Raw genomic sequence first — 46,492 nt, forward strand, 5'->3', positions numbered from 1 at the left:
GCGGTTGCCCTGGTATCCACCGCGGCTCTCGCCGTCGCGGTTGCCCTGGTACCCACCCGAGGAACGGTTGCCCTGGTAGCCGCCGGAAGAGCGGTTGCCCTGGTAGCCGCCGCGGCTTCCGCCACGATCGCCGAAGGAACGCTCGCCACGAGAAGAGCTCTCGCGCAACGGTTCTCCGGTCGGCTTCTTGGCGCCGGTGATACGAGCCAGCTCAGCAGAACCCGGGGTCACGGGAACGGCAGCGGCATTGACGCCGGCCATTCCGGTCAGGCGCTTGAACCCACGCTTCTGATTCGGGAGCACGATGGCCACGACGGTGCCCTTCTCGCCGGCGCGAGCCGTGCGGCCGGCGCGGTGCAGGTAATCCTTGTGATCGGCCGGGGGATCGACGTGAACAACCAGATCGATTCCGTCGACATGGATTCCGCGTGCGGCGACGTCAGTGGCAACGAGAACCGGGGTGCGACCGTTCTTGAAGCGCTCGAGGACGCGGGTGCGCTGGTTCTGTGCCTTGCCGCCGTGAAGCGACTCGGCGGCGATGCCGACTGCGCGGAGGCGGTCGGTGATTCCCTCGCAACCGAGCTTGGTGCGGGCGAACATGATCGTGCGTCCGTCGCGGGCACCGATCTCGGAGAGGACGGAATCCTTCTGGCCGCGGTCGACGAGGAGGACGTAGTGCTCCATCGTGTCGACGCTCGCGCGACCGTCTTCGGTGGAGTGCGTGACGTGGTTGGCCAGGAACTGACGAACCAGCGACTGGACCTCACGGTCGAGGGTTGCCGAGAACAGCAGGCGCTGTCCGTCCGCGGGGGTCTCACCGAGGATCGAGCGAACCTCGGGCAGGAAGCCCATGTCCGCCATCTGGTCGGCCTCGTCGAGTGCGGTGATTTCCACCGAGTCGAGGATGCAGGTGCCCTGACGCAGGTGGTCGCCGAGACGACCCGGGGTGGCGACGAGAACGTCGACGCCGCGGCGGAGCTGATCGACCTGCTTGGCGAACGGCGTTCCACCGACAGCGGGACGAACCGTGAGTCCGAGTGCGCCGGCGTAGGAGTTGAGGGAGTCGACCACCTGGAAAGCAAGCTCACGGGTGGGGACGAGCACGAGTGCACGGGGACGCTTGGCGGCCGGGCGATCCTCGTGACGCGAGAGGCGGGTCAGCATCGGCAGGCCGAATGCGAGGGTCTTGCCCGATCCGGTCTGTGCGCGGCCCAGAACATTGGTTCCGGCGAGCGCGTCCGGAATGGACTGCGCCTGGATGGGAGACGGGACGGTGATGGAGTTGCGCGCCAATGCGGCAACAAGCTGCTCGGGCAGGCCGATCTCGGCGAAGGTGATACCCGGCTCGGTGGCGACTGCTTCTTCGGCAGCGGGGGTGTTGATGGTGGTGTCTTCGATGTTCTCGGAAGACGACATTTGGACAGCGTTGGTCACGCGGAAACCTCTCCGGACTACGGGCACGTCGCGGAGCGGAAGAAGCCATGCTGAAATACACGACACAGTTCGCAAAGGGACGAGCCAGGGCACATGTCACCTGGCAATCCGAACGCATACTGCGGGGAATTGGGCTGTGTGCCGTTATATGTTGACGGACCACGATGGTGGCCGTGGTCCACTCTACGCCACCGGCTAGGTCTAAGTCAGGTAACCCCGGCTGTGACCTGCACTACTGCACGTGGTTGCGCTGGTCAAGACTCAGTAGGCGTTGAAAAGCAGGCGAAGTTCGGTGAGCCAGGGCACTGCCACAGCCACGGTGGGCACCACAAGAATGGCGACCGCCCCCAGATACGCAAAAATCGCAATCCGGGGATCGGCATCGTCAGCCGAGAGGCGCTGCACTCTAATGAGCGTTGACGGACCGCCCGCTGCCATCGCTCCGCGCGGTGCGGTCGATCCGGCACACGCGACCAGTGCTCGCGCCAGGGGAGTCGGTCCGGTAGCGCGGACTGCCGAATCATCGGCGAGTAACTCAACCAGGAGCTGTACGGATCCGAGAGCCGACTTGCTACGGACGAAACGGGGGAACGCGTGGTTGACGGCGGTGAATGCCTCGAGGACGAGATCGTGACGAGCCCGCAAGTGCGAACGCTCGTGCGTGAGGATGGCCTTGACCTCGGCATGATCGAGGTTCTGCAGAGTGCCTTGACTGAGGACCACTCGTTGACGCAGGCCAGGCAGGCAGTAGGCGATCGGTTCGTCGACGTCGAGCACTCGCAGGTCGGGTGTGCGTTCGACCGAGGCGGGCATGGCGCAATCGTCGAGTAAGTCGACCAACACACGGTGACGTGCACGGCGACGCCTGGTCCTCACGGCGACCTGGATGACCGAGAAGATCAGCTTTGCGCCGATCAGAAGCGTCAGGGCAAAAACAACCACGTACAGAATCCACAGCGGCAACCCGAGGGCGTCGATCTCGGCCGTCGGAGCCGTCGTCGGCCTTCCGTCAGCGCCGGGAACGAGCAGCTGGCTGGCAATGGCCAGGCCCGAGCTGAATGCCGACAACACCGCAGCTATTGCGACGGCTTGCCACAGAACCAACGCCGCGCGTGGAGCGCGGTAAGGCCACGTCGAGCGGCTCAGGAGTGCGGGTACCGGACCGGCCAGCAACAAGGCAAGCAGTCCGAAAACCAGTGCAGTAGTGGCGTTCATGTCCTACACATCATGCACGACGAATTCAGTTCGGCCTAGAAATTCCGGGCTGCGCAGCCTTTTTCGCGGACTCGCGCACTTCGAGGGCAGCGAGCGCTTCGCGGAGAGCATCTGCTTCGTCGGCATTGACCTGGCCCACGAAGTGAACGAGTGCCGCAGCGCGACCGCCGGACTCCGGAGCCTGGGCGAGAGCGTCGACCATCAGGCTCGCAACCAGTTCTTCGCGCTTGTTGACGGGAAGATAGCGATGCGCTCGATCGTCACGCTGCTGAATCACCAGATGCTTCTTCGCCAGGCGCTGCAGAACGGTCATGACCGTCGTGTACGCCAATTCGCGATGCGTCGCGAGTGCTTCATGCACCTGTCGCACAGTTTGCGGCTCTGATGTGGACCACAAATGATCCATCACCGCGCGTTCGAGTTCACCTAGACCTGCCATTCCTCGATTCTACGGACTTCCACGACGAAATACGTACTACTGGTAGTAGTAACCACCTCGGTGGGGGTGTGGTATTGGCCATAGTGATCTGCATGACGGTTACGGTGGTGAGAGCAGCGAGAAATGCCCGATACTGAGCAAGCCCACAGTCGATCCGCAGAAAGTAGCCGCACGTAGATGACGATCGACAGTTCGCCGGGCGCCGAAGAATCCACATCACGGGCATGGGCAGTCGCGCAGAAATCTGCCGACATCGTTCGTTTCGGCATTCGCGACGCCCCGTTGACGGTCGTTCTACTTCTCACCATGTGGATCCTGGGCGCTGCCACCGGCAGTCTCGTGCACGGACCGTCCCGCGATCTCGAGCACGCGATCGGCGCGGGAATAGGCTCGATCCAGCACGGTCGCATCTGGACTCCGCTCACCTCCACTCTGTGGGCGGGAAACCTGCTCGGGTACATCGGTGCGAGCGTGCTCCTGATCGCGGTCGCTGCGCCCCTCGAGCGGCGCATGGGGACCGTCAAGCTCGCAATCGCCGGAGCGAGCACCCAAATCCTCGGTGTGCTCCTCGGCCTCGGCTGGGCATCGTTCGCGAAGGTGTTCGACTCCAACTGGGGGTTCCGCCTACACGTCGGCTCCGCTGTCGGCGCGAGTGCATGGATCGTCGGCGCCGCCATGGCCGCCAGCTCGAACATGGGCACACTGTGGCGTCGACGCATCCGCGTCGGAACCCTGGCTTTGACGATCACCTTGGCCCTGTTCAGCGGCCAGCTTCAAGATGTCATCAGGTTCTTCGCCTCCGTCGTAGGTCTGGTGATCGGCCAATGGGTCGTGGGGCGGTCGGCTCGCGGTGAGCGAATTGCCGGGACCCAGCGGGAGGGCCGCGTCCTCGTGGCCATCGTCGTGGCGGCCAGTGCGATCGGCCCGATGATCGCCGCGCTGTCCCCGCAAGCGGTAGGTCCACTTGCCGTCCTGCGTGACCTCTTCCGCGGAGTTCCGTGGACGGTGGCCGAGGTTCGAGAACTGTGCGCCGAGTCCGCGTCGGACCCGGACTGTCGACGAGGTCTCCTCGAGCTCCGACTCTCCGGTGTCGGGCCGACCCTGCTCTCGCTGATGCCGTCGATTTTTGTTCTGGTGCTGAGCGACGGGCTGCGTCGTGGCCGCAGATTCGCCTGGATGGCGACCGTGTGCGCCCAGGTGGTCCTGCTCGTCCTCTCGATCGGGAACTTCGTCATCAGGTTCGTCGACGCCGTGGACAGCGACAGTCTGTTCTACGGAATCAGCGATCCGAACGTGTACCGGACACTCGTGCCGTTCCTGACGCCGCTGTTCGTGCTGATCCTGTTGATCTCCACACGCCGATACTTCGACGTGGCAGCCCCGGCCAAGACATACAGACGCTTGGGCGTCGCGATCGTGACGTTGCTCGGGGTCCTCGCCGTGATCTACGTGGGCGGCGGAATGCTCGCCAGGCACGGGTTCGACCGCGAGCCCACTGTCACCATGCTGCTCGCAGACTTCCCGCAGCGCCTCGTGCCGCCGGTGTACCTGCAGTTGATCGACCCGCGCCTCCTTCCCGTGGACATCGAGTCGACGTTGCTGTTCGAGTGGACCGGCGTCGTGTTCTGGGGCGTTGCTGCCGTGCTGGTCTTCGTGAGCTTCCTCAAGCCCGTCAAGACCGCTGATCCGAAAGCCGCCGAACGTGCGCGATCGATGTTGCTCGCCGGCACCGGCAGTCCGTTGTCGTGGATGACGACCTGGAAGGGCAACACCTACTGGTTCAGTGCAGACGGTTCGAGCTACGTCGCCTACCGTGTCATCGCCGGAGTCGCACTCACCACCGGTGACCCAGTCGGTCCTCCAGATCGGATGCGCGCAGCGATCGAGGGGTTCGCCGAGTTCGCGTCGTCGAACGGTTGGATCCCGTGCTTCTACTCGGTGACCGACGACGCACGCACCATTACCGATTCCATGGGCTGGAGCGGCCTACAGGTCGCTGAGGAAACAGTGCTCGATCTTGGGGGAATCGCGTTCACGGGCAAGCGGTTCCAGGACGTGCGCACGGCACTGAATCGGGCGAAGAAGTCCGGGATCACGGCCGAGTGGATTTCCTTCCCACACGCGCCTCTCGCGATCAAGGATCAGATCGTCGCGATCTCGGAAGAATGGGTAGCGGACAAGGGGATGCCCGAGATGGGCTTCACTCTCGGCGGACTCGACGAGGTCGACGACGAGGCGGTGCGCTGCCTGATCGCCGTGGACGAGGATCGCACGGTGCACGGTGTCACGTCGTGGCTGCCGGTGCACCGCGACGGCAAGGTCGTCGGCTGGACCCTCGACTTCATGAGGCGACGCTCCGAAGGGTTCCGTCCCGCGATGGAGTTCCTCATTGCTTCTGCCGCACTGAAATTGGAGGAGGAGGGTGTCGAGTTCCTCAGTCTGTCCGGTGCGCCGTTGGCAACAATCGCCGCCGACTCCACTACGGACGCAGCCGAGACCAACGCAGCCGAACCTGAGGCCACGACCTTCTCGGCGATGATGGACAGCGTCCTTGATCTGCTCGGTCGCACACTGGAACCGGTGTACGGCTTCCGATCGCTGCTGGCCTTCAAATCGAAGTTCCAACCCCGGTACGTGCCGATGCACATGACGTTTGCCGATCCGGCCGCGTTACCGAGCATCGGCAACGCGGTCGGGCGGGCGTATCTGCCGACCGTGTCGATCGGTCAGGGATTCAAACTCGTTCGGACGATTCTGGGTCGCTGATTCGCGATCTTCAGGCGGGCCTGGCCGGCCCGCCGACAGCGCCGAAGACGTGCCGGGTGCCGATCGGGACGATCAGGGGCCGATCCGAGACCGGATCGTCGATGACCGCAGCTTCGAGACCGAATACCTCGAGCAGAAGTTCCGCGGAAATGATGTCCTTGGGGACTCCCGAAGCGACGACGGCGCCGTCGCGCATCACGATCAGATGATCGCTGTACCGAACTGCGAGATTGAGGTCGTGCAGAACCATCACCACGGTGCGCCCCATTTCCTCGTGGAGTTGATCCACCAGGTCGAGGACTTCCATCGAGTGCGCAAGGTCGAGGTACGTGGTGGGCTCGTCGAGGAGCAGGATGTCGGTCCCCTGGGCGAGAGCCATCGAGATCCAGGCCCGCTGACGCTGGCCACCGGACAATTGATCGACCGGCCGATCTGCAAGGTCCGAGACACCGGTCAGCTCGAGTGCCTCGGCGACCTCGCCCTCGTCGTCCGCGGACCACTGCCGAATCCACGACTGGTGCGGGTGGCGTCCACGTGAGACCAGATCGGCGACGGTGAGCCCTTCGGGCGCTACCGGAGCCTGGGGGAGCATTCCGAGGACCCGCGCGACTTCCTTGGTCTTCATCGAACTGATCGCCTTGCCGTCGAGGATGACCGATCCACCCTTGGGCTTGAGTAGACGGCCCAGCGCGCGTAGAAGTGTCGACTTGCCGCAACCGTTGGGTCCGATGACCGTCGTGATCACGCCGGTGGGGATCTCGAGATCGAGCCCGTCGACGATGATGCGATCCCCGTACCCGAGCGTCAGATTCTGCGCGACGAGACGCGAAGGGGCATCGGTGGACTGGGCGATGGTGGTCATGCTGTGACCTTCCGATTGTTACGAACCAACAGGTAGAGCAAGAACGGACCACCCAGTGCGGAAGTCACGATTCCGACAGGGAGTTCCACAGGCAGAATTGTTCGAGCGATGACGTCGCTGCCGACCACCAGTACAGCACCGGTCAGCGCGGAAGCCACGATGGGCGGGCCGGCAGAGCGCACCAGACGCATGGCGACCTGTGGCGCAGCCAGGGCGACGAAGCCGACCGGACCTGCTGCAGCGGTTGCGATGGCGGCCAGCGCCACTGCGGAGAGCAACAGTTTGGCCTGCGATGATTGCAAGCGAACACCGAGTGAGGTGGCGTTGTCGTCGCCTAACCGCAGCGCTCCCATCGTGAACGAGGCGATCACCGCGTAACCGCCGACTACCGCGACAGCGATGGCTACCGGCCACATCTGATTCCAGGTGGCACCGTTGAGAGAACCGTTGAGCCACACCTGTGCGCGGGAAGCGTCGTTGATGTCCGCCGAGATGAGGAGCCACCCCGTCGCTGCCACGAGCATGGCGTTGATGCCGATGCCGATCAGGATGAGGCGGAACCCCTCGACGCCTTTGCGCCATGCCAAGGCGTAGATCACCACTGCTGTCAGCAGTCCGCCACAGAGTGCGGCTAACGGAATCCCCAGTGTGGCAAGCAGTCCCACGAACGATCCGCCGCCGCCGAGCACGATGAGAGCAACCGCGGCAGCACTCGATCCGGCCGTGATTCCGAGGATATCGGGGCTTGCGAGGGCGTTGCGAGCGATCGTCTGGGTGACCGCACCGGCGATGCCGAGTGCCATACCGATGAAGAGCGCGGTGAGCGAGCGAGGAAGTCGGAGGTCGAAGACGATCAGGTTCTGTGTCTTGCTTCCATTACCCAGCAGGACGGAAATGACATCGGGGATCGAGATCGGATAGTCGCCGCGTCCGATGTTGATGCAGAGCAGAAGGAAGAGTGCGACCGCGAGTGCAATGCTCACCGACACCGCGAGCGGACGGTAGACCAGCGAGAATCCACCGACACGAATCGACTTACGTGAGGGGACGGTCCGGGGGAGTACCCGGAGTTCTTGCTTGAGCGTCACAGACTTGCCAACTTCCTGCGGCGTACGAGAGCGATGAAGAACGGGGCGCCGAAGAGGGCCAGGATGATTCCGACCTGCAACTCACCGGGGCGCACGACTACGCGACCGATGATGTCCGCGGTGATCAGCATGACCGCACCGAGCAACCCCGCGTACGGGACCAGCCAGCGGTAGTCGGGTCCGGTGATGGCCCGGGCCACGTGGGGGACCACCAATCCGATGAACGCGATCGGTCCACACGCTGCAGTTGCGGCGCCGGTCAGCAGGGTGATCGCGATGATGCCGAGTGTGCGACTGAACGCGATGTTCGTTCCCAACGCTTTTGCGACGTCTTCACCCAGGCTGAGGACATTGAGCCCCGGCGTACTTGCCAGGGCGATGACCAAACCGAGTATCAGGAAGGGGAGGACCTGCCAGAGAACGTCGAACCCGCGACCGGACACCGACCCGACTACCCAGAAACGGTAGGCGTCCAGGCTGGTCTGGTCGAGAATGATCACGGCATTGGTCATGGCTTGCAGGAAAAACGCGACGGCTGCGCCCGCCAGAGCCAAACTCAGAGGACTTGCGCCGCCGTTCCCGATCGAGGACAAGCCGAAGACGACGATGCTGGCGACGAACGATCCTGCAAACGCGAACCAGAGGTACTGACTCGGTGCGGTGAAGCCGAAGAGATAGATCGCCATGACAACGAAGAACGCCGCGCCGGCATTGAGCCCGAGTAGACCGGCATCCGCCAACGGGTTACGCGTGTGTCCCTGAATCAGGGCGCCGGCGATACCGAGTGCGATGCCGACAACAAGACCCAGGATGGTCCGCGGAGCACGCAACGTTCGCACGATGATGTCCGTCTGGGTACCGTCCGAGCTGAAGATGGCGTGGAAGATCTCGGCAAACGTCAGCGGCCGAGCACCCACCGCGATGCTCGCGAGCATGACGAGCGCGAGAAGAACCGTCAGCACCGCAAGACCGATCAGCCGGCGACGACGAGTTGCCCCGACACTGTTGTCACGCGCGAGTTCCTCGAACCCTTCTTCGCGCGCCGTGCTTTCACGGACCACCTCGATACCGGTTCGATCGAACGGCCTGCGCAGAGCCCGGCGAACACCGATGGGTTGCTTTGTCTTCGCGTCACGCGTGACCAGACCTACCCATCCCTTTCCAGAGGTCCGGCCCGTGGCACCTTCGCGGAATCCGAGGTTCCACACAAGGAGACCGACGGCGATGGCTATTGCCGTGCCACCGAATACGGCGCGGTCGGCTTCGCCGCCACCGTTCTCGTCTCGGAGCGACTGAACGATGTACCAGCCGACGAGCAAGGGAAGCAGGAACACCCCCGCGTCGAAAATCCCAGCTAGGACACGCATTCGGACAGGAGCCGGGCCGCGCGGCACTATGCGCCGTCCGTACGTCTCGCTGGGTCCTCGGGGATGTCCGTTCCCGAGAGGTTTGATCATCGTCACTGGCGGTTCGAGCTCCTGGTCTTTGTGCGCAGGGAATTCGCATCTTAGGTTACGGAACCCTATGTGGGCGTGCTCCCTGTGGGGCAAGTTCCTGTGTATTTGCGGTGCCAAGCGTCACAGTTCTTTACTCTTGAATTATGGTGAGGCTAACCTACATTAAGAACCACAAGACAACTTCGGCCGATTGGAGTGCACGGTGACAATCACCTTGACCACCCAGCATGCGGATGTTCGTGAATTCGAACTCCGGTCGAACGCATTGAGCCGCACCAGCGTTCGCCTACGAGCACTCAACCCTGACTATCCGCGCGTCTACGCGGTTGCCGCCATGGCAGGCGAAGGTAAACGGCGCTGGTGGCAGCTCAGTGAAGGCTTGTGTGGGGATCGGGTGCAACAGATGTTCGCCCGCTCACTTCAGGATCTCGACAGTGCTGAAGCTGCCGCGATACAGGTTGCGACGTCGCTCATTCATGCCGTGGTCGGCAGAGTTGCCGCATCCATCGTCTCCGAGGGGTCCGCCTGGGACCCGGGGCTCGAAAACCTGTTCATCCACATGGACAGCGACGGCGGAATCGACTGGGCAGGCGTGGTCGACGAAACGCTTCGTGTGGCACCCAACGGGCGAGAGTCCGGAAGTGACGGCGTCGTCGACATGCCATGTGAAGAGGCCCTCCTCATCTGGACTGCACACCGTTGCCTGACGTCGCTGCGCGCCATCTACGACGCCGTGGCCAGATGTGCGCCCGTCGACCAGTTCAGATTCTGGGGACTGGTCGGGGAGTCGATCCTGGGTGCAGCCGCTTATGTCCCCATCCTGGTCGGTGATGGCGAATCGGTAGCGCAGCGCCGTGGACAGGGACTCCTCGACGCCTTTGTCGCAGCCGGGTTGCCGGTTCGCGCGCGCCGTAGGGTCTCGCTGCGTCCTCGCTGGAACCAGTTTGACGAAGGGCTTGCTAAATTAGGTCAGCCTTGCCTATGATTGTGAAACACCTTGCGGAGAGTTACACACCGCGAGAGTGGCGAAACTGCCGGACCGCGCCGGAGTCCTGAGGGCTGCAGAGACTCCCGGTCCTTCCCACGGCGGGTTTCACATCGATCGATGTGAAACCCGCCGGTTCTTTTTTCAGACCTGATTCCAACCTCGAGTTACCTCTCGTGTAATCAAGTAGGGAGTGGCTGCCACACCGGCGCCGGAGAATCATAGATGGAGATGGCATGGTCGACACTGCTGAGACCGCAGAGATGATGAAACGGCTCGGAACGGGCTTCGACGCCACCATCGGCCTGGAATACACCGAACTGAGCCCAGATCGTGTGCGGGCGCAATGGACGGTCAAGCCCACGCTGCACCAGCCCGCAGGGATTCAGCACGGAGGCGTGTACTGCTCGGTGGTGGAGTCTCTCGCCAGCGTCGGTGGCACCGTGTGGCTGGGCGAGCGAGGCCACGTGGTCGGAGTCAACAACAACACCGACTTCCTGCGTGCAACGAGGGAAGGCACACTCACCGCAGAAGCCACCCCGATTCATCGCGGACGCACTCAGCAACTCTGGGAGGTTCGCATCACCGACGAGAACGACAGACTCGTCTCCAAGGGACAGGTTCGCCTCGCGAACATCACCGAGGTGGCGAAGATCGGAAACTGAGAACACGGTAAAGGGCGGCAATGTAGTTCAACTCCACTGCCGCCCTTCGTTGTTGACTCAGGTGCTGATCAGCCGGCAGCCTTCTGTTGCTTGCCTGCGGTCTTCTTCGACTCGTCGTTGGAGGCGCTGCCGGCCGTCGTCGCTTCCTTGTTCTTCTTCTCCAATTCGCCCATCGCGTTTCGCGCGAAGACCTGCTGCTCGGTGGACGCCATCTGAGCACGGCCACGCCCGAAGAACGTCACCGCCCATGACAAGAGCGTCGAGGCGCGCGAACGGAATCCAACTAGGTACAGAAGGTGAATTGCCAGCCAGGCAACCCATCCGATGAAACCACTGATCTCGAGCTTGCCTACCTTGGCTACCGCGCTGAAGCGCGAGATCGTTGCCATGCTGCCCTTGTCGAAGTACTTGAACGGAACTCGCGCCGAGGGGGACTGACCATTCAGTTCCGCCTTGATCTGCTTAGCCGCGTACTTGCCTCCCTGCATGGCGACCTGAGCTAAACCGGGAAGCTTGTCGAGCGACATCATGTCGCCGATGACAAAGACATTGGGGTGTCCGGGAAGCGACAGGTCAGGATTGACCATCACTCGGCCGGCGCGGTCGGTTTCTCCGCCGCTCTGCTCTGCGAGCTGCTTCCCGAGCGGGCTCGCCTGAACTCCGGCAGACCACACCTTGCACTGCGACTCGATACGGCGAAGCGTGCCGTCCTTCTCCTTGATGATCAGACCGTCGTTGTCGACGTCGGTGACCATCGCGTCGAGCTGGATCTCTACGCCGAGCTTCTCGAGCGTCTCGGCTGCCTTACGGCTGAGCTTGCCGCCGTACACGGGTAGGACTGCAGGCGCGCCGTCCAGGAGCACAACACGTGCCTCACGCGGATCGATCTTGCGGAAAGCGCCGTCGAGCGTTCGGCGGGAAAGCTCGGCGATCTGTCCGGCCAACTCCACGCCAGTGGGGCCGGCGCCGACCACGACGAAGGTCAGCAAGCGCGCGCGCTCGGCAGGATCGTCCGACAGCTCGGCCTGTTCGAACGCGCCGAGGATACGTCCACGCAGTTCGAGGGCATCGTCGATTGTTTTCATACCCGGGGCGAATTCTGCGAACTGATCGTTACCGAAGTACGACTGACCGGCACCTGCTGCCACGATCAGACTGTCGAATGGCGTTACCGTGACGCGTTCGAGCAGGCGCGAGGTCACAGTCCGGTTCTCGAGGTCGATCGTCTCGACTTCACCGAGCAGTACCTGGGCGTTCTTCTGCTTGCGCAGCACGAGCCTCGTAGCGGGAGCGATGTCCCCGACCGAGAGGATGCCGGTGGCAACCTGATAGAGGAGAGGCTGAAACAGATGGTGGGTTGTACGCGCGATCATCGTGATGTCGGCATCGGCTTTTTTGAGAGCCTGAGTGCCGAACAATCCTCCGAAGCCGGAACCGATCACCACTACGCGGTGGCGGTGCGGTTCAACCGACTGGATGCTCATTCCGTACTCCTCGAGTTCTAGGCGACAGTCCTACGGTAGTCCCACCGCGGCCGAGCTTCTCTGCGAGCAGCCCATCGAGCGCAGCTGGGTCCGAATCGATCAAGCGGCCCCGGTGGTGATCACTCCCGATGCGATCGGCTTCGCCGAGCCGGGGGTGATCACCACTTTGTCGAGGTGTCGGCTACTGGCGGACCGACAAGATGAACAGCGCGATGCACCCGCCGACGAAAACCAGGATCGACAGGGCCACCGACGCATAACCGACACCTACTCCAATTGCTGCCCAGTCCATGTGCCCAACCTCTCGTGTACTGCGATCCGGGATTCAGATCACATCTGCCTAGTGACATCACACCTCATTGATCCCTACTTCGGAAACCCGGCACGCCCAACCATTGACATGCAAGTAAATGCTTGCATATTGTGAGGTTGTGGTCGACCGGATGAATGCAGTGTTCAAAGCTCTTGCCGATCCGACACGGAGGCTTCTTCTGGACCGCTTGTTCGTAGCCAACGGTCAGTCGCTCGGAGAGCTGTGCGACAGCCTCGACATGAGTCGACAAGCTGTCACGCAACACCTCACCGCGCTCGAGGAAGCAAATCTGATCAGCACGGTTCGGCAGGGGAGATCCAAACTTCACTATCTCAATCCCGTTGCGCTCGAAGAAATTCGAGAGCGATGGATCAACAAGTTCGAGGTACCGCGCCTGAATGCGCTCAGTGCCGTCAAAAAACTCGCGGAGGAAGCCATGACCGACAAGCCCAGTTTTGTGTATGTCACCTACATCGCCAGCACGGCCGAGAACGTCTGGAAAGCGCTCACGGATGCACAGGCCACTGCGGAGTATTGGGGACACAGCAACGTCTCCGATTGGCAGCCCGGATCAACGTGGGCGCATCAACGGATCGACGGTTCGAACATTGCGGATGTAGTCGGCACCGTGGTCGAGAGCAACCCGCCATCGAGGTTGGTCACCACCTGGGCTGACCCGAACGGCGAGCCGGGCGTTGACATCTCTCGGGTGAGCTTCGACATCGAATCCTTCGATGCGATTGTGCGTCTGACCGTCAAGCACACCGATCTGGCGGACGAATCGGCTCGCATGGAGGTAGCGGGCGGATGGTCGGCGGTGCTGTCGAACCTGAAGTCCTATCTCGAGACCGGAAACACGCTTCCGGTGGCGCCGTGGGAGATGCCGGTCGGTTGACGGTTGTCGAGCAAGACGAACGTGCGCCCTGTGCAGGAGGGGGTTCCGGCGTTCACCCTGCAACAGGGGATCGAGGGCACCGCGCGGTGGCGGCCGTGCGGTCGCACCTGCTGAAATCGATGTCGCCGAACGTCAGCCCGTCGGGTCGCCGTCGACGGTGATGTTGTTGCTTCGTAGCCAGAAGGTGGCGTCCGGATCCCACCCGGCGAGCACGGTGGCCCCTGCGTTGGCCGACAACGGGATCGCGAGGCCTGGCGTGGTCAGATAAGCCATCATGGTCAGGTGGACGGCGTCGTAATCCGCGGACACCGAAACCCAGTCCGGAATGAACCATTCACGGTACTCACCGGTCGTGTCATACCACAAGGAGCGACGTGAAGCGGGCACGGGCAGGGGATAGGTATCGACCAGTTTCGCCCAGTCCTGCGGACCGGTGATCTCGTAGATGCGGGGCGCACCGTAGGTCCTAACCGGCTGCACCCGAGCCTCGTTCGAGGAGCTGTCTTCTTCGAGGAACACCCCGAGGGGCCCGATGCCATCGCGGGCCCTGGTTGTTTCGGTTGTGCCGTTGGCAAAAGGGATAGACCACCATTCGCCGCCGATGTGACGGTCCGGATCTTCGATCTGGTATTCCAGAAACTGGCGTTCGTAGTCGAGTACCTCAGCGCGCCACTGTTCGAGGCCGTCTTCTGTACGGTAAATCCGCAAGGGTAGTTCCGACCAGCCGTAGATGGGGTTTCGCTTTTCGACCAGATTCTGGTTCAGAAGGTCAGCCGGCCCCGTCCACCAGGCGGTGTGTGGCGAGTCGAGAAGGGCTCGGGCGATCGGGCGCAATGCCGCGATCACCTTGCTCGGACGTCAACAGTGTCGAGTACTTCAAGCGCATGTTCGGTCGATTGAGGCCAGTGTCTACCGGATGTGCGTGCGCTGGCGTGGCACGCGTACCCGACGTTCGCGCAGACCCGACGACCACGCGGTGAGCCGAGGACGAGCGCAACGGAATCCATGTGGGTAAAGCTAGCGGACGAGCTGACGGGGGACGTTCGAATATCTATTACTTGACATAATGTAGATTATCGGCAAATTGTCGACCTGGCGATATCCGGCTCACGTGCCGTTTCTTGTATTCATCTTCGACGTCACCTACCCATGTCGATCTGTCGGTTCAGCTGCCTACTGTTTACACATTTCCGTCCGAGATCACTGAGCGCCTCGGGTGACTTGATCATTGCGCCTCGACTGTCGCCGGCCGAGTTGCCAGCGACGGCCATCTGGCCTTGCCGGCGACTACGACTACGCCGAGTTACCTAGTCGGTTACGAAGCAAGATCGTCCAATAGGCGCTCTGATGTCGATTAGTGTTGATGAACGCGACTTGCCCACCTCCACCCACCTGACCTCAATTCGTCACTGTGACGTATTGGGGGCGACAGGCTGGACGCGAGTGCAGTTCCATTGTCATTGCCACGGACTACTATCGCCGCATGTGTTGTATTCGACCGGCCGCTTCTCATGGTCAGGGGCCGCGATGAGCGACACACCCAAGGTCGTGCACCGCTGGCTCGCAGTGCCAGACCAGTTTGACCGATTCACGCGATTCTTGCGCGACAACGGAATTCTGATGCCGACTCGGATTGGAATCGGCGTATTGGTTTTCCTCCTGGGTGGCACGATTCTGCTGAAGCGTTTGGGCACCCATTCGGTACAGACCATCGGATTTCCGTTGGACGTCGTCGTCGCAGTGCTTGTGATGATCGGCGGAATTGCCCTGCCGGTCATTGCGACTACCCGTGAAAGGTCGTATTTCTTAGTCGTTGGCGGGGACTTCGCCGTTGCGGTGATCGTGCTGGCCGAGGCGAATCCGGATCAGCGGTTGCTCGGATGTCTTGTCTTCGGGCTCGTCGGCTCGTATGTAGCCTTCTTTCACAACCTTCGAGCGCAACTGTGGCACCTCCTGTGGTCCGGGGCGATTATCGTTGTCGCCAGCATCGGGGTTTTCACGGATGCGCCTTCGTCAGCCTCAGACGTACTGGGACGCATTGCCTTTGCCATCCCTGTTATCACTGTCATACCGGTCGTCACACAGATTGTTCTGGCGCTCCTGAGCAACGACGCGCAGAGCTCCGAACTCGATCCATTGACGGATCTGCTGAATCGGCGTGGACTGGCGCGGCGGACTTCCGAACTCCTACAAGCGAAATCCAGCCTCGATCAGTCTTTGCTGGTTGTGGTGATCGACATCGACAATTTCAAACACTTCAACGACACCTACGGTCACGACGTGGGTGACCGCGTCATCTTGCGGACCGCGTATCGACTCCACGACTGGGCCAGATCGGACGCAGCGATCGCTCGTATCGGCGGTGACGAATTCGTCGTCGTTCAGATGATGCCGTTGCCCTATGTCGGCGACTTGCTCGCGCGGATTCACCCCGTCATGAACTCCCCTACGGGCGAACCACTCTCGACGACGAGCATCGGCATAGCCGTACACAACGGCGGCTGGCCGGACGTGCAGGCAGCAGAAAGCGGCCTGCACGATCTACACCGCCTAGCCGATTCGGCGATGTACGAAAGTAAGAGGATGGGCGGAAATCACGTCCATTCCATCGTTCTCACCGATCAAGAGTCACAACAGGTCGGCGGTCGTTCAGTCCTCTGAGTCGTCGATCAGATGCATCGCGGCTTCCTCTGCCGACGCTGCGCCGCCGTCGATTCCGACGTCTCCGGCGATTAGCTCGCTTTCCTCGTCTTCGTATCGGCCCTCGTCTTCGGCAACGAGACGCCCGACGCGGCGGTTACCCACTTCGTCGCCGTTCGGGAATTCTTCTTCCCGTTCGAATTCGTCGGCATCGGTGGGATCCTTCAGCGGATCACCCAGCGACGCGTACGGATCGGGTTCTTCCTCGGCCAAGCGCTCGTCGAGGGTCTCCCCCGCTGATTCCTCGCTGCCGGTCAACCCGTGGGCATCAAGTCCCAGTGGGCGTTCCGGTGGTGAGATTCCCTCGTCGAGAATGTCGTCGACGCCTCGATCGATCAGAGTGTCTTCGGGTTGAAGCTGGTCGTCGGGGTCGAGACTGTAATCGCCATTGCCGGCCGCGCCGGTGTCATCCGTGTCGCTCATACACTCAACGATGCCACGGGCACACGGAGTTGGCCACGCGCCGCGCCTGCTCGATACATCACGCCAGAGATCTTCAGCACGACCGTGGCGCGGGCACTCCGTCGAATCTGTCCTGTAGATACTCGAACGCGGTGGGTAGACCGAGGACAGCGGTGGTGAGGTGGTCCGGGCTGGGGAACAGTTGGGATTGAATTGTTGCTCCTGCGGCGCAGTACCTCGAAATGGTGTTGACCACCGAATCGATGGGAATCAGCACGTCGTCGGGCGTGTGCCATTCGAACACGGGGGCGGTCGGTACTCCTGGATAGAGTTCGACGCTGTTGTCGTCCATCACCTTTCGCACTTCAGGACTGGACAACAGGGAAGTCGACGTAGACACCTGGGAAGCGCTGCGCCCGGCGCCAACTCTCAGGATGTCGTTGGTGCAGGCATTGGTGAGTTCGGACCGCATCGACCGACCGAGGTCGTTGAGTTGGTTACTGAGCGGCAAGAGGTCGGGATACTCCCGCTCGAGGCCCATCGCTGCGGCGAAGGCAAGGCCGAATGCCGGGTGCGGATCTTGCCCGAGTCCATTGGCCATCTTGGACAGGTTCATCGGAACGCCGCCCTCGGCAACACCGACGAGGTTGACCTCGGGTGCGTAGGTCGGCGCCAGCGCAGCTGCCCACGCGGTGGCCATACCGCCTCCGGAGTATCCAGCGATGCCGACTGGGCTGGCGCCGCTACGCAATTCTGGGACTTTCTGGACGGCGCGTATGCCGTCGAGCGTGATCTGTCCGCCCAGTCTTGCGGCGCCGTATGCGCTGTTGGGTCCGAGATGGTCGGGAAGCGCTATTGTCCATCCGCGCTGCAGAGCGACGTTGAGGATGGGTGCTTCACGGATGACGATGTTGGGATCCGATGCGTAGAGCGCTCGCGATGGCGCACAACCTGTTCCGAGTGCGTTGACGATGTGCTGATAGGAGAGCAGGGGGCCGTCTTGCGTTTGATTCGGCGGGACCAGGATAGTGCTGACCGCGGCAATCGGCTTGTTCTCGGAGTTCGTGGACCGGTAACTGACCTGCCAGATCGCGACGCCCGGAAAAGTCGTCAGATCGGGGGCTCGCCGTACGGAGATCGGCGTGCCGGCGGTCCCCTCGGCCGCTGCTTGCGAATAGAACGGGTCCGGGTCCGGTGCGGGATACGCGGGATCTGCCTGTGCAGTCCACCCGGAGAGCAGTGTGGCGGTCAGCGCCGCGGCAGTCAGCATCGATCCGGTAAACACCCGTTTGGTTCGCAGTTTCAACGTTTTCCCCTCGTCCGGACCCACGCGGGATCCATTACCCTGTGTGTTTCACTCATACCCATGTCGAACCTGGTTCAGACACCCCACTGAGCGATAACTTCTCGCAATCGTGCAGCTATGGACATCGCCGGTGTCGGTTCGATCATCTGGTTGTGTTCGCAGTCGACTTCGACGACGCGGATGTCTCCCGAAACAAAGCGACGCCATTCGGCCACATCGTGTCCGTTTCCGGTAGATCTTCCGGCTACGAAGAACTCGATGTCTCCAGAGTGAACCGGCGGTTGGTGCTGATTCGTCAATTCGACGGAGTGGGAGTAGCCGCGACTGATCCTCTCTAGATGCTCCGCTTCGATTCCGATCCCGGCACCCAGGGTCCGCTCCAGCAATTTCGCCGCTTCTTCGAAAGTCTCGACTGCGTTGGATCCCGCAGGCATCGCGAGCCCCGCCAGTAGTTCGGAGACCGAGAGTTCTGCGGGCTGATCGGAATCCGACGAGGGATAGCTGTCGAGGATCGACAGCGTCACGTCCCGTCCGCTCCGAGTGAGATTGTGCGCCACGGCGTGTGCGATGACGCCGCCGAGCGACCAGCCGGCCAGATGGATCGGGCCGGTCGATGCCACGGCTGCAATGCGATTCGCGTAGTCGTTGGCGAGTTCGGTCAGCGAGTCGAAGCTGGGCCCGCCGCTCAGTGACGGTAGCTGAAGACCGTATACGGGTTGATCCAACTCGAGATGCTTGACGAATTCCGCGTAGCCCCAGGACAACCCGATACCCGGATGGACGAAGAACAGTGGTGCACGATCGGATCCGGCGCGCAGCGTGATCATCGGAGCGAGAAGATCCGACGAGTCATCCGGCGAGTGTGCGTCCATTCCGTCGGCCGCCCGCGCGACACCGGCAGGCGTCGGATCCAGGAACAGTGCCTGCAACGGCACTCGCATCCCGAGGCGCTTCTCGAGTTCGATTGTGATTCGAGTGGCCACGATCGACGTTCCTCCCAGTTCGAAGAAGTCGTCGTCGACGCCGATGTGTTCGTGACCGAGCACGGTCTCGAAGATGTCGACGACCGTACGTTCGGTGCCGTTGGTCGGCGGTGCGTACGGGACCGTACGACGCTCGAAGCTCGGCGTCGGCAGTGCCTTGCGGTCCAGCTTGCCGACCGGTGTCACCGGAATACGGTCGACGACAACGATCGCGCCGGGAACCATGTGCGCAGGTAGGCGAGAAGACAGGTGGCGTCGGAGCTCCCAGTCGTCGACGGTCTGTCCATCCACGGGCTGGATGTAGGAGGCGATCATCGTCTCCCCCGACGGTGCTTCGTGCCCGAGTGTCGCGGCGAAGTAGACGGAGGGGTGTGCCATCAGGACCGAGTCGATTTCGCCGAGCTCGATGCGGAATCCGCGGACCTTGATCTGGAAATCGCTGCGGCCCAGGTATTCGAGGGTGCTGTCGGAGCGCCAGCGAACCAGGTCGCCGGTGCGGTACATCCGCTGGCCTGGTTCGCCGAACGGATCGGCGACAAATCGGTCGGCGGTGAGATCGGGACGATTGTGGTAGCCGCGGGCAAGTCCGGGGCCGGTCACGTACAGCTCCCCGATGACTCCCACTGGCACGGGCTTGAGGTGCCCGTCGAGGACCAGGCCGGCAAAGCCGATGGCCGGACGGCCGATGTTGATCTCCTTGCCCGGCCGCATGGGTTCACTGACGCTGGCCTGGATCGTGGATTCGGTGGGTCCGTATCCGTTGAACATGCGACGGTCTCGGCCCCAGATGTCCACGAGTTCGGGTGGGCAGGCTTCGCCGCCGACGGCGAGCACGCGGAGTTCGGGCAGCGCGGAGCTTTCGATGGAGCTGAGCGCGGTCGGTGTGATGAACGCATGTGAGACATGTTCGTCGGCAAAGATTTCGGCCAACTCGGATCCGCCGAAGACCGTGGGTGGGATGACGACCAGGCAGGCTCCGCTGCCGAACGCCATCATGAGTTCGAAGACGGAGGCGTCGAAGCTCGGTGATGCCAGGTGCGAGATCCGCGAGTACGGCTGGACGTTGAATCTCTGATGTTCTTCGGCGTTGAGGTTGGACAACCCGAGGTGGGTGACGATGACGCCCTTCGGCTTTCCGGTCGAACCCGAGGTGTAGATCAGGTACGCGGGATGCCCGTGATGCAGGGGGATCGTGCGGTCGCGATCGGTGATCGCGGCGACGCTCTGGCCGTCGATCTCGTCGACGGTCTCCGCTTCATCGAGGACCATCCACTCGACCGTGTCGGGAAGTTGACTGCGGTGAGCCTCGTCGGTGATGCCGAGTACGGCCCGCGAATCGTCGAGCATGTGGTTGATGCGGTCGTCGGGATAGTTCGGGTCGACGGGCAAGAATGCAGCCCCGGTCTTCGTGACCGCCCAGATGGCGACGATCTCCGCGGCGGACCGCGGCAGACCCAAGGCCACAAAATCTTCGGGTCCGACACCGCGCCGGCACAGTGCTCTCGCCAGCTTTGTCGATTCCTCGTCGAGTTCGCGGTAGGTCATCGACCTCTCGCGACTCGAGAGGGCTGGGGCATCCGGGTTCGAGGCGACTGCTTCGGCGAGGATCTCCGGCCACACCCGCGCGCGAGTCGCGGCTGCACCGGATGCCGGCACCAGAGCGGCTGTTTCGTCGGCGGCGAGGATACCGATGTCGGCGATACGTGTTGCAGGTTCACGTCCGACAGCGTCGAGGATCAGGCGAAGTCGGTCGGCAAACCGCCGAATGGTGCCGGGTTCGAAGAGATCCGTCGCGAAGTCGAAGGCGGCGGACATCCCGGCAGGGGCGCCGGTCTCGTCGAACTTCTCGTCGACGATCAGCTCGAGGTCTTCCTTCGCGAATTTGGTTTCCACGGTCAGCCCGTCGATGTCGAGGCCGGGCAGGTGGAAGTGCGCGGGTTCGTTGTTCTGAAGTTCGAGGGCTACTTGGAACAGCGGCGAGTACGACGTGGATCTGGTCGGGTTGATCACGTCGACGAGCCGCTCGAAAGGTAGTTCCGAGTTCTGGAATGCGGCCAGATCGATTTCGCGGATGTGTTCCACCAGTTCGGCAAAGGTGATGTCGGGATCGACGCTGGTTCGCAGGACCAGCGTGTTGACGAACATCCCGACGAGGTGGTCGAGCGCTGCCTGACCGCGGCCGGCGATCGGGGTGCCGATGGTGACCTCGTCTGCACCGGACAGCTTCGACATCAGCACGGCCAGTGCGCCGTGCAGTGCCATGAACATCGTGACACCGTGGGACCTGGACAGGTCCGCGAGCGCGCGGTGGGTGTTCGCGTCGATGTCGAAAGTGAATCGGTCACCGTGGAAGGTCTGTTGCACGGGTCGTGGGTGGTCGGTGGGCAGTGCGATGACGTCGTCGAGTCCGGCGAGTTGCTCACTCCAGTAGTGCAATTGGCGACTGATGACGGATTCCGGGTCGTCTTCCGATCCGAGGACGCGATGCTGCCACAACGTGAAGTCTGCGTACTGCACCTCGAGTGGTGCCCACGTGGGCTCGGTCCCTGCAGTACGCGCCAGGTAGGCGGTCATCACGTCGCGTGCGAGCGGCGCCATCGACGAACCGTCGGCGCAGATGTGATGGACCACGACAAACAGAATGTGAACGGGTTCACCTGTGTCGAGTCGGAAGAGTGCCACGCGCAGCGGCAGGTCCACCGACACGTCGAAGCCGGTCGTGGCGAGTCGTTGCATGCGCTCTGCGAGTTCGTGCTCCCCCAACGTCATTTCACGGACCGGAGGTATTGCCTCGTCGGCGGTGAGCACCTTCTGAATCGGATCGCCGCCGACGGCGGGGAACACCGTCCGCAGTGTTTCGTGCCGCTCGACGACGTCGGCGATCGCATGCTGCATGGCGGTGACGTCGAGGTCACCGGTAAGGCGAACAGCTAGTGGGATGTTGTACGCGGCTGAGCGTGTGTCGAATTGGTTCAGGAACCACATGCGCTTCTGCGCCAACGAGAGCGGGACGTTGCCGACGCGCTCCATGGGAGTGAGCGGCACAGTGCCGACGGCAGTGACAGCGTCGGAAAGCCGTTCGGCGAGTTGAGCTGTCGTCGGTGCCTCGAACAACACGCGCACCCCGACGTCGATGTTCAGTGCGGAATTGAGCCGCGAGACGACGCGAGTGGCGATCAGCGAGTTGCCGCCGAGTTCGAAGAAATTGTCGTCGACGCCTACCTGCTCGACGCCGAGTACATCGATGAAGGCATCGGCGATCCGACGCTCGAGGCTGGTGCCGGGAGCCCGGAATTCCACGCCGGTTCCGGTGAACTCCGGGGTCGGCAAGGCTTTTCGATCGAGCTTGCCGACCGCGGTGCGCGGTAGCTCGTGGACGATCATGATGCTGGCCGGAACCATGTGCGAGGGAACGCGTGCGGCGAGGTGCGCGGTGATCTGTGCGCCGGTCAGTGTCGATCCTTCCTCGACGGTGAGGTAGGACGCGAGAACGGTTGCGCCGGCTGGTCCGTCGACGCCGAGTGTCACGCAGTTCGTGACAGTTGCCATCGCGGTGATCTGGGCGTCCACCTCGCCGAGTTCGATACGGAATCCGCGAATCTTGACTTGGAAGTCGCTGCGCCCGACGTATTCGATGGTGTGATCGCTTCGCCAGGAGGCGATGTCACCGGTGCGGTACATCCGGTCGCCTGGCTTTCCGAAGGGGTCGGCGACAAATCGCTCGCTGGTCAAGCCGGGACGCCGGTGGTAGCCGCGAGCGAGGCCGATGCCGGCGATGTACAGCTCACCGGGAGCTCCGACGGGTACCGGTTGCAGGCGCGAATCGAGGATCATCTCGTGCACACCGCGGATCGGGCCACCGATTGTGATGGGTGCGCCCACCGTCATGGGTTCGCTGATGTCTGCCATGACGGTCGTCTCGGTCGGGCCGTAGGCGTTGACGAATTCTCGTCCGGGAGCCCACAGACCGACGAGATGCGGTGGCAGTGCCTCTCCCCCGACGACGACGTGCCGGAATTCGTCCAGGCCGGCCGGGTCGACGGTGGCGAGTGCCGCCGTGGTGACAAACGCATGAGTGACGTGTTCGCGGCGGATCAGACTTGCCAGTTCGGCTCCGCCGTAGATATCGGTCGGGACGATCACCATGGTTGCTCCGACACCGAATGCCTGCAGGTACTCGAAGACGGCTCCATCGAAGCTCGGGGTGGCGAAGTGCAGGGTCCGAGAGTGGTGATCGGCGTGGAATCGGCGTTGCTGATCGAGTGCGAAGCTGTCGAGTCCGGTGTGGGTGACGACCACTCCCTTGGGTCGCCCGGTGGATCCGGAGGTGTAGACCACGTAGGCGGCGTTGTCCATAGCCACCGGTGCGAGCCGTTCGTCCTGGGCGATCGGTAGGGTGCAACTGGTGGCGACGTCGTCGTCGAAGGCTTCTTCTCCGAGCACCAACCAGGACACGATCGGTGGCAATGTCTCGATGGCGTCGACGACGGTCAACCCGAACAGCACTTCGGAATCGCTGAGCATGTGTTCGATTCGGTCGGCCGGATAGGTGGGGTCGACGGGGACAAACGCTGCGCCGGTCTTGGCGACCGCCCAGACCGCGAGAACCGATTCGATGGACCGTTCGATGCCGATGGCGACCGACGTTTCGGGTCCGGCGCCGCGGCGGATCATGGCTCTGGCCAACTGGTTCGAGCGCCGGTCGAGTTCGGCGTAGGTCATGGAGCGGCTGCCGGACGAGAGGGCGATGCGGTCGGGATATGTGGCGGAAACGTCGGCGAGTATCTCCGGGAGCGTTCGAGCGGAGCGACCCGGGGATCCGAAGACCGGCGCTAGATCGCGGCTTTCGAACTCCGTGAGAACCTGCAGGCGGGCCAGCGGCTGATCCGGTGCCGAGGCCAGATGCTCGAGGACGATGCCGACGCGCTCGGTGATCTTCGCGACTTCGTGGGCCGAGAAGTGTGTGGGTAGGTACTCCATCTTCAGATTGAGCGTGTGACTTTCCGATGCGACCACGGCGATCGGGTAGTGCGCCGAGTCGCGTCCGTCGATGCCGAGAACGTGCATTCCCGCGATGTCGGTTTCGGCGGTCAGGGCTGACTCGTCGACGGGATACGACTCGAACACCGTCAGCGTGTCGAAGGATCCGGCGGCGCCGACGGCTCCCGCGATGTCCGACAGGCCGATGTGGTGGTGGTCGAGCAGTGACGCTTGCTCGGATTGGACGCGAATGGCCAGTTCCGCGAGGGTTTCTCGGGCGTCGAGGCGGACTCGCACTGGGACGGTGTTGATGAACAGGCCGACTATCGATTCCACCCCGGACACCTGGGGTGGGCGTCCTGACACGGTTCCGCCGAAGACGACGTCGTCGCGGCCGAGGAGTTCGGCGAGAACGATTCCCCAGGCCACTTGGACCAGCGTCGCCATGGTCAGACCGCGGCTTCGCGCGAATGCCCGAAGAGCCTCGGCTCGTTCGGCAGGAAGTGAGTACGAGTGAATGTCACTAGCCACGGTTTCGGCGGCGGTGCCTGCCTGGGAGAGCTGAGTGGATGTGTCGACGCCTCGTAGCGCTTCCTGCCACGCCCGCAGCGAAATTTCGGGTTCCTGCTTCGAGATCCAGGTGAGGTAGTCGCGGTACGACTGAACTCTGGGCAGAATCTCGGGGTCGCCGTCAGTTGCGTAGAGAGTGAGCAGGTCTCGAAGCAACAGCGGGGTGGACCAACCGTCGAGCAGGATGTGATGGTTCGTCACGACGAAGCGTGCCGCGTCTGGTCCGATTCGCACGAGCATGAACCGAATCAGGGGGGCTGTTTCCATGTCGAAACGCTGAGCGCGATCACTCTCGAGCAGCTGAGCGAACGCGAGTTCGCTGTCTTCGGCCCCGGACAGGTCGATTTCGGTCCAGCCGATCTCGACTCCGGATCGGATCACTTGCAGCGCCCGACCTCCCGGCGCGGAGACAAATCCCGCACGCAGGCTCGGATGACGATCGACCAAGGCCTGCGCGGCGCGGCGCAATCGCGGCGCCTCGACTCGGCCCCCGAGCTCGAGGGTCAGCTGCACCATGTACGGATCGATTTCCGTTTCGTCGAACTGGGCGTGGAAGAGCATGCCCGATTGCAGGGGTGACAGTGACCAGATGTCGGTCAGGTCGGGGAATCTGCGCTCGAGCTGTTCGATGCTCTGTTGATCCGCGGTGACGAGATCGAGATCGGTGGGCGTGAGCTCACGCTCGGAGTGTTCGTCGACGTACGAACTCAGCGCGCCGAGCGCACGGGCCCAGAGCTCCGCCAGCTCGGTGACTTCAGCCTCGCTGAGAATGCCGCGGGGGAAGGACCAGGTAGCCCGCAGTACCGGACCGTGTGCGGTGTCGGTGGTGACGGCGTTGATGTCGAGCACCGACGCGGCAGCAAGCTCTCCGCTGTGCGCTTCGTCGAGGGTCACTTCGGAGATCGGCAGCCACGGCACTTCGCCGTGCTCGGGATCGGAGCCGGCAAATCGTCCGAGGTAGTTGAACGAGATCTGCGGCGTGGGCAGCTCCCGCAGTTCTTCGTTTCGATCGAGGTACTTGAGCATGCCGAAACCGATTCCGTTGTCCGGAATGTCGAGCAGCGTTTCCTTGACGAGCTTCACGGCCGAGGCCGCGGTTGTTCCACCGGACAGCGCATCGACGACGTTGAGTCCGGTCAGGTCGATCCGCACCGGGAACAAGGTGGTGAACCAGCCGACCGTGCGCGAGAGGTCGGCACCCGGTGCTGCGTTCTCCTCGCGGCCGTGTCCTTCGAGGTTGAGAAGCACTTCCCCGCTGCGCTGTCCGCGCGATCGACGCCAGGCGGTGACGGCAATCGCGAGAGCTGCGAGCAACCCGTCGTTCACCGAGCCCCCGAAATGTCGAGGCACCGTCGAGATGATGTTCTCGGTCACCGAGGTCGGAACGTCGACGCTGACGCGGTCGACAGTGGATCCGATGTCCACGGCAGGGTCGAGGCCGCGCGTTCCGAGCGGTGGCTCGTCGGCCCGCATTCTCGACCACAAGTCGATCTCGTCACGTCGATCCGCGGCGGTCTCGGCGAGGGCTGTCGCCCAACGCCGTATCGACGTTCCACCGGGAGGAAGCATCGGCGTTTCGCCGTCGAACGCCGAGGCGTAGGCGGTGACCAGGCCGGGGACGAGCATTCGCCAGGAAACACCGTCGACCGCGAGGTGATGAAGGACCAGGAGCAACCGGCCTGCCTCGGCCTGGTTGCCGTTCGCGCTGACGGGATCCAACCAGAGTGCGCTGATCATCTTTCCGTGCTCGGGATCGAGACGGCTGGATGCGTCCTGCATCGCGGCTTCCGCGGCGGCCCGGAATTCTTCGCCGTTGATGGACACGACGGGGGTTCGGCGCAGGACGTCGGAGGCGGCGACGGTGCCGGGTTCGCGGATCTCGAGTTGGTGAGTCGCGGTGTCCAGACGCGCCCGCAGTACGTCGTGACGATCGATGATCGTTTGCAGTGCGCGCTCCAGCGCGGGGCCGGAGACATCCGCGGGCAGTGCGATCAGCGCACTCTGGCTGTAACTGCGGATCGTGCTCAGGTCTCCGCGACTGCGTTCGACGAGCCACTCCATGATCGGAGTGAGCGGTAGGGTGCCGACTCCCCCGCCGGGTAGCTCCGTGAGAACCGGTGCAGCTTCCGCTGATTCGACGAGGAGGACCTTGGTGAGTCCGGCAACCGTCTTCGCTTCGAAGACGTCCCTCGGCGTGAAGATGAGGCCTGCGGACTTCGCCCGTGAGACGAGTTGGATCGACATGATCGAATCGCCGCCGAGACCGAAGAAGGAATCGTCTACTCCGATACTGCCCCGTCCCAGCACTTCCGCGAACAGGTCCGCGAGGACCGCCTCGGTAGCGGTGGCCGGTGCCCGCGTCGCCTCCGTTGTTCCCATGACGGCGAAGTCCGGTGCCGGGAGGCCGCGTCGGTCGAGCTTTCCGTTGACGGTCAGCGGAAGTGATTCGAGGACGACGACAGCGGTGGGCACCATGTACTCCGCGAGTTCGGCGGAGACGAAGTCGGTAACGGTCGCGGAATCGACGGTGCTGCCTGTTTCGGCGACCACGTACCCGACGATCCGGGGTGAGGCGCCGTCGGTACGCACGAGCGCCACGGAAGCCGCGACGCCGGGGCAGCGGAGCATCGAGGCTTCGATCTCTCCGAGTTCGATGCGGAAACCACGCACCTTCACCTGGAAATCACTGCGGCCTACGTACTCCAACTGCCCCGCGTCGTTCCACCTCGCCAGGTCCCCGCTCCGATACATTCGATCCCCCGAACTACCGAATGGATCGGGAAGGAACCGCACCGAAGTCAATGCGGGTTTCCCGAGGTATCCCCGAGTCACCTGGTCACCGGCGACGTACATTTCGCCGACCACACCTGGTGGTACCAGGTTCAGTCGCCGATCGAGTACGTAGACGGACAATCCTGGTACTGCTCGCCCGATGATGCTCGCCGACGCGTGCTCGCTGTCGTTGCGGTCGAGCGCGATTCGACTGACGTGCACTGTCGTCTCGGTGATCCCGTACATGTTGACCAGCGTCGGCGCCGTGTCGGCGCGCCGGTCGTACCACTTACGCAATTGGCCGAGATCGAGAGCTTCGCCACCGAAGACGACGTAACGCAGGGCAAGGTCGGGATCCGTGCCGTTGGGTGTGTACGCGCGGTCGGCTTCGGCGAGTTGGTAGAAGGCGGTGGGTGTTTGGTTCAGCACCGTCACCCGCTCGCGGCGGAGCAGTTCGTGGAACATGTCCGGCGATCTGGTCGTGTAGTAGTCGACGACAACCAACCGGCCACCGTGCAGCAGCGGACCCCACAGTTCCCAGACGGAGAAGTCGAATGCGTACGAGTGGAACATCGTCCACACGTCCGTGTCGTCGAACCCGAACGTCGGGGACGTGTTGTCCATCAGAGTCAGGACGTTTCGATGGCTGACCTGGACACCTTTGGGGCGCCCGGTGGATCCGGAGGTGTAGATGACGTACGCGACCGCGTCGGGCAGAAGTGGTGTCGTCCGGTCCGCGTCGGTGATGCGATGTGGCGCGGAGTGATCAAGGCGTACGGCGATCTCCGGAGATCCGAGTTCGACGATGTCGATGCTGGATTCGATGATCTCCGACGGCAGATCGTTGCGGAAGTCTCCGGTCGTGACCAGGGATACCGGCCGCGCGTCGTCGAAAAGGAATCGCATGCGCTCGGCCGGATAGGTGATGTCGACCGGCAGGTATGCCGCGCCGGTCTTGATGACGGCGACAAGGGCGAGCACGAGGTCGGTCGTTCTGGGCATCGCAACGGCCACCACGGATTCCGGACCGATACCACGACTGATCAGAAGCCGCGCCAGGCGGTTCGCGCGCCCGTCCAGTTCGGCGTACGTCATTGCTCCGTCGCTGTCGTTGACCGCGGTCGACGACGGATGTGCTGCAACAGCCTCGAAGAAGCGGTCCGCGATGTTGTCGGCCGGAGCCGGTTCGGCATGAGTGTTCCACTCGGTCAGCATCTGTCGACGCTCGTCGGCGCCGACGAGGTCGATGTCGCCGGTAGGAGTCGACGGGTCTCGGGAGACCGCCGCGAGGAGGGTGATCAGTCTGTGTGAGAACGATTCGATCAAATCACCGTCGAACAAGTCTGTGGCGTAGACGAATTCGACATCGATACCATCCGAATTTCCGTCCGCACCGTAACGTTCGGTGACCGCGAGTTGGAGATCGAACTTGGCGACGGGTAGGTCGAACTCGACTCCCGAGACCGACAGCCCCGGCAGTTCGAGTTGCGGTAGTGCGTTGTTGCGGAACTCGATGAGTATCTGGAACAACGGAGTGTGTGACGTCGAGCGTTCCGGGTCGAGTGCGTCGACCAACCTTTCGAAGGGCAGGTCAGCGTGTTGGAATGCACCGAGATCGCCCTCACGAACCTGGGCGAGTACGTCCTCGAACGATGCGTCGGGCGTGATCTGTGTTCGCAGCACGAGTGTGTTGACGAACATTCCGACCAGGTGATCGAGTTCGGCCTCTCCGCGGCCGGCGACGGGTGTACCGATGGCGATGTCCTCGGTTCCGGCCAGACGCGCCGCGAGCACTGCCAGCGCTGCATGCATGACCATGAACATGGTGCTGCCGTGCTCGCGTGCCAGGTCGGTCAGCGCTCGATGGATCTGCGGCGAGACAGCGAACCGGTGCACCGAGCCCGCCATCGAGGGCTTCGCCGGACGTGGGAACGACGTCGGCAACGCGATCGGCTCACCCAGTCCCGCGAGACGGTCTTTCCAGTAGTCGAGCTGACGGGTCAGAGCGGAGTCCGGATCTTCTTCGGACCCGAGTACCTCGTGCTGCCACAACGCGAAGTCGCCGTACTGCACGGCCAGTTCCGACCAGTTCGGCGCGTTGCCGGCGCTGCGGGCCGCATATGCCGCTGCCACGTCCACTGCCAGGGGGTTCATCGAGAACCCGTCGGCGACGATGTGGTGGACGACGATCACGAGGACGTGCATGCGTGTGTCCCCGTCCACGCGTAGGACTGCGCAGCGGATCGGGACATCGGCCGAGGCGTCGAACCCTACCGAGGCCAGTTCGAGAATTCGATCGGAAACTTGGGCAGCAGCGACGATCTCCGGTTCCAGGATCGGCATGACCGCTTCGGTGGCGACAATCTGCTGTACCGGTTGTCCGTCGATCGAAGGGAACTTCGTCCGCAAGCTCTCGTGGCGGCCCAGTACGTCCGCTACGGCGTCCTGCAAGGCGGCGAAGTCCAGATCGCCGTCGAGGCGCACGGCCAGGGGAACGTTGTAGGCCGGTGACGTCACGTCGAACTGGTTGAGGAACCACATCCGCTTCTGCGCCAACGACACAGGCAGTGGGTTCGGGCGAGACCGTCGAGTCAACGGTGGTCGGGGGTTCTCGCCGCGGCCGACGCTCTCGGCCAGGCGCGACAGCTGCCGAACTGTCGGAGACTCGAACAATCCTCGTACTCCGATGTCGGTGCCGAGTAGCGCGTTGACGCGGGCGATGACGCGCGTCGCGGTCAGTGAGTTTCCGCCGACATCGAAGAAGTGGGTGTCGATGCCGATCGGGGTCACCCCGAGCACGTCCTCGAAGACGCCCGCCACCAGTCGTTCCAACTCGGTGGTCGCTGCCGTGAACGTTTCGGCATCGGTGTCGAAGCGAGGCTTCGGGAGAGCAGCCCGATCGACCTTGCCGACGCCGGTGAGTGGCAGTTCGTCGAGCACGACGACGCTCGCAGGAACCATGTGTGCCGGCAGCACCTCTCGTGCCGCTGCCCGGATGTCCTCGGCGGTCACGGGGTGTTCGTCGTCGCAGACGACGTACGCCGCCAGAGCCTGCTCGTCCGACGGTCCGCGGACCGCCAGCGTGACCGCGTACTCCACGCCTGGTAGTTGACCCAACGCCGAGTCGACCTCGCCGAGTTCGATGCGGAAACCTCGGATCTTGACCTGGAAGTCACTGCGCCCGAGGTACTCGATGGTGCGGTTACTGCGCCAGCGCACGACGTCGCCGGTGCGGTACATCCGCTCCCCCGGCTCGCCGTACGGGTTGGCGACAAATCGTTCGCTCGTCAGTGGTGAGCGCCCGTGATAGCCACGCGCGAGTCCGACTCCCGCCACGTACAGCTCCCCGGGAACACCGACAGACACCGGTTGGAGTCTGCGATCGAGGACAACCTCGCTGAATCCTCGGTTCGGCGGCCCGAGATAGACCTTGTCGCCGGCCGGAATGGGGTCACTGAGATTGCAGGAGATGGTCGTTTCGGTGGGACCGTAGACGTTGACGAACGATCTTCCCGGCGCCCAGGTGCGTACCAGGTCTGCCGAGGGTGCTTCGCCGCCGACCGTGATGGTGGTCAGTTCGTCGATTCCCTCGGGATCCACCGATGTCAGGGCCGCGGGCGTGATGAACGCGTGGGTGACGTGTCCTTCCCGGAGAACGTCGGCAAGTTCGGTTCCTCCGTAGACGGTGGTCGGAGCTACGACCAGTTCGCCGCCGACCGCAAAGGCGAGCAGATATTCGAGAACGGACGCATCGAAGCTCGGTGAGGCGAAGTGCAGTGCGCGCGAATTCTCCGTGAGACCGTAGCGATGGCGCTGTTCGTCGGCGAAGTTCTCGAGTCCGGTATGGGTGACGACAACACCCTTGGGTCGGCCTGTCGAGCCCGAGGTGTAGATGAGGTAGGCGGTGTTCTCCAGCCGAGTGGGCCCCCGGCGCTCGTCCTCGCGTAGCGGTGCCGTGGACACGCCGGAGAGCCGAGCGATGCTCGTCGGGTCGTCGAGTCCGAGCCACTTCGTCGCGCCGCCGCCGCTCGGTGCGTGTGCCGCCGTAGTCATTCCGAGCGAGGATGCCGAATCCTCGAGCATGAACGAGATCCGGTCACTCGGGTAGCGCGGATCGATAGGCACGAAGGCGGCGCCGGTCTTGGTGATCGCCCAGACGGCTGCCACGGATTCGAAGGAACGTTCCACACAGATCGCCACCCGTGAGTCCGGGCCGGCGCCTTCGGCGATCAGCACGCGTGCCCACTGATTCGAGGCTTCGTCCAGTTCTCGGTAGGTCATCTTTCTGTCACCACAGGACAGTGCGATCCGTTCGGGGAATCTGCTCGCCGTGTCCACGAAGATGCGATCGAGTGTCCGGACCGATCGCCCTTGCTTTCCTCGCGCGGGAACCAGTTGCTGCACTTGGGAATCCGGCATCAGGCGCAATTTTGCCAGCGGAAGATCCGGTTGCGCTGTGATCAGTTCGAGGGTGCGGAGCAGCCGGTCCGCGATCGCGTCGATGTCGTGATCGCCCAGGACTCCTGGGAAATACTCGAACTTGAGCCGCAAGCGTCCGTCTGCTGCGGAAGCGACGATCGCGAGCGGATAGTGCGCCGCATCCTCGGCATCGTGGACGTCGAGGACGTGCATTCCGGCGATGTCCGTGCCCGACGAGAGTCCACCGCGGTCGACGGGATACGACTCGAAGACGGTCAGGGTGTCGAATGATGCAGCACCCCCCACTGCCGATGTGATGTGGGAAAGTCCCACATGGTGGTGATCGGACATCCGCGCTTGCTCGGTTTGGACACGAACGCACAGTGCTGCCAAAGACTCTCGCGGGTCGAGGCGAACTCGCACGGGGACGGTGTTGATGAACAGGCCCACCATCGACTCGACGCCCGGAACCTGGGGTGGGCGTCCGGAGACCGTTCCGCCGAAGACGACGTCGTCGCGGCCGAGGAGTTCGGCGAGCACGATTCCCCAGGCCACCTGGATCAAGGATGCTGTCGTCAGACCGCGGGAGCGGACGAATCCGCGCAGGAGTTCCGTCTCACGTTCTCCGAGCGCCGTGGTGGTGGAGCGTGAGGTTGCACCGTCCTCGTCGACTGCGTGGGTTCCGGTGAGCAGTGTCGGATCGTCGAGTCCGCGAAGCGCTTCGTCCCAGGCCTCGATCGACTTGCTCTCGTCTCGAGTGCTGATCCAGCTCAGATAATCTCGGTACGGATGCACGCGCGGGATGGCGCTGTGATCACTGTCCGTGGCGTAGAGGGTGAGTAGATCGCGGACCAGCAGCGGCATCGACCATCCGTCGAGGAGGATGTGGTGGTTGGTCAGGATCAACCGGTATGCGTCGTCACTGGTACGCAGAAGCAGGAACCGCAGTAGGGGCGGAATGTCCATGTCGAAGCCGCGCACCCGATCCGTATGGAGGAGTTCGCGTATCTCGGTCGCCTGTTCGGTGGGAGCCAACGGGGAAATATCGATCTCGGTCCACGGCACATCCACGCCGGCGCTGATCACCTGCACCGATCGCCCACCGGTGTCTGTCGTGAACGCAGCGCGTAGGTTCTCGTGTCTGTCGAGCAGCGCCTGTGCGGCACGGTGTAACCGGGACGCGTCGACGCCGTCGAGTTCGAGTGCGAGTTGGACGGTGTACGCGTCCACGGTGTGTTCTGCGTATCGGGCATGGAACAGCAGTCCGGATTGCAGCGGTGAGAGGGACCAGACGTCGGTCAGCGTCGGGAACGCGAGCTCGAGGCGATCGATGGACTCCTGGTCCAGGTCGATCAGGTCGATGTCCGACGGTGTCAGTCCACCGCGTTCGCTCTGCTCGGCGTACGTTGCCAGAGCGCGCAACGCCTGTACCCAGAGTTCTGCGATGGCGCGCGCATCACCGTCCGCCAGCACGGCAGTGGGAAAGGCGATAGTGGCGCCGATGTGCGGTGCACCCGAGATTTCGGTGGTGACGACATTGACGTCCAGCACCGAACCCACGGGCATGTCGGACTGAGCTGCCGCTTCCAGATCGACGTCACGCGCCAGCGCCCAGTCCCCCAGCGACTCTCCGGCTTCGGTGCCGGAAAAACGCCCCAGATAGTTGAACGAGATCTGCGGTTGGCGGAGGTCTTCGAGTTCCGCTCGACCTACCTCGTCGAGGTAGCGCAGAACTCCGTACCCGATACCGCTGTCCGGAACACCCAGTAGCTCTTCCTTGACGCGCTTGAGCACCACCGCGGCGTCGGGGCCGCTGCTCATCACGTTCGCGATGTCGATGTCGGCGAGGTCGATCCGCATCGGGAAGACGCTCGTGAACCAGCCGACGGTGTGCAGCACATCCGCTCCAGGGACCACGTGAGCTTCGCGTCCGTGGCCCTCCATCGAGACGAGCACGTTGTCGGTTCGTATGCCCTGTGCCTGCCTCCACTGCGTCAGTGCCAGCGCGAGAGCAGCAACGAGGCCGTCGTTGACGGATCCACCGAAAAGCGCCGGAAGCGTGGTCAGGACTGTTTCGGACAGTTCGACGGGTACGTCGGCGACAACTCGGCCGACCGAATCGAACGTGTCGAGCCGCGGGTCCAGCGGCCGGGTTCCGATCAGCGGGTCGGCACCTTCGAGTATCGAACGCCACCTGGGCAATTCGACTCTTCGATCGGGCGCGATGTCGCGGAGCGCGTACGACCAACGACGAACCGACGTGCCCGAGTACGAAGGCTCCGGTTCCTCGCCTGCATCGATGCGGTGGAAAGCCGACGCAAGCTCCGGTACGAGGACGCGCCAGGAGACACCGTCGACCGCGAGGTGGTGGATCACCAGTAGCAACCGGCCGGTGTTGCGCACGCCGGCCAACCAGACGACACGGACCATCACACCCCTGCTGGGGTCCAGTTCTCGGCGTGCACCGCCAAGGGCGTCGACGATCGCCGCGTCGAACACTGCGGTGCCCGGCTCGGCCTCCACCTCGAGTACCCGGCAGATGTCCTCGGCTGCAACAGATCCAGGTTCGTCGACGACGAGCCCGCGCTCGTCACCGAGTTCGAGGCGCGCGCGAAGGATGTCGTGACGATCGAGTACGACTTGAAGCGCTGCGGTCAACTGCTCCACACTGTGGAGCCCTTGCGGCGCGTTGAGAAGGGTGGCCTGGGAGAACGAATCGAGCCCTTGGTGCTCGGCGCCGAGCCGGTCGAGCCACCACTGCGCTACCGGCAACAAGGGCACGTGGCCCACGCCGCCGCCGGGAAGTTCCTCGAGCACCTCGGGTTCGTCGTCCTTGGTCGACGCCAGCAATACCGCAAGACCGGCGACCGATTTCGCCTCGAAGACGTCACGAGGGGTGAACACGAGTCCAGCGTCGCGGGCGCGGGCGACAAGCTGAATCGACATGATCGAATCGCCGCCCATCGAGAAGAACGAGTCGTCGACGCCCACCGATTCGACACCGAGGACGTCGACGAACAGGGCGGCCAGCGTGCGCTCGGTATCGGATTCGGCAGCCCGCGAGCGTGCCTGGGTTACCCGGAAGTCGGGAATCGGTAGTGCTCGACGATCGAGCTTTCCGTTGGCCGTCATCGGAAGTTCGTCGAGGACGAGAACCACTGCGGGAACCATGTACGGAGCCAGGGCCGAACCCGCGAAGGCGATGACAGCCTCGGGATCCACAGGCTGAGCGTCGCTGGCAGGCACTACGTATCCGACGATCCGTGCGGCGCCTTCGTCGCGTTCGAGCGTTGTCACCACGGAATGTGCAACGCCGGGATAGCGAGCCAGAACTGCCTCGATCTCACCGAGTTCGATGCGGAATCCGCGAATCTTGACCTGGAAATCGCCACGGCCCTGGTACTCGAGTTCTCCGTTCTTGTTCCACCGGGCGAGGTCGCCGGTGCGGTACATCCGCGTGCCGGCACCGCCCGTGGGATTGGGTACGAACCGTTCGGCGGTGGTGCCCGCGCGGTTGCGGTAGCCGCGGGCGAGTCCGTCACCGCCAACGTACAACTCCCCCGTCACTCCGACCGGGACGCGGTGTAGGCGATTGTCGAGAACCCACGCGGTGATGCCTGTCGACGGCCGTCCGATGGTAACCCGATCGGTCGGTGACATCGGCTCGGTGATGCTGGCTACGACCGTCGATTCGGTCGGCCCGTAGGCATTGATCATGATTCGGTGATCACTGACCCAGGCAGCGACGAGATCGGGCGGGCAGACGTCGCCGCCGGTTCCGATGCAGACCAACTCGTCCAGTCCACTCGGATCGACCGTGGCAAGAGCGGCTGGGGTGATGAAGGCGTGAGTGACGTGTTGATCGGCGATCAGGCTCGTCAGTTCGGTTCCGCCGATGATGCTCGGTGGAGCAATGATCATCGTGGCTCCGGCACCGACCGCCATGAGGAGCTCGAGAATCGAGGCGTCGAAACTCGGTGAGCTGAAATGCAGCGTGCGGGAGGTCGACTCGACTCCGAAGCGATTGCGCTCCTGCTCGGCGAGCGCCGAAAGCCCACGGTGGGTGACCATGACGCCTTTGGGGACGCCGGTGGAACCGGAGGTGTAGATGACATAGGCCGGATTGTCGAGAGATGTAGTTCCCAGCAGTTCCGAAGCCTCTATCCGGTGATCACCGATCTGTTCGAGGTCGGCCTGATCGAGCAAAATCGCGTCCGCCTCGTTCGGGACGACACCGGCATGCTCAGCGGTGGTGAGAACGACGCCCGATCCCGAGTCGTTGATCATGTGGTGTACACGATCGACGGGATACGCCGGGTCGACGGGTACGAACGCGGCGCCGGTCCGAGCAACCGCCCAGATTGCCACCACGGATTCCAGTGAGCGCGGCAATGCCAGGGCGACAACGGATTCCGGGCCGGCCCCGCGGCTGATCAACAGTCTCGCAAGGCGGTTGGCGCGGCGGTCGAGTTCGGAGTACGTCAGATGGCGGTCGCCGAAAACCAGCGCGGTTCTCTGCGGTTCGCCAATGTACCTCCGCTCGAGCAAGGTGGAGAAGTGAACCTGCTCGGGAAGTTCCGGTGCGGCGGTGCGGATCGTGTCGAGATCGCTCACGAGATCGATGTCGCCGACCGGTGTGTGCGGCGATTCGGTCACGGCATCCAGAATCCGAATCAGATACCGAGCAAAACCGTCGACGGTCGCCTCGTCGAAAAGCGCTCTCGCGTAGGTGAACCCGGCCTCGATGCCCGCCGGCTGACCGTCCTCGTCGAAAGTCTCGGCAAGAGTGAGTTGCAGATCGAAATTCGAGACGGCGGATTCGAGTTCTAGTACTTCGACGTCGAGATCCGTCAGACGAACGACTGGTCGAGTAGTGTTCTTGAACTCGAGCATCACCTGGAACAGCGGTGAATGCGACGTCGACCGCTCCGGAGCGAGCGCATCGACGACGCGCTCGAAGGGGACGTCTGCGTGAGCAAAGGCGTCGAGGTCGGTGCTGCGAACCCTGGCCAGGAGATCGGTGAAGGAGGCCGAGGGGTCCACGTCGGCGCGCAGGACCAATGTTCCGACGAACATGCCGACCATCGGATCGAGCAGGGCACTACCCCGCCCGGCGATCGGTGAGCCGATCGTTATGTCTTCCATGCCGGACAATCTGGCCAAGAGCGCTGCGTAGGCGGCGTGAATCGCCATGAACATACTGCTTCGATGGTCGATCGCGGTTTCGCTCAGACGACGGTGGATGCCGGCATCGATGTCGAACCGGACGACGCCGCCCGAGAGGTCCTGTTCACGCGGCCGCGGCCGATCTGCAGGGAGCGCAAGAAGCTCAGGCACACTTGCCAGCTGACGTGTCCAGTACTCGAGCTGACCGGCGAGCGTACTGTCCGGTTCGTCGATCCGACCGAGCGCCCGTTCCTGCCAGATCGCGAAGTCCGCGTATTGGACCGGGAGAGGAGCCCAGTCGGGGGTCTCACCTCGATGTCTGGCCGAATACGCGCTCATCACGTCGAACGCCAACGGTGCCATCGAGAATCCGTCGGCGCAGATGTGATGAACGACCACAGCCAGGACGTGATCTTCGGCGTCGACCTCGATCAGTTCGGCCCTGATCGGCGGGGCCTGCGTCACGTCGAAGCCCGTCGAGGTTACGCGCTCGATCTCGGTGAGTACCGCTTCGGCGTCTGCGCCGACAACCGACATCGTGCCCAACGCTTCACCGGGATCCACGATCACCTGCGCCGGCACTCCCTCGATCATGGGAAACAACGTGCGCAGCGATTCGTGTCGAGCAAGTACGTCGGTGATCGCGCTCTCCAATGCGGCAACGTCCAACCGGCCTCTGAGCCTGATCGCTATGGCGACGTTGTATGCCGCGGACGTGACGTCGAATTGATTGACGAACCACATGCGCTTCTGTGCCAGCGACAGCGGAATCGACTGTGGCCTCGGCAACGCCTCGAGCGGAAGGACGGCCGGCCCCCCTCGCGCCGTGGCGCACTCGACCGCCAACTGAGCAACGGTCGGCGCGTCGAACAACTCTCTGATCGACAAGTTCAGCGACAGCAAATCGTTCACTCGCGCCACGGCGCGGGCAGCGACGAGACTGTTCCCACCGATCTCGAAGAAATTGTCGTGTACACCGACGGCAGCGGATTCCAGGAGCTCTTCGAAGATCGACGCCAGCTGGGCTTCGACCGGCGTTCGCGGCGCAAGATACGTCTGCGAGCTGTCGAAGCTGGGCGCGGGCAGGGCGTTCCGATCGAGCTTGCCGGTCGAGCCGAGCGGGAACACGTCGAGGTCGATGACCACTGCCGGAACCATGTAGGCCGGGAGGAGGCCTCTCAACTCGGTGCGCAGGCTGTCCGTGTCGATCGAGTTCCCTGCTTCGGCGATGACGTAGCCGACGAGGCTGTCACCGACCACGTTGTCGTGATGGACGAGGGCAGCAGCTTGCGCGACACCTGTGAGCCTCAGCAAAGCTGCTTCGACCTCGGCGAGTTCGATGCGCTGGCCGCGGATCTTCACCTGGAAATCGCGTCGGCCGACGTAGTCGAGTAGCCCGTCGGCGCGCCATCGGACGACATCGCCGGTTCGGTACATCCGTGTGCCCGACGGGCCGTACGGATCTGCAACGAATCTGTCGGCGGTGAGGTCACTACGCCCCAGGTATCCGCGCGCGAGTTGCACTCCCGCCAGGTACAGCTCGCCGTGTACACCCACCGGGACGGGATGCAGCCGTCCGTCGAGGACGTAGAGCTTGGTGTTCCATACGGGCGCGCCAATCGGAACGGTGACGGTCATGTCGGGGGTGAATTCGGCGGCGCTCACGTCGACGGCAGCTTCCGTGGGTCCGTACAGGTTGAACAACCCCGCAGGACTCAGACGAGTGAACGCCTCCGCTGTGGTGGGTGGAAGAGCTTCACCACTGCAGAACACCTGACGCAAGCTCTCGCACTGCTCGGGAGTCGCGACGGCGACGAATTCCGCGAGCATCGACGGTACGAAGTGCGCCGTCGTGACTCCCTTGTCGGCGATCAACGCCGACAGGTATCCAGGATCACGGTGCCCCTCCGGTTCCACGATCACCAACTGCGCGCCGGTCTGCAGGGGCCAGAAGAGTTCCCACACCGAGACGTCGAATGTCACCGGAGTCTTGTGCAGCACCACGTCCGACGCGTGAAGCGGATACGCGTCCTGCATCCACAGAAGGCGATTGACGATCGAACGGTGCGATACGGCAACACCTTTCGGTCGACCGGTCGATCCCGACGTGAAGATCACGTATGCAGCATTGTCCGCACGGAGGGGTCCGACCCGATCAGCGTCCGTGATCGGCTCCGTCGTGGACACCGGATGCTCGACATCGACGTCGACGATCGGCACCTCTGTGGGAAGGGCGCCACGGTCCTGGCGTCGGCTCAGCACGCAGATCGGTTCCGCGATGTCGAAGACGTAGGCGATGCGCTCGGCAGGATGATCGGGGTCCACCGGGACGTACGCCGCACCGGCACGGATCACGGCGTGGACGGCGATGAGCAGTTCGGCCGACCGGCGAATCGACACCGCGACGCGCATGTCCGGGCCGACGCCGCGGCCGATGAGGGTTCTGGCAAGTTCACTCACCCTCGCGTCGAACTCCGCATACGTCAGTGTCCGCTCACCGAAGATCAGCGCGGCGCGCTCGGGTGTCCGGACTGCCTGCTCTGCCGACAGATCGGCCAGGGTGGTGATCGGTACTACGTGCTCGGTGGCGTTCCAACGCTCGAGGACCAGTTCTGCCTCACCCGGGGCTGTGAGGTCGAGGTCGCCGACGACGGATTCCGGGTCGGCAGCTACCGCGTCGAGGAGCATCGTGAAGCGATCGGCGAGGCCCGACATGGTGTCCGAGTCGAACAGTTGGCTGGCATAGTTCAACTGGCCGTCGAGATGGTCGCCGCGGTCGGTGAGAATGACCTGAAGATCGAACTTTGCCGCACCCGTGGAGAGTTCGTCAACCGTGACGTCGAGCTCGGGCAAGGTGACCTCGGTGGGAGCGGCGCCCTGCATCACCAGCATGACCTGGAACAGCGGCGCTTGGTTGCCTGCGAGGGATTCGACGAGTACGTCGTACGGCACTTCGGTGTGCTGCAAGGCCGCCACGTCGACGTCGCGCACGCGGGTGAGAACTTCGCCGAAGGTGAGTCCCCCGTCGAGAACCGTCCTCAACACCACCGTGTTGACGAACATTCCGACGACGTCGTCGAGGGCTCGCTCGCTACGTCCGGCCACCGGGGTGCCGATCGTGATGTCGTTCGCTCCACATTCTCGGCTGAGCAGGACGGCCAGCGCGGCGTGGACCACCATGAAGACGCTGACATCGTTGCGCGCCGCGATCTCGCCGACCCGGCGGTACGTCGCGGAGTCGATGCGGAAATCGAGATCGTGACCGCGCAGTGAGACACCTGCCGGCCGCGGATGATCCATCGGTAGTTCCGCAAGCTCGCCGCGTTCGGTGAGCGTGTGCGACCAGAACCGCAACTGCTCGGCGAGTATCGAATCCGGATCGGACGCTTCGCCGAGCGCTCCGCGTTGCCATTCGCTGAAATCGCCGTACTGGACTTCGAGTGGCAGCCACGCCGGTACGCGTCCGCTTGCCCTCGAGGCGTACGCGACCATCACGTCACGGGCCAACGGCGCCATCGACAGACCGTCCGCGGCGATATGGTGCACGACGAGGACCAAGGTGTGTTCGAGTTCGTTCACTTCGAGCAGAGTCGCGCGGATCGGCACCGATTCGCTGACGTCGAATCCCGTTCGCGCCAGTTCGCTCGCCCGCACCGCAGCCGCTGCGGCAGGTACGGTTTCCACCTCGAGGTGACCGAACACCTCATCCACGCCGAGAACGTGCTGTACCGGACCGCGAGCACTCTCGGGGAAAACGGTCCGCAAGACCTCATGCCGAACGATCACGTCCCGCAGGGCGGTGAACAGCGCATCGACGTCGAGGGCGCCGGTCATTCTCACCGCGATCGGAATGTTGTACGCCGGTGAGTTCGGATCGAGTTGATTGGTCAGCCACATTCGTTGCTGCGACAGAGATACCGGTATCCGATCGGGGCGATCGATACGCGTCAGTGCAGGTGCTCGCGTATTCCGCGAGTCCGCCAGGTCGGCGCGGGCAGCCAGTGCCGAGACAGTCGGTGCCTCGAAGAGGTCGAGAACGCTCAGCGTCGTCCCGAGCGCTCCGTTGACCCGCGACACGACACGAGTCGCGATCAGCGAGTCACCACCGAGCTCGAAGAAGCTGTCGTCTGCTCCCGCCCGGGTGACGCCGAGCAGATCGCAGAACACCGCCGAAATCCGCTTCTCGGTCGAGGTCTCGGGGGCACGGTATTCGGCCGATCCGCCCGCCGAATCGATGTCCGGCAACGCCTTCCTGTCGATCTTTCCGGCCGGAGTCAAGGGAATGGAATCGAGTACGACGATCCGCGACGGAACCATGTGAGCTGCCAACGAGGATCCGGCGTGGGCGATCAACTCGGAGTTGTCGATGTGTGTGCCCGCAGCCGCCGTGACGTACGCCGCCAACAGTGTTTCCCCGCTCGGGCCCGCAACTCCGGCGGTGACGGCCTGCGAGACGCTCGGATGGCGGCGCAGTACGTCGTCGATCTCACCGAGTTCGACGCGGAAACCGCGGATCTTGATCTGGAAGTCGCTACGGCCGAGGTACTCCAGTTCACCGGCGCCGTTCCACCTCGCGAGGTCGCCGGTGCGGTACATACGTTCTCCCGCAACACCGTTGGGGTCAGCAACAAATCGTTCGGCCGTGATCGTGGCACGCGCGTGGTATCCGCGCGCCAGGCCGATACCACTCACGTAGAGCTCACCGGCGACACCGATGGGCACCGGTTGAAGCCGTGAATCCAAGAGGACGGCCGCGGCGCCGCGCATCGGCTTTCCGATGGTAACGGGAACATCGCTGCTCAACGGTCCGGTCAGGGTGGCGACGACGGTGGTTTCGGTCGGTCCGTACGCGTTGAACATCGAGCGTCCGTGCGACCACTGTGCGACCAGTGCGGGCGAGCAGGCGTCGCCGCCGGTCACGACCACCCGAAGATCCGGAAGGCCGGCGGGATCGACGGTTGCCAGCGCGGCCGGGGTGACGAAGGCATGTGTCACCCGGCCGACACGCATCACGTGGGCCAGTTCGTCGCCTCCGTACACCGTGGGTGGCGCGATCACCATCGTTGCTGCGCCGCCGAAGGCAAGGAGAAGTTCGAGGACCGAAGCGTCGAAGCTCGGCGAAGAGAAATGCAGTGTGCGATCACCCGGTTCGACTCCGAACCGGGATCGCTCCTCGTCGGCGAAGCTGCTCAGCCCGCGGTGACTGACCACGACGCCTTTGGGGACACCGGTCGAGCCGGAGGTGTAGATCAGGTACGCCGGATCGTCGTAGCGCACGCGTGAACGACGCTCGGCGTCGTCAACCGGTGCATCCGAGCAGTCGGCGTTCAATTCGTCGAGAAGAAGCCAATCCACCGAATCGGCGAGCCCGCCGTGGTGCTCCCCCACGCTGATTCCGACAACAGCTCCTGAATCGGTGAGCATGTGCCGAATACGGTCCTCGGGGTAGTGCGGATCTATCGGGAGAAAGGCTCCGCCGGCCTTGGCTACCGCCCACGTCGCGGTCACGGATTCGATCGACCTCGACAATGCCAGGGCGACGTAGGTGCCGGGGCCAACTCCGCGGGCGATCAATTCGCGGGCGAGCTTGTTCGACTCGGCGTCGAGTTCCCGGTAGCTCACCCGACGATCGCCGAATACGAGCGCTGGGGCATCGGGGTCAGCTGCGGCGGCTCGCCGGAGGATGTCGGGGAGCGTCAGCGGGTCGGACGCGACCTCTCCCCGTGCCGGTACCAGGGACTCACGCTCGAACTCGTCGAGGACATCGAGGTCTCCCATCGGCGTTTGCGGGGCTGCGGCTGCGCCGGAGAGAACCCACACCAGTCTCAGGAGGAAACCTCGGAGCGTGGCGTCAGCGTAGTGCTGTGCGGAGTACGCCACCTCGAGGGCGTTGGCGTCCGCGTGGACGTCGATCGCCACTTCGAGGCCGGCAATCGTCGTCTCTCGCGGTCCGTCGTTGAGATGGAGATGCAGTGCGGGCAGCTCGGGGACACCTGTCGCCGATCGGACCAGCAACGTATCGTGATCTTGCGCAAGAGAACCCACGAATTCATTGAACGGCGCTGCCGGATCGACCTCGCAGCGTAGGGGCAAGATCCCCAGCTCGGTCCTCGTCCCGATCAACACGTCCCGGCGCTCGGTCGATCTCGACAGCAACGCAGCAAATGCTGCATGGACAACGGCAAAGAGCGAGACACCTTCCGAGCGTGCGAGTTCGGCGACCGCGGGATCGAGCGGGACGCTCAGCCGATTCGTACCGGTCAGCTCCGATTCGGCGTCGATTCGCTCGAGATCCAGGGTCTCGAGGCCCAGCGTCGAGCCCTCGTCGGCGTCCCCCAGGTATCTCGCCCAGAACCGCTCGTCTTCCCTCCGCTGTGCACTGCGCGCCCCCGCCTCGGCACTTGCCGGATGAATCCGGTTCATCGGCGTACCGGCCGGCGCTGATGTCAGTTCAGCGACCAACTCGGTGAAGGCTCGGTGGTGATCAGCCAGTTCGTCGTGACCGTATCGATTGGGGTTGCCACGAAAGTCGATCAACGTCTGGGCCGGATCGCCGCTCTGGTACACGTTGACCAGGAGATCTTCGACCGGCCCCGACGTGACGATGTGGAACTCGCCGGTCAGTGATCCCAGCGTGATCTCCTGCCGGAAGAGCATCACATTCATCATCGGACCGGACAGACGCGCGTCGCCGACCGCCAGCCCTGCATCACGCCGGATGTCCTCGAGACTGCACCGCTGATGACGAAGCGCACCGAGAAGTTCGAGTTGAACCCGCCTGACCAGATCGTCGACGCTTTCGGCTGGGTCGACGTGGATGTGAAGCGGCGCGACGTTGACCAGCATGCCGCCGGACCGTTGCAGCGGCGCTGTGGTCCTCGCCGAGACCGGCAGGTTGATCAGAACGTCGTCGTATCCGGTGTTGCGGGACAAGTAGCACGCCAGTGCCGAAATCAGCACCGCCGCCGCAGTTGCACCGGAACGAGTATTCCACTCGTCCAACGCGGCAAGGCTGTTCGCCGACATCGCGGCACTGACGAGTTCACTGTGCGCAGTCGGCGGTCCCTCCCGCGTGGCCAACGTGGAACCATGTTCGACGCCGGACACGCGCTGGGCCCAGTATTCGCGGTCGGCTTCGAATCGGCTTGATTCGCGGTACTTCTGGTCGAGTTCGGACAGTGTCGTGACATCGAGCGCCTTGTTCACCGCCGGCTCGCGTCCTTCGACGGCCGCGGTGTAGATCGCCGCGATCCGATTGACGATCGTCATTCCACTGTATCCATCGAGAGCGACGTGATGAATCCTGGTGTACCACAGGTAATCTCGATCACCAGTTTGGAGGATTGTCATTTCGACAAGGCGATCGCGCGTCAAGTCGAGCGTCGTCGCGTAGTCGTTGTCCATCCACTCCGACGCCGCGAGCCTCGGATTCTCACGCTCACGGAAGTCGAAGTAGTCGATGCCCGGATCGATCGTGAAGTCCACGATCTGGCACGGTTCCCCATCCGGGTACATCAACCGCAGAAATGGCGACTCGAACTCGTGGGCAGCCTCTACCGCAGCGCGGCTGAGCAGTTGCATGTCCAGGTCGCCGTGGAATTCGATGTACTGCGCGATGAAGTACGGGACCGTCGGGTGAAGTTGCTGCGCGAACCACATGCTGCGCTGCACGGCCGAGAGAGGAAATGCCCCGGCCGGCAGACTCCGTGATCCGGCCAGCGGATCGATCCTCCTGTCGGTATCCATCACGCCCACCCCCACACAGCGTTGCCACGATCGGCGTTGCCACGATCAGCGCTGGGAACTGTGGTTCGGGGATTGAAGAGAAACATCGCACCGCCTCGATATCGAGTGGAAACCATGTGACGATCCTGCGAGAGTGCAGCCGAAGGTCATCGACCTCGACGAAGGGTCGCTTCGAAGTCCGAACCTCCCCGAAGGTCCGAACTCAGGATCAGAATTTGTCGTCGTCAGGCGTCAGGCGCACCGCAGTGCTGCGGTGCTCAACGCAAGGCTAGAAACCGGTTGCCCACACCTGCTTCACCGGAAACGTTCGGCTTCACGGGCAAGTTCGGTCAACCGTTCACACAATTGTGTGAGTTCCGAACTTTCGGCGCCCTCGGCAACAGCTGTCGCCACATCTTCGGCGGCGCAGCGGACCTCGAACATCCGATCCACCAGTTCGACAGCCTCGACGGCGGTCAAGATGACGGCGTCAGCCGGGATGGACGTGCCTTTGACGGCACTGCGTTGTTCGTAGGCGCGCTGGCGACAGGACTGGCTGCAGTACCGGCGACGACGACCCACTCCCGTCACCGCGACCTCGCGGCCGCACCACACACACGGGTTCCCGGAACGCGCAGTCTGCGGTGATCCGACGCGTGTGCTCTCAGCCATGAGTCGACACTGTACTCGAGATTCGGACGCCTTCGATGAACGCGCACGGTACCCGGTAAGATGGAGAGGTTGCGTCTTCTCGCCACACGGGAACCAATCGGGTGCTCGTGGCGTTGTAGATGAGTGTGAGCGTCTACTCCCCAAGTCAGGGCGCCCACCAGCGGTGACGAACGAAGAGAGGACACCACCATGGCAGATCGCGTACTTCGAGGTAGCCGACTCGGAGCTGTGAGCTACGAGACCGACCGTGACCATGACCTCGCGCCCCGTCGTATGGCCAAGTACAAGTGCGAGAACGGCGAGATCTTCGACATCCCGTTCGCGGACGAAGCCGAGATCCCCGGTACCTGGTTGTGCCGTAACGGCCTCGAAGGCAGCCTCATGGAGGGAACTGCCCCCGAAGCCAAGAAGGTCAAGCCTCCCCGTACCCACTGGGACATGCTGCTCGAGCGTCGCTCGGTCGAGGAACTCGAAGAGCTCCTCAAAGAGCGTCTCGACTTGCTGAAGGCCAAGCGTCGCGGCGCATGAACTAGCACTTCGATCAAGACCGTCCGGTTCTACACCGGGCGGTCTTTCTCGTTCTTCGGGGAGTGATCGTTCGCAAGTCGACGTCATACTTCGGCCCTTCTTCGACGTGGCAACTCCAGATGCTTCGCCGTACTGAAAGATATTTCAGTACAACGTCATTCAGCATCCAGGCGCACTCGCGAGCCGACAGTGCGCGAATGCGAGATTCGCGCTGGAGAACTATCGGCACTGCTTTGTGCACCAGTGTGAGCTGTATCCCCCACCCTGCGACACGCCAAACTTCGGTACACCAAACTTCGATGCGGCGTCGGGACACCTCGGATACGGTGGCGAAATGAGACCGTCAGGAATGTTTGTCGGCGCGAGCGCGCTGCTGCTCCTTGTAGGCTGCGGAAGTACCGAGTCCCCGGTGCGGGGCTCCGCCCCTGCTCCCCCGACAGTCGATCTTTCGATGCTCGAGCCGGCGGCCTGCCTGGCCGACAATCTCGGCACGTCGCTCGGCAGCGGAGTGATCGTTTCCGAGCCGAAATCGATCCCCGACGGATTCACCCCCACTCACGTGATCACGTGCGACTTCGGTACAATGGCGATGGCGATGGCGATGGCGATGGCGATGGCGATGGCGATGGCGATGGCGATGGCGATGGCGATGGCGATGGCGATGGC

The 46,492-nt window shown here is 63.3% G+C and carries 18 protein-coding genes and 1 pseudogene; 7 read left to right on the top strand and 12 right to left on the bottom strand.

Annotated elements, in window-relative coordinates:
- The 3 genes from R4P65_RS21490 to R4P65_RS21500 all read right to left on the bottom strand — a co-directional run.
- On the bottom strand, positions 1–1,434 hold a 1,434-nt coding region (locus R4P65_RS21490), incomplete at its 3' end, for a DEAD/DEAH box helicase (protein ID WP_317828028.1).
- Between the two features lie 261 nt (positions 1,435–1,695).
- Positions 1,696–2,649, bottom strand: a complete 954-nt coding sequence (locus R4P65_RS21495; RefSeq protein WP_230815619.1) for a M56 family metallopeptidase — start codon at positions 2,647–2,649, stop codon at positions 1,696–1,698.
- A 25-nt stretch (positions 2,650–2,674) separates the two neighbouring features.
- A complete protein-coding gene (locus R4P65_RS21500; protein WP_003944876.1) occupies positions 2,675–3,088 on the bottom strand; it encodes a BlaI/MecI/CopY family transcriptional regulator in 414 nt (137 codons plus the stop codon).
- Between the two features lie 177 nt (positions 3,089–3,265).
- On the opposite strand from R4P65_RS21500, the gene R4P65_RS21505 reads away from it, so the two are divergent.
- On the top strand, positions 3,266–5,854 hold the full coding sequence (locus R4P65_RS21505) for a bifunctional lysylphosphatidylglycerol flippase/synthetase MprF (RefSeq protein WP_317828029.1): 2,589 nt from the start codon (positions 3,266–3,268) through the stop codon (positions 5,852–5,854).
- 10 nt (positions 5,855–5,864) lie between these two features.
- Here the strand turns inward: R4P65_RS21505 and R4P65_RS21510 are convergent, their stop codons facing one another.
- From R4P65_RS21510 to R4P65_RS21520, 3 genes are read right to left on the bottom strand one after another with little or no spacing between them, the layout of a single operon-like run.
- Positions 5,865–6,716, bottom strand: a complete 852-nt coding sequence (locus R4P65_RS21510; protein WP_317828030.1) for an ABC transporter ATP-binding protein — start codon at positions 6,714–6,716, stop codon at positions 5,865–5,867.
- On the bottom strand, positions 6,713–7,804 hold the full coding sequence (locus R4P65_RS21515; RefSeq protein WP_317828032.1) for a FecCD family ABC transporter permease: 1,092 nt from the start codon (positions 7,802–7,804) through the stop codon (positions 6,713–6,715). Before R4P65_RS21515 ends, R4P65_RS21510 begins: the two co-directional genes overlap by 4 nt.
- On the bottom strand, positions 7,801–9,261 hold the full coding sequence (locus R4P65_RS21520) for a FecCD family ABC transporter permease (RefSeq protein ID WP_230815749.1): 1,461 nt from the start codon (positions 9,259–9,261) through the stop codon (positions 7,801–7,803). The genes R4P65_RS21515 and R4P65_RS21520 overlap by 4 nt, the downstream gene beginning before the upstream one ends.
- Positions 9,262–9,463: 202 nt before the next feature.
- Here R4P65_RS21520 and R4P65_RS21525 point away from each other — a divergent pair, with 202 nt between their 5' ends.
- A complete protein-coding gene (locus R4P65_RS21525; RefSeq protein ID WP_317828033.1) occupies positions 9,464–10,246 on the top strand; it encodes a hypothetical protein in 783 nt (260 codons plus the stop codon).
- 236 nt (positions 10,247–10,482) lie between these two features.
- Positions 10,483–10,911 (top strand): PaaI family thioesterase, encoded by a 429-nt coding sequence (locus R4P65_RS21530; protein ID WP_003945020.1) that lies wholly within the window; start codon positions 10,483–10,485, stop codon positions 10,909–10,911.
- Positions 10,912–10,979: 68 nt separating this feature from the next.
- Here R4P65_RS21530 and R4P65_RS21535 read toward each other — a convergent pair whose 3' ends face one another.
- On the bottom strand, positions 10,980–12,395 hold the full coding sequence (locus R4P65_RS21535) for an NAD(P)/FAD-dependent oxidoreductase (RefSeq protein ID WP_317828034.1): 1,416 nt from the start codon (positions 12,393–12,395) through the stop codon (positions 10,980–10,982).
- A gap of 410 nt (positions 12,396–12,805) precedes the next feature.
- On the opposite strand from R4P65_RS21535, the gene R4P65_RS21540 reads away from it, so the two are divergent.
- Positions 12,806–13,603, top strand: a complete 798-nt coding sequence (locus R4P65_RS21540; RefSeq protein WP_317828035.1) for a metalloregulator ArsR/SmtB family transcription factor — start codon at positions 12,806–12,808, stop codon at positions 13,601–13,603.
- Between the two features lie 132 nt (positions 13,604–13,735).
- Here the strand turns inward: R4P65_RS21540 and R4P65_RS21545 are convergent, their stop codons facing one another.
- Positions 13,736–14,449 (bottom strand): hypothetical protein, encoded by a 714-nt coding sequence (locus tag R4P65_RS21545; RefSeq protein ID WP_317828036.1) that lies wholly within the window; start codon positions 14,447–14,449, stop codon positions 13,736–13,738.
- Between the two features lie 681 nt (positions 14,450–15,130).
- Here R4P65_RS21545 and R4P65_RS21550 point away from each other — a divergent pair.
- Positions 15,131–16,264 carry a GGDEF domain-containing protein gene (locus R4P65_RS21550; protein WP_317828037.1) on the top strand — a complete coding sequence of 378 codons (1,134 nt, stop codon included), beginning with the start codon at positions 15,131–15,133 and terminating at the stop codon, positions 16,262–16,264.
- Here R4P65_RS21550 and R4P65_RS21555 read toward each other — a convergent pair.
- From R4P65_RS21555 to R4P65_RS21570, 4 genes are all read right to left on the bottom strand, one after another.
- Positions 16,253–16,726: a DUF5709 domain-containing protein gene (locus tag R4P65_RS21555; RefSeq protein WP_317828038.1), complete on the bottom strand. Its 474-nt coding sequence runs from the start codon at positions 16,724–16,726 to the stop codon at positions 16,253–16,255. The two genes, R4P65_RS21550 and R4P65_RS21555, sit on opposite strands and share 12 nt — an antisense overlap.
- Positions 16,727–16,799: 73 nt before the next feature.
- Positions 16,800–17,975, bottom strand: a complete 1,176-nt coding sequence (locus R4P65_RS21560) for a lipase family protein (RefSeq protein ID WP_317828088.1) — start codon at positions 17,973–17,975, stop codon at positions 16,800–16,802.
- A 110-nt stretch (positions 17,976–18,085) separates the two neighbouring features.
- Complete coding sequence (locus tag R4P65_RS21565) at positions 18,086–44,647, bottom strand: non-ribosomal peptide synthase/polyketide synthase (protein WP_317828039.1); 26,562 nt, start codon at positions 44,645–44,647, stop codon at positions 18,086–18,088.
- Between the two features lie 294 nt (positions 44,648–44,941).
- Positions 44,942–45,298 (bottom strand): hypothetical protein, encoded by a 357-nt coding sequence (locus R4P65_RS21570; RefSeq protein ID WP_192804714.1) that lies wholly within the window; start codon positions 45,296–45,298, stop codon positions 44,942–44,944.
- A gap of 189 nt (positions 45,299–45,487) precedes the next feature.
- On the opposite strand from R4P65_RS21570, the gene R4P65_RS21575 reads away from it, so the two are divergent.
- Both R4P65_RS21575 and R4P65_RS21580 read left to right on the top strand, forming a co-directional pair.
- Complete coding sequence (locus R4P65_RS21575; protein WP_230815631.1) at positions 45,488–45,826, top strand: RNA polymerase-binding protein RbpA; 339 nt, start codon at positions 45,488–45,490, stop codon at positions 45,824–45,826.
- Between the two features lie 334 nt (positions 45,827–46,160).
- A pseudogene (locus R4P65_RS21580) lies at positions 46,161–46,492 on the top strand (hypothetical protein); the annotation flags it as partial.

Source organism: Rhodococcus sp. IEGM 1318 (assembly GCF_033142465.1).
In the GTDB taxonomy this organism is placed as follows: domain Bacteria; phylum Actinomycetota; class Actinomycetes; order Mycobacteriales; family Mycobacteriaceae; genus Rhodococcus_F; species Rhodococcus_F qingshengii_B.

Bases quoted from the DNA above. Each gene is read 5' to 3' on its own strand.
- R4P65_RS21495 (WP_230815619.1), bottom strand. From the start codon at position 2,649: ATGAACGCCACTACTGCACTGGTTTTCGGACTGCTTGCCTTGTTGCTG.
- R4P65_RS21500 (WP_003944876.1), bottom strand. From the start codon at position 3,088: ATGGCAGGTCTAGGTGAACTCGAACGCGCGGTGATGGATCATTTGTGG.
- R4P65_RS21505 (WP_317828029.1), top strand. From the start codon at position 3,266: ATGACGATCGACAGTTCGCCGGGCGCCGAAGAATCCACATCACGGGCA.
- R4P65_RS21510 (WP_317828030.1), bottom strand. From the start codon at position 6,716: ATGACCACCATCGCCCAGTCCACCGATGCCCCTTCGCGTCTCGTCGCG.
- R4P65_RS21520 (WP_230815749.1), bottom strand. From the start codon at position 9,261: ATGATCAAACCTCTCGGGAACGGACATCCCCGAGGACCCAGCGAGACG.
- R4P65_RS21530 (WP_003945020.1), top strand. From the start codon at position 10,483: ATGGTCGACACTGCTGAGACCGCAGAGATGATGAAACGGCTCGGAACG.
- R4P65_RS21535 (WP_317828034.1), bottom strand. From the start codon at position 12,395: ATGAGCATCCAGTCGGTTGAACCGCACCGCCACCGCGTAGTGGTGATC.
- R4P65_RS21540 (WP_317828035.1), top strand. From the start codon at position 12,806: ATGCTTGCATATTGTGAGGTTGTGGTCGACCGGATGAATGCAGTGTTC.
- R4P65_RS21550 (WP_317828037.1), top strand. From the start codon at position 15,131: ATGAGCGACACACCCAAGGTCGTGCACCGCTGGCTCGCAGTGCCAGAC.
- R4P65_RS21555 (WP_317828038.1), bottom strand. From the start codon at position 16,726: ATGAGCGACACGGATGACACCGGCGCGGCCGGCAATGGCGATTACAGT.
- R4P65_RS21560 (WP_317828088.1), bottom strand. From the start codon at position 17,975: ATGCTGACTGCCGCGGCGCTGACCGCCACACTGCTCTCCGGGTGGACT.
- R4P65_RS21565 (WP_317828039.1), bottom strand. From the start codon at position 44,647: ATGGATACCGACAGGAGGATCGATCCGCTGGCCGGATCACGGAGTCTG.
- R4P65_RS21570 (WP_192804714.1), bottom strand. From the start codon at position 45,298: ATGGCTGAGAGCACACGCGTCGGATCACCGCAGACTGCGCGTTCCGGG.
- R4P65_RS21575 (WP_230815631.1), top strand. From the start codon at position 45,488: ATGGCAGATCGCGTACTTCGAGGTAGCCGACTCGGAGCTGTGAGCTAC.